Here is a 55,793-nt window from a genome sequence, read left to right on the forward strand (position 1 = left end):
AGATTTCCCATAGCGTAAGCTAGTAAGATCCCTGAAAGATGATCAGGTTGATAGGTTCGAGGTGGAAGCATGGTGACATGTGGAGCTGACGAATACTAATAGATCGAGGACTTAACCATATAATATGAAGCAATGTTATCTAGTTTTGAAGGAATATACCTTCAATAGTTTGGTGATGATGGCAGAGAGGTCACACCCGTTCCCATACCGAACACGGAAGTTAAGCTCTCTAGCGCCGATGGTAGTTGGGACCTTGTCCCTGTGAGAGTAGGACGTCGCCAAGCAACTAAACACGAGTCAAATGACTCGTGTTTTTTCGTGTTTTCTTTTATAATCCATAGTAATTAAAAAAATGTGCTTAAATAATTACTATTTTGATTAAATGCAGGGGAATGTGGCTAGGATAGTGAATAAGCAAAAGAGTTGCAAATTTTATTAATACGTATATAATTAAAGTCAAAGATAGTCAAAGTCAATAAAGGTGGCGGATAAATGAGAAATATATCTGATATCATTGAGCAATATCTAAAGCAAGTTATTGACTTAAGTAATAATAATGTGATTGAAATCAAAAGAAATGAGATTGCGGATCGATTCGAGTGCGTACCATCTCAAATCAATTATGTAATCAATACCCGTTTTACATTAGAAAGAGGATTTATAGTAGAAAGTAAACGTGGTGGTGGAGGTTACATTCGCATTATAAAAGTCAAACTGCATGATGATATAGACATTATTGATCAAATGCTTCATATGATTGATCATAGCGTTGCACAAGGGAATGCAGAGAGTATGATTATACGTTTATTAGAAGAGGGAATTATAACAGGCCGTGAAGCAAAACTAATGTTAAGTGTACTAGATCGTTCTGTATTATCAATGGATATTCCTTCTCGAGATGAACTTAGGGCTCGAATATTATGCGCAATGTTAAGAACACTGAAATATAAATAAATACAGCTTTTGTAAAAGAATGATAATTAAGATAGGGCAGTTAAATATTGTAGAAGTTTTGAAAAAGAGCATGTACTTTTATCTAAATGGATTAAGGAAAGAGGACAATCTAGTAATGTATGAAAAGTATCATGAGGTAGATCGTTCCTATTGTAAAGGTGGGGATATTGATGACTTGTCAAAACTGTAATATAAGACCAGCAACTTTACATTATACAAAAGTAATCAACGAGAAGAAGGCGGAAGTTCATCTTTGTGAGCAATGTGCGGAGCAAAGTGGCTATACGTCTTTCTTTCAATCATCACAGTCTAACTTTTCATTTCATGATGTATTTGCTGGTTTATTACACGGTGAATCAACAATGTTTGGAGAAGGAAAAAACGGGTTTTCAAATACAAATACAGTAAGATGTCCAGATTGTAAGATGACATATGAACATTTTACAAAAGTGGGACGCTTTGGTTGTGCTTCTTGTTACGATACATTTAAAGGACACTTAAACCCATTGTTAAAGCGACTTCATGGTGGACATACAGAACATTGTGGAAAAATTCCGGAACGAATGGAAGGAAATATCCACTTAAAGAAAGAATTAGATGAACTAAAACTTATTCTGAAACAATATGTACAGAATGAGGAGTTTGAGAAAGCTGCTGAGGTAAGAGATGAAATTCGAGGGCTTGAAACTCAGCTTAGTGAGCATAGAGAGGGGGAGTAGTTCTATGTCACTGGACAAAATTATGAATGAAGCGATTAGTCCATGGATGAAGGGGGATGGCCCTGATTCTGATATTGTTTTAAGTAGTCGAATTCGTTTAGCTCGTAATTTTAAGCAATATCAATTTTCTACTATGCAAAACGAAGAGGAAGCTCAACAGGTTCAAGAATTATTTAAAAAGAAATTTATAAATAAATCGGTAGAGCCCTTTGGGAAGTTTGGATTATTAAAAATGAATGAATTAACGCCTCTTCAAAGGAGAGTTTTAGTCGAAAAGCATTTAATTAGTCCAAATCTCGCAGGGACCGAATATGGAGCATGTCTGTTATCAGAAAGCGAACACATTAGTGTGATGCTTAATGAGGAAGACCACATTAGGATTCAGTGCCTATTTCCAGGGCTACAGTTATCAAAGGCGCTTCAAAGCGCTAATCAAATAGATAATTGGATTGAGAAAGAGGTTGAATATGCTTTTGATGAATCACTTGGATATATTACGAGTTGTCCTACTAACGTTGGTACAGGATTAAGAGCTTCTGTAATGATTCATTTACCAGGGCTGGTTTTAACAAAAAGAATTAGCCGTATTATACAAGTAATTCAAAAATTAGGGTTAGTAGTAAGAGGAATATACGGTGAAGGTAGCGAAGCGTTAGGTAATATATTTCAAGTATCAAATCAAATGACGCTAGGGAAATCCGAAGTAGATATTATTGCAGATTTAAAGAGTGTCATGCAGCAAATTATACAACAAGAAAAATTGGCCAGAGAATTAATTGTACAAAATTCGAGTATTGAGCTTGAAGATAAGGTTTATCGTTCTTACGGTATACTAGCAAACAGTCGTTTAATTCAATCTGCAGAAGCGGCAACTTGCTTATCGGATGTACGACTTGGTATTGATCTAGGATATATAAAAGGTATATCGAGAAATATTTTGACTGAGCTAATGGTTCTTACGCAACCAGGTATTTTACAACAATATGCAGGAGGACCTTTAGGACCAGAAGAAAGAGATTATCGAAGAGCAACCTTAATCCGTGAGCGATTACGTATTGAAAAAAACTAAGCGCAAGTAGGAGGCGATTTCTATGATGTTTGGAAGATTTACAGAAAGAGCACAGAAAGTATTAGCTTTATCTCAAGAGGAAGCAATTCGCATTGGGCATAATAATATTGGAACAGAACATATTTTACTTGGGCTTGTACGCGAAGGTGAAGGAATTGCAGCAAAAGCGTTAATTGCTCTTGGATTGAGCCCGGAAAAAGTGCAAAAAGAGGTAGAAGCGTTAATTGGACGTGGAACAGAAGCTTCTCAAACTGTACATTATACACCTCGTGCTAAAAAAGTTATTGAATTGTCTATGGATGAAGCGCGTAAGCTAGGACATTCTTACGTTGGAACAGAACATATTTTACTTGGCTTAATCCGTGAAGGTGAAGGTGTAGCGGCACGTGTTTTAAATAATTTAGGCGTAAGCCTCAACAAAGCAAGACAACAAGTATTACAACTTCTTGGAAGTAACGAAGCAAGTTCAGGTCACCAAGGTGGTTCATCGACAAATGCCAATACACCGACACTAGACAGTTTAGCACGCGACTTAACAGTTGTTGCACGTGAGAATCGTTTGGATCCTGTTATTGGACGTAGTAAAGAAATTCAACGTGTAATTGAAGTGTTAAGCCGTAGAACAAAAAACAATCCAGTGTTAATTGGAGAGCCTGGTGTAGGTAAAACAGCAATTGCTGAAGGGTTAGCACAGCAAATCGTAAATAATGAAGTTCCTGAAACGTTAAGAGATAAGCGTGTTATGACACTAGATATGGGAACAGTGGTAGCTGGGACGAAATATCGTGGTGAGTTTGAAGATCGTTTAAAGAAAGTAATGGATGAAATACGTCAAGCAGGGAATATTATTCTATTTATTGATGAACTTCATACATTAATCGGTGCAGGTGGAGCAGAAGGTGCAATCGATGCATCAAATATTTTAAAACCATCTTTAGCACGCGGAGAATTACAATGTATTGGTGCGACAACTTTAGATGAGTATCGTAAATATATTGAAAAGGATGCAGCTTTAGAGAGACGTTTCCAGCCAATTCATGTTGATGAGCCGAGTCTAGAAGAATCAACTCAAATCTTGAAAGGTTTACGCGATCGTTATGAGGCGCATCACCGTGTGTCTATTACAGATGATGCAATTGATGCAGCTGTAAAACTTTCTGATCGTTATATTACGGATCGTTTCTTACCGGATAAAGCAATTGATTTAATTGATGAAGCTGCTTCAAAGGTTCGCTTACGCTCTTATACAACACCACCAAACTTAAAAGAGCTTGAAGTGAAGCTTGAGGAAATTCGAAAAGAAAAAGATGCGGCTGTACAAAGTCAAGAGTTTGAAAAGGCTGCTTCCTTACGTGATATGGAACAACGCTTACGTGAGAAATTGGAAGATACAAAGCGTCAGTGGAAAGAGCAACAAGGAAAAGAAAATTCAGAGGTTACGGTAGAAGATATTGCAAATGTCGTTTCTACATGGACACGTATCCCTGTTTCTAAACTTGCACAAACAGAGACTGATAAATTATTAAACTTAGAATCCATTCTTCATGATCGTGTCATCGGCCAGGATGAAGCGGTAGTGGCTGTAGCGAAAGCTGTTCGTCGTGCAAGAGCAGGACTAAAAGATCCGAAACGTCCAATTGGTTCATTTATTTTCTTAGGGCCAACAGGTGTAGGTAAAACAGAATTAGCAAGAGCATTGGCAGAATCTATGTTCGGTGATGAGGATGCAATGATTCGCATTGATATGTCTGAGTATATGGAGAAACATTCAACTTCTCGCTTAGTTGGTTCTCCTCCAGGATATGTTGGGTATGAAGAAGGCGGACAATTAACAGAGAAGGTTCGTCGTAAGCCGTATTCAGTTGTCCTATTAGATGAAGTAGAGAAGGCGCATCCCGATGTATTTAATATTTTACTACAGGTATTGGAAGATGGTCGTTTAACTGATTCTAAAGGACGTACAGTTGACTTCCGTAATACGATTGTTATTATGACGTCTAACGTTGGTGCTGAGGCGTTAAAACGTAACAAACATCTTGGATTTAACGTACAAGATGAAAGCCGTGATTATTCGGATATGAAAGGTAAAGTAATGGATGAGCTGAAAAAGGCATTTCGTCCAGAATTCTTAAACCGTATTGATGAAATTATCGTATTCCATATGCTTGAGAAAAAACATATTCAAGAAATTGTGACTCTTATGGTAAATCAGTTAGTGAATCGCTTAAAAGAACAAGAAATTGAATTGCAATTAACAGAAGGAGCGATTGCAGCTATTGCTGATAAAGGGTTTGATCGTGAATATGGTGCTCGTCCACTACGTAGAGCAATTCAGAAGCATGTAGAAGATAGACTATCGGAAGAACTTTTAAAAGGTGCTATTGAGAAAGGGCAAAAAGTTATCTTTGATGTAGAAGGGGAAACATTTGTCATTCATAGTGCTGAAAAGGTAAAATAAGTATAGACAAACTAAGAGGGCTACGAGATAGCCCTCTTTCTTGTACGAGAAGGTCAAATGTTTATAGATGAAAGCGAAGTGAAATATAAAAAGATATGGCTAAAAAGAAAACAAAATTCACATGTCAAGAGTGTGGTTATCAATCACCAAAATATATGGGTAAATGTCCAGGGTGTGGTCAATGGAATTCGCTTGTTGAAGAGATGGAACCCGTTGTATCATCCAGACGCCTAAATTATGCAAATGCAATTCAAACAGAAGTAACAAAACCAAGACGTCTTACAGAAGTAGAAACAAAGTCTGAGGCACGTATTGAAACAAAATTTCAGGAGTTTAACCGTGTACTAGGTGGCGGAATTGTAGATGGATCTTTAGTACTTATTGGTGGGGACCCTGGGATTGGAAAATCAACGTTATTATTACAGATTTCCTCGCAATTAGCAGATGCTTCATATGATGTATTGTATATATCAGGTGAGGAGTCAGCAAAGCAGATTAAACTTCGTGCAGATCGTTTACATGTAAATGGTAGTAATCTATTTGTTGTATCAGAGACAGATTTACAGCGTATTGCAGCACATATTGAAGAGATGAATCCTGCTTTTGTTGTTATTGATTCTATTCAAACGATACATTTACCTGAAGTGACATCAGCTCCTGGTAGTGTGGCGCAAGTACGTGAATGTACAGCAGAATTAATGAAACTTGCAAAAACAAAGGGAATCCCAATTTTTATCGTAGGGCATGTGACAAAAGAAGGTGCAATTGCGGGACCGCGTATGCTAGAACATATGGTCGATGCAGTTCTTTACTTTGAAGGAGATCGACACCATACATATCGTATTTTACGAGCTGTAAAGAATCGTTTTGGTTCTACGAATGAAATGGGTATCTTTGAAATGAAAGAACTTGGCCTTGCAGAAGTCTTAAATCCTTCTGAAATTTTCCTTGAGGAAAGACCAGTTGGAGTTGCAGGTTCAACAGTAGTTGCCTCAATGGAAGGAACAAGACCAGTTTTAGTAGAAATACAGGCATTAATTTCCCCTACTAGTTTTGGAAATCCTCGAAGAATGGCGACAGGAATTGATCATAATCGTGTCTCGCTTATTATGGCGGTACTAGAGAAAAGAGCAGGTTTACTATTACAAAATCAAGATGCGTATTTAAAAGTAGCTGGTGGTTTGAAATTAGATGAACCGGCAATTGATTTAGCTGTTGCCTTAAGTATAGCTTCAAGTTTTAGAGATAAATCTACGGCACCAACTGATGCGGTAATAGGAGAAGTTGGATTAACTGGAGAAATAAGAAGAGTATCAAGAATCGAACAACGTGTACAAGAAGCAGCTAAATTAGGATTTCAACGTGCTATCATTCCTAGAAAAAATTTAGGGGGGTGGACAATTCCAGAGGGGATTGAGGTTGTAGGTGTTTCTAATTTAGGAGAAGCGCTTCGTTTGACATTAGGAGGCTAGGCTATGGAAGAAAATAAGCAACGTGTCAAAAGTATAATTAATATTTTACAGCTCGTGGCCCCGGGAACACCACTGCGCGAAGGGATAGATAATGTACTTCGCGCACAAACAGGGGGACTAATTGTTCTTGGGTATAATGAGCAGATTAAAAGCATTGTTGATGGTGGTTTTCATATTAATTGCGCATTCTCTCCTGCTAGTTTATATGAATTAGCAAAAATGGATGGAGCACTTATTTTAAATGAAACTGGAAGTAAAATTTTAATTGCAAACGCACAGTTAGTTCCGGATTCATCTATTGATTCTATTGAAACAGGTATGCGTCACCGAACAGCAGAGCGTGTAGCAAAGCAGACGGGCAGCCTTGTTGTGGCCATTTCACAAAGACGTAATGTAATTACGCTATATCAAGGGAACTTACGTTATACATTAAAAGATATAGGTGTCATTTTAACGAAGGCAAATCAAGCAATTCAAACGCTAGAAAAATATAAGGCTGTATGGAATGACGGCATTACGAATTTGGGTATTCTAGAATTTGAAGAGGTCGTTACAATGTCCGAGGTGGTTCACGTTTTACATAGTGTTGAAATGGTGCTGCGTATTAAAAATGAAATATTGAGCTATATTCATGAGTTAGGAACAGAAGGTAGGTTAATTCGTTTACAGCTTACAGAATTACTAGCTGATTTAGAGGCAGAGGCAGCATTGTTAATTAAAGATTATCACCAGGAGAAAACACAAGACCATCATCAAATATTGAAAAAGTTACAAGATCTTGCAAATACACAACTTTTAGAGGATAGTGATTTAGTTAAATTGCTTGGCTATCCAGGACAAACAAGTTTAGAAGAAAGTGTGACACCTAGAGGGTACCGAATCACAAGCAAGATTTCTCGTGTTCCGCCACTTATTATCGAGAATTTAATTAATCGATTTAAAACATTGCAAGGTGTTTGCCGAGCAACTATTAATGAATTGGATGATGTGGAAGGAATTGGAGAAGTGAGAGCGAAGAAAATACGAGAAGGTCTAAAAAGAATTCAAGAGCATCTCTATATGAGTAGACACAATTAAGAATATTACATTGATTCTATAATATAACGACACTAGAACATTTTTGGTATATGATATGATATATTGGTAAATAAAACTATTTACAAAAAAAACACGTCCGCTTTTGCATTCGGCGTTTTGATTAGCGAAACAATGGTTAATAATGAGTAGGAGGTGGTTGGATGTTAAAACGGATTGTACAGCTCTTCTTTTTAGTGATCGGGGGAGCGTTAGGGATTTACTTAATCCCAAAAATTATTAATGTATTAGATATCGGTGCGGTTCCTTTGTTGGAAGGATCGTATGTTCGTGCAATTATTGGTGCAATTATTTTATTTTTAACAACATTTTGGCTTGTAGATTATATTGTTCAACTTATTAAGCATATTGAAGAGGCTCTTGTAAAGGCGCCTGTAGCAGATGTTTTATTTGGTACATTAGGATTAATCTCTGGTCTTATTGTTGCATATTTAATTTTGATACCAATTCGTGAATTTACAATTCCAGTTATTAGTACGGTGTTGCAAGTGTTCTTCACCCTTTTACTTGGATATTTAGGATTCCAAGTAGGATTTAAAAAGAGGAATGAATTGCTAGGATTATTTACATTACCCCAACGCGGAGGTAAGAAGAAAAACAATAGTGAGAATGAAGAGGTAGAGGTCGAAGCAGAAAAATCTACGACTCATTGGAAAATTCTCGATACGAGTGTAATTATTGACGGACGTATTGCAGATATTTGCCAAACAAAGTTTTTAGAAGGAACAATTGTCATTCCGCAATTCGTATTAGAAGAGCTTCAGCATATTGCCGATTCTTCAGATGCTTTAAAGCGTAATCGTGGCCGCAGAGGGCTAGACATTTTAAATCGTATTCAAAAGGAGATGCCAATTCCGGTAGAAATTTATGAAGGCGATTTCGATGATATCCAAGAAGTAGATAGCAAGCTTGTAAAGTTGGCAAAAATCACTGGTGGAACTGTAGTAACAAACGATTTCAATTTAAACAAAGTTTCTGAATTACAAGGGGTTACGGTGTTAAACATTAATGATTTAGCTAATGCAATTAAACCAGTCGTACTCCCTGGTGAAGAATTAAGTGTTTATGTTGTGAAAGATGGTAAAGAACAAAATCAAGGTGTTGCATACTTAGATGATGGTACGATGATTGTAGTAGAAGATGGTAGAGAGTATGTGGGTTCACAACTTGACGTACTTGTTACTAGCGTATTACAAACATCGGCTGGTCGTATGATTTTCGCAAAACGTAAATTGCTAGAAAAAGCATTATAAGTAGAGGATTATTAATATGTATACATTAATTATTCCGGCAGCGGGCCAAGGAAAACGAATGGGTGCTGGTAAAAATAAGTTATTTTTACTTATAGATGAGGTACCAATTATTGTGCACACATTGCGTGCTTTTGAAAAAGATAAAGCGTGCAAAAGTATTATTATGGCAATTAACGAAGAAGAACGCCCGTATTTTGAAGAGTTAATGCAGAAGTACCAGATTGAAAAGCACGTACAATTCATTCAGGGTGGAGCCGAAAGACAAGATAGCGTCTATAACGCACTTCAGTATGCGAGTGGTGTCGAATATGTTCTTGTGCATGACGGGGCGCGCCCGTTCGTAACGAATAAAGTGATTCGCGATGTATTAACTGCAGCAGAAAAATATGGAGCTTCCATTTGTGCAGTGCCAGTAAAAGATACTGTTAAGAAAGTAGAGAAGGGTGTTGTTGTAGAAACGGTAGAGCGATCTCAACTTAACGCTGTACAAACACCACAAGGATTCTCTGTTTCTCTTTTGCTAGAAGCTCATAGAAGCGCAAAGCAAAGTTGTTTTCTTGGCACAGATGATGCAAGTCTCGTAGAACGTGTGGGGAAGCAAGTAGGTGTAGTAGAGGGGAGTTACTATAATATTAAAGTGACGACTCCGGAAGATCTATTAATTGCTGAAAGTTTCCTACGTGTTCAGAAGAAATAACATTGATGACGTGTTAATAAAGAAAAGCTCGGCAACAGCCGGGCTTTTCTTTATAAGGATAGCGATATAATATAGAGTCATAAAGCTCAGTAGTTTAGCTTAAGGAGGAAGTAAGGATGTTTCGAATTGGACAAGGTTTTGATGTACATGAATTTGCGGAAGGGCGCCCGTTGATTATCGGTGGAATTACAATTCCACACGAGAAAGGATTAATCGGTCATTCAGATGCAGATGTATTGTTACATACGATTGCTGATGCATGTTTAGGTGCGATTGCAGCAGGAGATATCGGAAAGCATTTTCCTGATACAGACCCAGCTTTTAAAGATGCAGATTCAGCTGTATTGTTACAAAAAGTTTGGGAATTTGTGCGTGAACAAGGTTACGAGTTAGGAAATTTAGATTGTACAATTATTGCTCAAAAACCAAAAATGGCACCACATATTGAGAGTATGCGTAAGCGCATTAGTGAACTGTTAGAAACGTCTATCGATAACATTAATGTAAAGGCAACAACAACAGAAAAATTAGGATTTACAGGTAGAGAAGAAGGGATTGCTTCTCAAGCGGTTGTTTTATTACAGAAAAAATAATGGTTTTTAATTCGTAAGATGGATAATCACATTTTTTTGGTGTACAATTATAGAATGTGTTGACATTAAGAATGGAAGGTGTACCAATTATGGAAAAGCAAGTGAGAGTGCGCTACGCGCCAAGTCCAACAGGACACTTACATATCGGAAATGCGCGTACGGCATTATTTAATTATTTATTTGCTCGTCATTTAGATGGCAAATTTATTATTCGTATTGAAGATACTGATGTAAAACGTAACGTGGCTGGTGGAGAAGAAAGCCAATTAAAATACTTGAAATGGCTCGGTATGGACTGGGATGAAGGTGTTGATGTTGGTGGTGAATTTGGACCATATCGCCAAACAGAGCGTTTAGATATTTATAAAAAATTATATGAAGATTTATTAGAGCGTGGTCTAGCTTATAAATGTTATATGACAGAAGAAGAGCTAGAAGCAGAGCGTGAAGGACAAATCGCTCGCGGTGAAACACCTCGTTACGCAGGTAACCACCGTGAATTAACTGAAGAACAAGTGAAAGAATTTGAAGCTGAGGGACGTATTCCAAGTATTCGTTTCCGTGTACCAGCTGATCGTGACTACACATTCAAAGATATTGTAAAAGATGAAGTTGCGTTCCATTCAAATGATTTCGGTGATTTTGTTATTGTGAAAAAGGATGGAATTCCAACTTATAACTTTGCAGTAGCAGTAGATGATCATCTAATGGAAATTACACATGTACTTCGTGGTGATGATCATATTTCAAATACACCGAAACAAATGATGATTTATGAAGCTTTCGGCTGGGATATTCCACAATTCGGTCATATGACTCTAATTGTTAATGAAAGTCGTAAAAAGTTAAGTAAGCGTGATGAATCTATTATTCAATTTATTGAGCAATATAAAGAGCTTGGGTATCTTCCAGAAGCAATCTTTAACTTTATTGCACTACTAGGTTGGTCTCCGGTAGGAGAAGAAGAAATCTTCTCTAAAGATGAGTTTATCAAAATGTTCGATGCAGCTCGTTTATCAAAATCACCTGCATTATTTGATTCTCAAAAACTAAAATGGATGAACAACCAGTATATGAAAAAGCAAGATTTAGATACGGTTGTAGAGTTAAGCTTACCGCATTTAGTGAAAGCTGGACGTGTGGGAGAAACTTTAAGCGAACAAGACCAAGCTTGGATTCGTGATGTAATTGCTTTATACCATGAACAAATGAGTTTTGGAGCTGAAATTGTAGAGCTTTCTGAAATGTTCTTTAAAGATCATGTTGATTATGAAGAAGAAGGACAAGAAGTATTAAATGGTGAACAAGTACCTGAAGTACTTCGTGCATTTGCTGGTCAAATAGAAGCTCTAGAAGCAATGGAGCCAGCAGCAATTAAGGCAGCGATTAAAGCAGTTCAAAAGGAAACAGGACATAAAGGTAAAAATTTATTTATGCCAATCCGTGTTGCAACTACAGGACAAACGCATGGTCCAGAGCTTCCGAATGCTATTGCACTTCTTGGAAAAGAAAAAGTTTTAAATCGTCTTCAAAAAGTAATTGGTTAACATTTTCTAGGTTTAGAAATATAATAAGTATACCTAAAACCTAATAAGGAAAAGCGACGAGAAGGAGAAGTAGAAAATCAGGCTTTTTACAGAGAGAACCACCTTTAGGCTGGGAGTGGTTTATAAGCGGATTTTTGAAATGCCCCTTCGAGTCTTCTGCTGAACAGCGAATTGCTTCGTGGGATGTCTTAGGCCGCAAAGTAAGCAGAAGCGGTGTACACCGTTATAATGGATGAGTTTGAGGCTTTTTTAAGCCTAAACAGAGTGGAACCGCGCTTAAAAGGCGTCTCTGTCAATATGACAGAGACGCCTTTTTTTTATACCGTGTAAATAGGTATGAATATAGAATTTATCTCCTTATATAAAGAATTAGGGGAGAAGTGATGAGTTAGGGGAGTTAGTTCGCTCGACAAAAAAGCAGCCCATAAAGGGGAGGGAACACCGATGTTTAAGAGGCTTCGGGAAGATATTGAAGTCGTTTTTGAACAGGATCCAGCGGCAAGAGGTTATTTCGAAGTCATTTTAACTTACTCTGGATTACATGCAGTTTGGGCCCATCGAATTGCACATGCTTTTTATAAAAGAAATTTTTTCTTTCTTGCACGTTTTGTTTCACAAGTGAGCCGCTTTTTTACTGGCATTGAGATCCATCCAGGAGCAACTATTGGTCGACGTTTTTTTATAGATCATGGAATGGGAGTTGTAATCGGAGAAACTTGTGAAATTGGTGATAATGTAACGATTTATCAAGGGGTTACATTAGGTGGTACAGGAAAAGAAAAAGGAAAGAGGCATCCAACAATTCAGGATAATGTATTAATTGCGACGGGTGCTAAAGTTCTTGGTTCTATTACTGTGGGAGAGAATTCTAAAATCGGAGCAGGGTCTGTCGTATTAAAAGAAGTTCCTGCACATTCTACAGTTGTAGGTATACCTGGCCGTGTCGTTATTCAAAATGGAGTAAAGATTGGTCAAGAATTAAATCACTCTGACCTTCCGGATCCGATTTTTGATAAATTAAAGGCTATGGAAGTAGAACTTGATAAATTGAAGAAACAATTGGAATTAAAGGTAGAAAGGAAGGATAAAAATGACTATTCACATTTATAATACGTTAACACGTCAAAAAGAAGAGTTTGTTCCATTAGAAGAAAATAAGGTAAAGATGTATGTATGCGGACCTACAGTTTATAACTACATTCATATTGGGAATGCAAGGCCTCCTATGGTATTCGATACAGTGCGTCGTTATTTAGAATACAAAGGATACGATGTGCAATATGTATCTAACTTTACGGATGTAGATGATAAATTAATTAAAGCGGCAAATGAATTAGGTGAAGATGTACCGACAATTGCTGATCGCTTTGTTGAAGCGTACTTTGAAGATGTAACAGCACTAGGTTGCAAACACGCAACAGTTCATCCTCGTGTAACAGAAAATATGGATATCATTATTGAATTTATTCAAGAACTTGTGAATAAAGGGTATGCATATGAATCAGAGGGTGATGTGTACTTTAAGACGAAGGAATTCGAAGGTTACGGTAAATTATCACATCAACCAATCGCAGATTTACGTCACGGTGCTCGTATTGAGGTAGGGGAAAAGAAACAAGACCCTCTTGATTTTGCTTTATGGAAAGCTGCGAAAGAAGGAGAAATCTTCTGGGAAAGCCCTTGGGGGCAAGGACGTCCAGGATGGCATATTGAATGCTCAGCAATGGCGCGTAAGTACTTAGGGGATACAATTGACATTCATGCTGGTGGTCAAGACTTGGCATTCCCACATCATGAAAATGAAATTGCGCAGTCAGAAGCATTGACTGGAAAAACGTTTGCACGTTACTGGATGCATAATGGATATATTAATATTAACAATGAGAAGATGTCTAAATCGCTTGGTAACTTTATTTTAGTTCACGATATTATTAAGCAATACGACCCGCAGTTAATTAGATTCTTTATGTTATCAGTACACTATCGTCACCCGATTAACTTTAGTGAAGAGTTATTACAAAGTACGAATAATGGACTGGAAAGAATTAAAACAGCTTATGGAAACTTAAAGCATCGTATGGAGAGTAGTACGGATTTAACGGACCATAATGAGAAATGGTTAGCTGAAATAGAGAAATTCCAGACTGCATTTGAAGAGGCAATGAATGATGACTTTAACACTGCAAATGCAATTACCGAATTATACAACGTAGCAAATCATGCAAATCAATATTTACTTGAAGAGCATACATCTAAAGTTGTGATTGAAGCATACGTAAAACAACTGGAAACGTTATTTGATATTTTAGGATTAGAATTATCAAAAGAAGAATTACTGGATGAAGAAATTGAAGAGCTTATCCAAAAGCGCATTGAAGCTCGTAAAAATCGTGATTTTGCATTGTCTGATCAAATTCGTGACGATTTAAAAGAACGTAATATTATTTTAGAAGATACCGCTCAAGGTACAAGATGGAAAAGAGGATAAGGATGATCGATGCAAAGCAATTAAACAGCTTGGCGTTAGCGTATATGGGTGATGCGGTATATGAACAATATATCCGCTATCACCTCCTTCAAAAAGGAAAAGTTCGACCTAATCAATTACACCGCTTAGGGACGAGCTTTGTTTCAGCAAAAGCACAGGCGAAAGTTGTTTATCATTTATTAGAGACGGCATTTTTGACAGAGGAAGAAGAGGCGGTATTAAGAAGAGGGCGTAATGCAAATTCAGGTACAGTTCCGAAAAATACGGATGTACAAACATATCGACATAGTACAGCCTTTGAAGCGCTAATTGGTTACCATCATTTATTAAATAATCGTGAAAGATTAGACGAAATTGTATATAAGGCAATTGCAGTTTTAGAAGAAAAGGAAGGGGGCACATCATCATGACTAGTGAATATATTATCGGACGTAACCCTGTAATTGAAGCGTTAAGATCAGGGAGAGATATTAATAAAATTTGGATCGCAGAAGGTGCTGCCAAAGGACAAGTACAAATTGTACTAGCATTAGCGAAAGAAAATAAGATTATTTTACAACATGCACCAAAGAAAAAGTTAGATCAATTAGTTGAGGGTAATCATCAAGGTGTAATTGCTCAAGTAGCTGCATATCAGTATGCAGAGTTAGAAGATTTATTCAAAGTGGCAGAAAAACGTAATGAAGATCCGTTCTTCTTGATTTTAGATGAGATTGAAGATCCGCATAACCTAGGTTCTATTATGCGTACTGCTGATGCAACAGGAGCTCATGGAATTATTATTCCGAAGAGAAGAGCTGTGGGACTTACCGCATCAGTTGCGAAAGCATCAACAGGAGCGATTGAATACATTCCTGTTGCGCGCGTAACAAACTTATCTCGTACAATTGATGAATTAAAAGAGCGTGGACTTTGGATTGCTGGTACAGATGCCAAAGGGAAAACGGATTACCGTAATTTAGATGGTACAATGCCGATTGGATTAGTAATTGGTAGTGAAGGAAAAGGTATGAGTCGTATTATTGGTGAAAAGTGTGATTTCTTAATCACTCTACCGATGGTTGGTAAAGTTACATCCTTAAATGCTTCAGTAGCCGCAAGTTTGTTAATGTATGAGGTATATCGTAAACGTCACGAAATTGGTAAATAAAAAATGAACGATATTTTAATCGTTGACGGCTACAACATTATCGGAGCTTGGGGAGATTTGAAGAAACTGCGGGATGTAGATTTACAATCATCAAGAGATGCGCTTATTGATAAGATGGCGGATTATCAAGGTTATACAGGCACAAAAGTGATGATAGTCTTTGATGCCTATACAGTCCATGGTATTGAAAAAAAGATGAAACAATCTCGTGTAGAAGTAATATTCACACGAAAGAATCAAACTGCAGACGAAAAGATAGAGCAACTTGCGATAGAGCTTAGAAATATAAATACACAAATATATGTTGCGACTTCTGATTATACAGAACAATGGGTTATATTTGCGCAAGGTGCCCTTCGAAAATCTGCGCGTGAATTAGAGTTGGAAGTACAAGCAATGGAACAACAAGTAAGAAGGCGTACAAAAGACGCGAAAGAACAGCAGCCCGCCATGCGAAAGATATTTAGTAAAGATATTACAGAAAAATTAGAAAAATTAAGAAGAGGAGAGCGTTGAAGCATTGACGCTCTTTATCTTTTTACTGTATAATATTGCTAAATAAATAGCGGTCGGAGGGATCAAGGTGGAAGCAGGCTTCGTAAGTATAGGCGACGTTACATTTCGTGATTTAGAGGATGAGGCAATCGTTGAGTTAGTTCGAAAAGGTAATACTGACGCTCTAGAATATTTAATTCACAAGTATAAGAACTTTGTTCGTGCGAAATCAAGATCTTACTTTTTAGTGGGTGCCGATCGAGAAGACATTGTTCAAGAAGGTATGATAGGGTTGTTTAAAGCAATTCGTGATTATAAAGAGGACAAGCTGTCTTCATTCAAAGCATTTGCTGAACTATGTATCACTCGACAAATTATTACCGCTATTAAAACGGCAACAAGACAAAAACATATTCCTTTAAATTCGTATGTGTCTTTAGATAAGCCGATTTACGATGAGGAATCTGATCGAACGTTATTGGATGTTATTTCTGAAGCGAAGGTGACTGATCCTGAAGAGATGATCATTAGCCAGGAAGAATATACAGACATAGAATCAAAAATATCTGAATTATTAAGCGATTTAGAAAGAAAAGTGCTTTCTTTATATTTAGATGGTCGTTCTTATCAAGAGATTTCAGAACAGTTAAACAGGCATGTGAAATCTATTGATAACGCTTTACAAAGAGTAAAGAGGAAATTGGAACGATATATGGAAATGAGAGAAAGTACAACTTTAAATTCATAAGAAGTAACAAGTGCTGCAGGTGTAAAATAAATCACCTGTTTTCTTTTGTAGAGAGTACAAAATGCATGTCATTGACATTGTCTTTTATTGTATGATACATTTTTAGGGACATAATGTTACAAGGTTGGTGTAACTAATGAGGAAAAAAGTTGTACTCTCATGTGAAGAGTGTAAAAATCGAAACTACTCTACTATGAAAGATACGAGCTCAATAGAGCGACTTGAAATAAAAAAGTTTTGTAAAACATGCAATCAGCATACAGTTCACAAGGAAACAAAATAAATAATTGAAATAATACACTGGAGGTCCCGCAGATGCGTTTAACGAACTTTTTCGGCGATGTAGGTCGCGAAATGAAAAAAGTAAGTTGGCCTAAAAAAGATGAATTACTCCGCTCAACAGCGACTGTTGTTGCTACAGTTGTGTTCTTTGCGATTTTCTTCGCAGTAGTTGATATGGGCATTTCTTCTTTAATTCGGTTAATTCTTGGTTAATTCTTGAATAAGAAGCACTTATCCATGATATAATGTTATTTATAAGAACTGTGTAAAAGCCCGGTGAACGGGTTTTTTCATTTGCGCAAAAAAATGTACGTCAGGGAGGGAAGGACGCTCGTCCTAAATGAATGGAAAAAAGTTGGTATGTTGTCCATACTTATTCTGGATATGAAAATAAAGTAAAAGCAAACCTAGAGAAACGTGTAGAATCAATGGGTATGCAAGATAAAATTTTCCGTGTTGTTGTCCCGGAAGAAGTAGAAGTAGAAATGAAAAACGGAAAAGAAAAATTAATGAAAAGAAAAGTGTTCCCAGGTTATGTATTAGTAGAATTAATCATGACTGATGACTCTTGGTATGTTGTACGTAACACGCCGGGTGTAACTGGGTTCGTTGGTTCTTCTGGTTCTGGATCTAAACCATCACCTCTATTAGAAGAGGAAGTTGTTACCATTATGAAACATATGGGAATGGACAACGAAGTGGTTGATTTCGACTTTGAACTTCATGAGACAGTACGTGTAAATGAGGGGCCATTCGCAGATTATACAGGTGCTATTGAAGAAATTGATGTGGAGAAGAAAAAGGTTAGCGTGCTTGTGGACATGTTTGGTCGCGAGACTCCAGTTGAACTTGACTTCCATCAAATTGAAAAATTATAAAATGAAACTTGAAATGAATTGTAAAAAGTGATAATATCTTTTAAGTCAGTACGTCTTCGTTATCGGAGACGTTTTTTGAAAGATTTTATCCTTACAGATAAAATATGACGTGGGAGGGCAAATCACTGTCCAATTGACCACATCACGGACTTAAGGAGGTGTGTCTCGTGGCTAAAAAGGTAATTAAAATGGTAAAGCTTCAAATTCCTGCAGGTAAAGCTAACCCAGCTCCACCAGTTGGTCCAGCATTAGGACAAGCAGGTGTTAACATCATGGGCTTCTGTAAAGAGTTTAACGCTCGTACAGCAGATCAAGCTGGTCTTATCATCCCTGTTGAAATTACGGTATTTGAGGACCGTTCATTCACTTTCATTACTAAAACTCCTCCTGCTGCTGTTCTTCTTAAGAAAGTAGCTGGTATTGAGTCTGGTTCTGGTGAACCAAACCGTAATAAAGTGGCAACTGTTAAGCGTGATAAAGTACGCGAAATCGCTGAAACTAAAATGCCTGACCTAAACGCTGCTAGCGTAGAAGCTGCAATGCGTATGGTTGAAGGTACTGCACGCAGTATGGGCATCGTTATCGAAGACTAATTCGATTTGTTTTTAAAAAAGGTTGCGGGTCTGGAATTCCAATTCGCAACCTTTATTATCGTAAATGATTATCGTTTTTAAATAAATGGATGGCGCTCATCCTCAGGTTATACCTGAAAACAGGCGTAAACGTGGGAGGTTATTCCGCTAAAACCACATTCGAGGAGGAAATAAAAATGGCTAAAAGAGGTAAAAAGTACGTAGAAGCTGCAAAGCTTGTTGATCGTGCAGCTGCTTACTCTGCAACAGAAGCAGTAGAATTAGTAAAGAAAACAAACACAGCTAAATTTGATGCAACTGTAGAAGCTGCATTCCGTTTAGGTGTTGACCCTAAGAAAGCTGACCAACAAATCCGTGGTGCAGTTGTTCTTCCGCACGGTACTGGTAAAGTACAACGTGTATTAGTATTTGCTAAAGGTGAAAAAGCTAAAGAAGCTGAAGCTGCTGGAGCTGACTTCGTAGGCGATACTGATTACATCGGTAAAATCCAACAAGGTTGGTTCGATTTCGATGTAGTAGTAGCAACTCCTGACATGATGGGTGAAGTTGGTAAACTTGGTCGCGTATTAGGACCTAAAGGTTTAATGCCAAACCCTAAAACTGGAACAGTTACTTTCGATGTAACTAAAGCTGTTAACGAAATCAAAGCTGGTAAAGTTGAATACCGCGTTGATAAAGCTGGTAACATCCACGTTCCAATCGGTAAAGTATCTTTCGAAGATGCTAAATTAGTAGAAAACTTCAAAACAATTGCTGACACTTTACAAAAAGTTAAGCCAGCTGCTGCAAAAGGTACTTACATGAAGAACGTAACAGTTGCTTCTACAATGGGACCTGGCGTACGTGTAGACGTTTCTACATTAGCGTAAATTTTGGAAGTTGACTTCATAAAGAAGTTTTAATATAATCATTTATGTTGTGAATTTGATTAGTGTACCGTAGACAGTAGGTGTCAATAGACTTAATTTCCTACCTAGGTGTTAATATACGAAGCGGAATCTTTTTTCTGTGACTATATGCCTCCATGTCTACAAGTTGGGCATGGAGGTTTTTAGTGCACTTTCGGTACATCTTCTATATAATCTACAGGAGGTGTAATAACATGAGCAAAGTAATCGAAACTAAACAACAAGTTGTAACTGAAATCGCGGACAAACTTCGCGCTAGTAAATCTACAATCGTTGTTGACTACCGTGGTTTAACAGTTTCTGAAGCAACAGAATTACGTAAGCAATTACGTGAAGCTGGCGTTGAGTTCAAAGTTTACAAAAACTCTCTAACTCGTCGTGCTGCAGAATCTGCTGAAATGGCTGAGTTAAATGAATTCTTAACAGGACCAAACGCAATCGCGTTCAGTAACGAGGATGTAGTTGCTCCTGCGAAAGTATTAAACGACTTCGCTAAAGATCATGAAGCTTTAGAAATTAAAGCGGGCGTAATCGAAGGTAAACTTGTAACACTTGATGAGGTTAAAGCAATTGCTACTCTTCCATCACGTGAAGGCTTACTTTCTATGCTTCTTAGCGTTCTTCAAGCTCCAATCCGTAACCTTGCACTTGCTACTAAAGCAGTTGCAGACCAAAAGGAAGAGCAAGGCGCTTAATTTTTTAAAAGATAATTACGTATTATCGATAAAACAATACAAACCTATTTAAGGGAGGATATTTACAATGACTAAAGAACAAATCATTGAAGCAGTTAAATCTATGACTGTATTAGAACTTAACGACTTAGTAAAAGCTATCGAGGAAGAATTCGGCGTAACTGCTGCTGCTCCTGTAGCTGTTGCTGGTGGCGCTGGAGAAGCTGCTGCTGAGAAAACTGAATTTGATGTGGAACTAACTAGCGCTGGTGCACAAAAAATCAAAGTTATCAAAGTTGTTCGTGAAATCACTGGTCTTGGCTTAAAAGAAGCTAAAGAATTAGTTGACAACACTCCAAAAGTAATCAAAGAAGCTGCTGCTAAAGAAGAAGCTGAAGAAATCAAAGCTAAACTTGAAGAAGTTGGCGCTGCTGTAGAAGTTAAGTAATTAACTTTTGATGCTTTAAAAAAAGCTCGCTCTCATGCGAGCTTTTTTTTTAACTGTAAAGAAAAGAGGTGGCCATATGGCAGACCATTATTTTTCTAACGACCCTTCTAGTAAAAGTGATCGTAAGCGATGGGAGTTTGCCCTTCGTGGATCTCGATTTACTTTCTTATCTGATCATGGGGTGTTCTCGAAAAACGAAGTGGACTTTGGTTCCCGTCTTTTAATTGAAGCGTTTCAAATGCCAGATATTAAAGGTAATATATTAGACGTAGGTTGCGGATACGGTCCTATTGGTTTGTCGTTAGCGAAAGAGTTTCAAGGTCGTGAAGTTCACATGGTGGATGTGAACGAGAGGGCACTTGGGCTTGCGAAAGAAAACGCCGCTAATAACAAAATCGAGAATATACGTATTTTTCAAAGTAGCGTCTATGAAAATGTAGATGGTAAGTATGCTGCTATTCTATCTAACCCTCCGATTCGTGCGGGTAAAGATATCGTACATGAGATTTTAGAAAAAGCTGTGGAGTATTTAGTTCCAGATGGAGAGCTTTGGATTGTTATTCAAAAGAAACAAGGTGCACCGTCTGCGCTAAAAAAACTAGAAGAAGCATTTTCTGAAGTTGAGGTTGTAGAAAAGAAAAAAGGATATTATATCATAAAATCAAAAAAACGTTGACGGTTATTTTTGGCTATGTTAACATTATACAATGCCAATATATGATTTTCTGCGTTGAGAAAGATGTATATTTTTGTTTCTCTTGGAAAAGATAGTAAAATCAGCAGATTATGAAACAGAATGATGGTTTTCTTATAGAAGCCATTTTTCTTTTTTGAGCAGGTAGAAAGACTCAACGTATTTATCTTTAAGAGAAAGAGACTACGCTAATAGCAGTAGTTGTATTTATTTGTGATTTTGCACAAATTTTTTTGTGCATTTATAATACTCATGATTTGAGGGGTGAAGCAGTTGACAGGTCAACTAGTTCAATACGGACGCCACCGCCAACGAAGAAGTTATGCCCGTATTAGTGAAGTATTAGAGTTACCAAATCTTATCGAAATTCAAACCTCTTCTTATCAGTGGTTTCTTGATGAGGGTTTGCGAGAAATGTTCCAAGACATTTCTCCGATTGAAGACTTTACGGGAAATCTATCGCTTGAATTTATCGACTACAGCTTAGGTGAACCTAAATACTCTGTAGACGAATGCAAAGAGCGTGATGTGACGTATGCAGCACCACTTCGTGTAAAAGTGCGTCTAATCAACAAGGAAACTGGTGAAGTAAAAGAACAAGATGTGTTCATGGGAGATTTCCCACTCATGACAGAGACTGGAACATTCGTAATTAACGGTGCAGAACGTGTTATCGTTTCCCAGTTAGTTCGCTCTCCAAGCGTATACTATAGTGGCAAAGTGGATAAAAACGGAAAACGTGGTTTTACTGCTACTGTAATTCCAAACCGCGGAGCTTGGTTAGAGTATGAGACAGATGCTAAGGATGTTGTATATGTGCGTATTGACCGTACGCGTAAACTTCCTGTAACTGTTTTGTTACGCGCATTAGGGTTTGGCTCTGATCAAGAAATCACCGAGCTTTTAGGTGATAACGAATACTTAAGCAACACATTAGAAAAAGACAACACAGATAGCACAGAAAAAGCATTGCTTGAAATTTATGAGCGTCTACGTCCTGGTGAACCACCAACAGTAGAAAATGCTAAGAGCTTACTTGTGTCTCGTTTCTTTGATCCAAAGCGCTACGATTTAGCAAATGTAGGTCGCTATAAGATCAACAAGAAGTTACACATTAAAAACAGATTGTTTAATCAACGTTTAGCTGAAACATTAGTGGATCCAGAAACTGGTGAAATTTTAGCGGCAGAAGGAACAATCTTAGATCGTCGTACACTTGATCGCATTTTACCTTACTTAGAGAAAAACATTGGATTCAAAACAGCGAAACCAATGGGTGGAGTGGTAGAAGGCGATGTTGAGCTGCAATCTATTAAGATTTATGCTCCTGAGTCGGAAGGCGAACGCGTAATTAATGTAATTGGTAATGCAAACATTACTCGTGATGTGAAACACATCACACCAGGTGATATCCTTGCTTCTATCAGTTACTTCTTCAACCTACTATACAAAGTAGGGGATACAGATGATATTGACCATTTAGGAAACCGTCGTCTGCGTTCTGTTGGAGAACTGTTACAAAATCAATTCCGTATCGGTCTTTCTCGTATGGAACGTGTTGTTCGTGAGAGAATGTCGATCCAAGATACAAATGCAATTACACCACAGGCACTAATTAATATTCGTCCTGTTATTGCATCTATTAAAGAGTTCTTCGGAAGTTCTCAGTTATCTCAGTTTATGGACCAAACAAACCCATTAGCAGAGTTAACTCACAAACGAAGACTATCTGCATTAGGACCTGGTGGTTTAACGCGTGAGCGCGCAGGCTTTGAAGTGCGTGACGTTCATTACTCTCACTACGGTCGTATGTGTCCGATTGAAACACCAGAGGGACCAAACATCGGTTTGATTAACTCATTATCTTCGTTCGCGAAAGTAAATGAGTTTGGTTTCATTGAAACACCATACCGTCGTGTTGACCCAGAAACTGGTCTTGTAACAGGGCATGTTGATTACTTAACAGCAGATGAAGAAGATAACTATGTTGTAGCCCAAGCGAATATGAAATTATCTGACGAAGGTGAATTCCTAAGTGAAGATATCGTAGCTCGTTTCCGTGGTGAAAACATTGTCACAAATAGAGAACGCATCGACTACATGGATGTATCTCCAAAACAAGTAGTGTCGGCAGCGACAGCTTGTATTCCGTTCTTAGAAAACGATGACTCTAACCGCGCACTTATGGGAGCGAACATGCAACGTCAGGCGGTTCCGTTAATGAATCCGGAATCTCCGATTGTAGGTACAGGTATGGAGTACGTATCAGCAAAAGACTCAGGTGCTGCAGTAATCTGTAAACATCCTGGTGTTGTTGAGCGCGTAGAAGCACGTGAAGTTTGGGTACGTCGCTATGTAGAAGTTGACGGTCAAACAGTAAAAGGCGACTTAGATCGCTACAAAATGCAAAAATTCATTCGTTCTAACCAAGGAACTTGTTACAACCAACGTCCAATCGTAAGTGTTGGAAATGAAGTTGTAAAAGGTGAAATCCTTGCGGATGGTCCTTCTATGGAATTAGGTGAACTAGCACTTGGACGTAACGTGCTTGTTGGCTTCATGACTTGGGACGGTTATAACTACGAGGATGCGATCATCATGAGTGAGCGCCTTGTAAAAGATGATGTGTACACTTCTATTCATATTGAAGAATATGAATCAGAAGCTCGTGATACGAAGCTTGGACCAGAAGAAATTACACGTGACATTCCAAACGTTGGGGAAGACGCATTACGTAACCTTGACGAGCGCGGTATCATTCGCGTTGGTGCTGAAGTAAAAGATGGAGATTTACTTGTTGGTAAAGTAACACCTAAAGGTGTAACAGAATTAACAGCTGAAGAACGTCTATTACATGCTATCTTTGGAGAAAAAGCGCGTGAAGTACGTGATACATCACTACGTGTACCACACGGTGGTGGCGGTATTATCTTAGACGTAAAAGTATTCAACCGTGAAGATGGCGATGAATTGCCACCAGGCGTGAATCAACTTGTACGTGCATATATCGTTCAAAAACGTAAAATTTCTGAAGGTGACAAGATGGCCGGACGTCACGGTAACAAAGGTGTTATTTCTCGTATTTTACCAGAAGAAGATATGCCTTACCTACCAGACGGTACGCCAATCGATATCATGTTAAACCCATTAGGGGTACCATCTCGTATGAATATCGGTCAGGTATTAGAGCTTCATCTTGGTATGGCAGCAAGATACCTTGGCATTCACATTGCAACACCAGTATTCGATGGTGCTCGTGAGGAAGATGTTTGGGGCACAATTGAAGAAGCTGGTATGGCAAATGACGCGAAAACAATCCTGTATGACGGACGTACTGGTGAACCATTCGATAACCGCGTATCTGTTGGTGTCATGTATATGATCAAACTTGCGCACATGGTTGACGATAAACTTCATGCTCGTTCTACTGGACCATACTCACTTGTAACGCAGCAACCTCTTGGAGGTAAAGCTCAGTTCGGTGGACAGCGTTTCGGTGAGATGGAGGTTTGGGCACTTGAAGCTTACGGTGCTGCTTATACTCTTCAAGAAATCTTAACAGTGAAGTCTGATGATGTTGTTGGACGTGTTAAGACTTATGAAGCAATTGTTAAAGGCGAAAATGTTCCAGAACCAGGCGTTCCTGAATCATTCAAAGTATTGATTAAAGAGCTGCAAAGTTTAGGTATGGACGTTAAAATGATGTCTAGCGACGATACAGAAATTGAAATGCGTGATACAGAAGATGACGATGATCATCAATCAGCAGATAAATTGAATGTCGAAGTTGAGACAACTAAGGAATAATTGGGATAACCTGTAGACTAAAAGGGAGGTAGGCCCCTTGATAGATGTAAATAACTTTGAATATATGAAGATTGGACTTGCTTCACCTGACAAGATTCGTTCTTGGTCATACGGTGAAGTTAAGAAACCAGAAACTATTAACTATCGTACGTTAAAGCCTGAAAAAGATGGCTTGTTCTGTGAGCGTATTTTCGGACCACAAAAGGACTGGGAATGTCATTGCGGAAAATACAAACGTGTACGTTATAAAGGTGTAGTTTGTGATCGATGTGGCGTTGAAGTAACGCGTGCAAAAGTACGTCGTGAACGTATGGGTCATATCGAATTAGCTGCTCCTGTATCTCATATTTGGTATTTCAAAGGTATCCCGAGCCGCATGGGACTTGTCTTAGACATGTCCCCTCGCGCGCTTGAAGAAGTAATTTATTTCGCTTCTTATGTTGTAACAGAAAGTGGAGATACACCACTTGATAAGAAGCAATTACTTTCTGAAAAAGAATACCGTGCATATCGTGATCGATATGGTAGCACATTCCAAGCTGCTATGGGTGCAGAAGCAATTAAAAAGCTACTACAAGACATCGATTTAGATAAAGAAGTAGACTTCTTAAAAGAAGAATTAAAAACAGCACAAGGACAACGCCGTACTCGTGCTATTAAACGTCTAGAAGTATTAGAAGCATTCCGTAACTCTGGAAATGAACCGTCTTGGATGATCTTAGATGTTCTACCAGTAATCCCACCAGAACTACGCCCAATGGTACAGTTAGACGGTGGACGTTTTGCTACTTCTGACTTAAACGACTTATACCGTCGTGTAATTAACCGTAACAACCGTTTAAAACGTCTATTGGACTTAGGTGCACCAAGCATCATCGTTCAAAACGAAAAACGTATGTTACAAGAAGCTGTAGACGCATTAATCGATAATGGTCGTCGTGGCCGTCCAGTTACTGGGCCAGGTAACCGTCCATTAAAATCACTATCTCACATGCTTAAAGGTAAACAAGGACGTTTCCGTCAAAACTTATTAGGTAAACGTGTTGACTACTCTGGTCGTTCTGTAATCGTTGTAGGACCGAACTTAAAGATGTATCAATGTGGATTACCAAAAGAAATGGCGCTTGAACTGTTCAAACCTTTCGTAATGAAAGAGTTAGTTGAAAAAGGATTAGCACATAACATTAAGAGTGCGAAACGTAAAATCGAGCGTGTACAACCTGAAGTTTGGGACGTTTTAGAGTCTGTGATTAAAGAACATCCAGTACTTCTAAACCGCGCACCAACACTTCACCGTCTTGGTATCCAGGCGTTTGAACCTACATTAGTAGAAGGTCGCGCAATCCGTCTTCACCCACTTGTATGTACTGCATACAACGCGGACTTTGACGGTGACCAAATGGCCGTTCACGTACCTTTATCATCAGAAGCTCAAGCTGAAGCTCGTCTTCTTATGTTAGCGGCACAAAACATCTTGAACCCGAAAGACGGTAAACCAGTTGTTACTCCATCTCAGGATATGGTATTAGGTAACTATTACTTAACACTTGAGCGTGAAGGTGCAATCGGTGAAGGTATGGTCTTCAAAGATGCAAATGAAGCATTGCTTGCATATCAAAATGGATATGTTCATCTTCATACACGTGTTGCAGTAGCTGCAAGTGCAGTAAACAACGCAACATTTACTGAAGAGCAAAAGAGTATGCTTCTATTAACAACAGTTGGTAAATTAATATTTAACGAAATCTTACCAGAGTCGTTCCCTTATATTAATGAACCAACAAATTCAAACCTTGAAAAAGAAACACCAGCGAAATATTTCGTTGAAAAAGGTGCGAACATTAAAGAAATTATTGCTAGTCGCGAAGAAGTGGCGCCATTTAGCAAGAAGATCCTTGGTAACATCATTGCGGAAGTGTTCAAACGTTTCCAAATTACAGAAACGTCTCGCATGCTTGACCGTATGAAAAACTTAGGATTCAAGTACTCTACAAAAGCTGGTATTACAGTTGGGGTATCTGACATTCTTGTATTAGGCGAAAAAGATGAAATTCTCCACGAAGCACAAGCAAAAGTAGATAATGTAATTAAACAATTCCGTCGCGGTTTAATCACGGAAGAAGAACGTTACGATCGCGTTATCTCTATTTGGAGTAATGCAAAAGATGTTATCCAAGGAAAACTGATGAAATCCTTGAATAAACGCAACCCAATCTTCATGATGAGTGACTCAGGTGCCCGTGGTAACGCATCTAACTTTACTCAGCTTGCTGGTATGCGTGGTCTTATGGCCAATCCATCTGGTCGTATCATCGAACTTCCAATCAAATCGAGTTTCCGTGAAGGTTTAACAGTACTTGAGTACTTCATCTCTACGCATGGTGCGCGTAAAGGTCTTGCCGATACAGCACTTAAAACTGCCGATTCTGGTTACTTAACACGTCGTCTTGTTGACGTTGCACAAGATGTAATCGTTCGTGAAGATGATTGTGGAACAGATCGCGGTTTATTAATTGGTGCGATTAAAGAGGGTAATGAAGTTATCGAGTCATTATATGATCGTCTTGTTGGACGTTTTGCAAGAAAAACTGTAAAACATCCTGAAACAGGTGAAGTATTAGTTGCTGAAAATCAATTAATTACTGAAGATATCGCTCATATCGTTGAAAATTCGGGTGTTGAAACTGTAAACATTCGTTCAGCGTTTACGTGTAACACTCGCCACGGTGTATGTAAGAAGTGTTACGGTCGTAACTTAGCAACTGGAACAGACGTAGAAGTAGGAGAAGCGGTAGGTATTATCGCAGCTCAATCTATCGGTGAGCCAGGTACACAGTTAACGATGCGTACATTCCATACAGGTGGGGTTGCCGGAGATGATATTACTCAAGGTTTACCTCGTATCCAAGAGATCTTCGAAGCTCGTAATCCGAAAGGTCAGGCAGTTATCAGTGAAATCGACGGTGTTATCGCAGCGATCAACGACGTTAAAGATCGCCAAGAAGTAGTTGTACAGGGTGAAGTTGAAGCTCGTACGTATGCTATTCCTTACGGTGCTCGTCTGAAAGTAACTCCAGGACAGCCAATTAGCCACGGTAAAGAGTTAACAGAAGGTTCTATTGATCCGAAAGAATTACTAAAAGTAACGGACATTACGGCGGTTCAAGAATACTTATTACGTGAAGTTCAAAAAGTATACCGTATGCAAGGGGTAGAAATTGGTGACAAACACGTAGAAGTAATGGTACGTCAAATGTTACGTAAAGTTCGTGTAAGTGATGCAGGTGAAACAGATGTATTACCAGGAACATTACTAGATATCCATCAGTTCACTGATGCGAATGCTAAGGTCTTACTGCAAGGTAAGCAACCAGCAACAGCTAGACCTGTTCTACTTGGTATTACAAAAGCTTCACTTGAAACAGATTCATTCTTATCTGCAGCATCGTTCCAAGAAACAACTCGTGTCTTAACTGATGCAGCAATTAAGGGTAAACGCGATGAACTTCTAGGATTAAAAGAAAATGTTATTATCGGTAAACTTGTTCCTGCTGGAACAGGTATGAATCGTTATCGCAAAGTGGATCTTGTAAAAACAACACAAGATGACATGAATGTAGAAAACGATGAGGTTTATGTGGAACAGTAAAATTTTCCGGCATAAATTTTGTATAAAAACAATTAATCTTAGTTGACATTGTATGAGTCAAAATGTTACTATAATCAAGGTTGCTCCTGAACGATGCTTTGGAGGATATTTATATGTCTTATCAAAAAGTATCAACTGCTGAAAATGTAGTCGTTGGTCATAAACGTACATTGGAGGCAATCAAAAATGGTACAGTTAAAGAAGTTGTCATCGCAGAGGATGCTGACATGCGGTTAACCCATGCTATCATTCGTGTTGCAATGCAATATAACGTGCCCATAACAAAAGTTGAATCAGTTCGTAAGCTTGGTAAAGCTTCGGGGATTCAAGTGGGAGCTTCAGCAATAGGAATAATAAGTTAAAACTGTTTTTGTGAGGAGAGAGCATTTGCTCTTCCTTGCAAAAACTTTGTTTTCAACTAATAATGAACCACCTGGATATGTGGTCATACAAACATGCGAAGGGAGGATAATCAAATGCCTACTATTAACCAATTAGTGAGAAATGGTCGTACTGATAAAGTATGGAAATCTAAATCACCTGCGTTAAACAAAGGTTTTAACTCTTTAAAGAAAAAATCAACTGATATCTCTGCACCTCAAAAACGTGGTGTATGTACTCGTGTTGGTACAATGACTCCAAAGAAACCTAACTCAGCGTTACGTAAATACGCTCGTGTACGTTTAACAAACGGTATCGAGGTTACAGCTTACATCCCAGGTATCGGTCATAACCTACAAGAGCATAGCGTAGTATTAATTCGCGGTGGTCGTGTAAAGGATTTACCGGGGGTACGTTACCACATCGTTCGTGGTGCGCTTGACACAGCTGGTGTTGACAAACGTATGCAAGGACGTTCTAAATATGGTACTAAGAGACCAAAACCTGCTAAAAAATAATAACTTTAAAATGAAAGGAGGAACTCAATATGCCTCGTAAAGGACCTGTTGCGAAACGTGACGTGTTACCAGATCCAATGTACAATTCGAAGCTAGTAACACGCCTTATCAACAAAATGATGGTTGACGGTAAAAAAGGTAAATCTCAAACAATTCTTTATAATGCGTTCGATATTGTAAACGAACGTACTGGTAAAGAGCCAATGGAAGTATTCGAGCAAGCTCTTAAGAACATCATGCCTGTTCTTGAAGTACGCGCTCGTCGTGTTGGTGGTGCTAACTACCAAGTTCCAGTTGAGGTTCGTCCAGAACGCCGTACAACTTTAGGTCTTCGTTGGTTAGTAAACTACGCTCGTCTTCGTGGTGAAAAAACTATGGAAGAGCGTCTTGCTAACGAAATCTTAGATGCAGCTAACAACGCTGGTGCATCTGTTAAGAAACGTGAAGACACTCATAAAATGGCAGAAGCTAACAAAGCATTTGCTCATTACCGTTGGTAGGATTCAACGTAAAATAAATGTAAGCATAAACCGCTTTATTTGTCGCTTATGGAAGTGTGGAGAGGGAGAATGCCTCTCCCTTTCATCGGGCGCTCGTTTTACATAATGAGAGTACTGGACATACTGACATGTGTAACAATATAAAGTGGCTTTTTTGCTACTTAAAATAAAAAAATCCAATCCATATATGGAAGGAGCAAGACACCAAATGGCAAGAGAGTTCTCTTTAGAAAACACTCGTAATATTGGTATCATGGCTCACATCGATGCTGGTAAAACAACAGCAACTGAGCGTATTCTGTACTACACAGGACGTATTCATAAAATCGGTGAAACTCACGAAGGTGCATCTCAGATGGACTGGATGGAGCAAGAGCAAGAGCGTGGTATCACAATTACTTCTGCTGCAACTACAGCACAATGGAAAGGTCATCGTGTAAACATCATTGATACTCCAGGACACGTAGATTTCACAGTAGAAGTAGAACGTTCTTTACGCGTACTTGATGGCGCTGTAGCGGTACTTGATGCGCAATCTGGTGTAGAACCACAAACAGAAACTGTTTGGCGTCAGGCTACTACTTACGGCGTACCTCGTATCGTATTCGTTAACAAAATGGATAAGATCGGTGCAGATTTCTTATACTCTGTAGGAACAATCCACGATCGTTTACAAGCAAACGCACATCCAATTCAGTTACCAATCGGTGCTGAAGATGAGTTCAATGGTATCATTGACCTTGTTGAAGAGTGTGCTTACATGTACGGTAACGATTTAGGAACAGACATTCAACGTGTTGAAATTCCTGAAGAGCACAAAGAATTAGCTGAAGAATACCGTGGAAAACTTATTGAAGCGGTAGCTGAGCTTGATGAAGAAATGATGATGAAGTACCTAGAAGGTGAAGAAATCACTGTAGAAGAGCTTAAAGCTGGTATCCGTAAGGCTACAACTTCTGTAGAATTCTTCCCAGTAATCTGTGGTTCTGCATTCAAAAACAAAGGTGTTCAAATTCTGTTAGACGCAGTTATCGACTACCTTCCATCACCACTAGATGTACCTGCTATTAAAGGTACTCTACCGGATACAGATGAAGAAGTAGAACGTAAGTCTAGCGATGAAGAACCATTCGCAGCTTTAGCATTCAAAATCATGACTGACCCTTATGTTGGTAAGTTAACGTTCTTCCGTGTGTACTCTGGTGTGTTAAACTCTGGATCATACGTGAAAAACTCAACTAAAGGTAAGCGTGAGCGTGTAGGTCGTATCCTACAAATGCACGCTAACAGCCGTGAAGAGATTTCAACAGTTTACGCTGGTGATATCGCTGCTGCTGTAGGTTTAAAAGATACTACTACTGGTGATACTCTTTGTGACGAGAAGAGCCTTGTTATCCTTGAGTCTATGGAATTCCCAGAGCCAGTTATCTCTGTAGCTATCGAACCAAAATCTAAAGCTGACCAAGATAAAATGGGTACAGCATTATCTAAGCTTTCTGAAGAAGATCCAACATTCCGTGCTCACACTGACCAAGAAACTGGCCAAACTATCATCGCTGGTATGGGTGAACTTCACCTTGATATCATCGTTGACCGTATGCGTCGTGAATTCAAAGTGGAAGCAAACGTTGGTGCTCCTCAGGTAGCATACCGTGAGACTTTCCGCGCTGCTGCGAAAGTTGAAGGTAAGTTCGCTCGTCAATCTGGTGGTCGTGGACAATTCGGTCACGTTTGGATTGAGTTTGAACCTAACGAAGAAGGTAAAGGATTCGAATTCGAAAACAAGATCGTCGGTGGTGTAGTTCCTCGTGAATACATCCCAGCTGTTGGAGCAGGTCTTGAAGATGCACTTAAAAATGGTGTACTAGCTGGTTATCCACTAGTTGACATTAAAGCTGCATTAGTTGACGGATCTTACCATGATGTCGATTCATCTGAGATGGCGTTCAAAATCGCTGCATCTATGGCACTTAAAGCTGCGGTTTCTAAATGTAGCCCAGTAATTCTTGAGCCAATGATGAAAGTTGAAGTTGTAATTCCTGAAGAGTACATGGGTGACATTATGGGTGACGTAACATCTCGTCGTGGACGTGTAGAAGGTATGGAAGCTCGCGGTAACGCACAAGTTGTTCGCGCTATGGTTCCACTTTCTGAAATGTTCGGTTATGCAACGTCATTACGTTCTAACACTCAAGGACGCGGAACATTCTCTATGGTGTTTGACCACTATGAAGAAGTACCAAAGTCTGTTTCTGAAGAAATTATCAAAAAAAATAAAGGTGAATAATTGATTTTTATCGATTGTTCAAGTATAACTACTTATGTAAGCTTAGAAAGTGGGACGTAAGTTTTACTTTCTAGTCTAAATATAAAATAACCTATATAAACTAAGGAGGAATTTAGAATGGCTAAAGCTAAATTCGAACGTTCTAAACCCCATGTTAACATCGGTACAATCGGCCACGTTGACCATGGTAAAACTACATTAACTGCTGCGATCACTACAGTTCTTGCAAAAGCTGGTGGTGCTGAAGCACGCGGATACGATCAAATCGATGCTGCTCCAGAAGAAAGAGAGCGCGGTATCACAATCTCAACTGCACACGTTGAGTACGAAACTGAAACTCGTCACTATGCACACGTTGACTGCCCAGGTCACGCTGACTATGTTAAAAACATGATCACTGGTGCTGCTCAAATGGACGGCGGTATCTTAGTAGTATCTGCTGCTGATGGCCCAATGCCTCAAACACGTGAGCACATCCTTCTTTCTCGTCAAGTAGGTGTTCCTTACATCGTTGTATTCTTAAACAAATGCGACATGGTAGATGACGAAGAATTATTAGAATTAGTAGAAATGGAAGTTCGCGACCTATTATCTGAATACGGATTCCCAGGCGACGACATTCCTGTAATCAAAGGTTCTGCTCTTAAAGCTCTTCAAGGAGAAGCTGATTGGGAAGCAAAAATCATTGAATTAATGGCTGAAGTTGATGCTTACATCCCAACTCCAGAACGTGAAACTGACAAACCATTCTTAATGCCTGTAGAGGACGTATTCTCTATCACAGGTCGTGGTACAGTTGCTACTGGTCGTGTTGAGCGCGGTATCGTTAAAGTTGGTGACGTAGTAGAAATCATCGGTCTTGCTGAAGAAAATGCTTCTACAACTGTAACTGGTGTAGAGATGTTCCGTAAACTTCTTGACCAAGCTCAAGCTGGAGACAACATCGGTGCTTTACTTCGTGGGGTTGCTCGTGAAGACATCCAACGTGGACAAGTACTTGCAAAAAGCGGTTCTGTAAAAGCTCACGCTAAATTCAAAGCTGAAGTTTTCGTATTATCTAAAGAAGAAGGTGGACGTCACACTCCATTCTTCGCTAACTACCGTCCTCAGTTCTACTTCCGTACAACTGACGTAACTGGTATCATCCAATTACCAGAAGGTACTGAAATGGTAATGCCTGGTGACAACATCGAAATGACTATCGAACTTATCGCTCCAATCGCTATCGAAGAGGGAACTAAATTCTCTATTCGTGAAGGTGGACGTACAGTAGGTTACGGTGTAGTTGCTACTATCGTTGAGTAATCTTAACTGATATAAAAAAACCTAAGGGATTTTCCCTTAGGTTTTTTGTTTGCGTTTATATAAGGAAGAAGAGGGTGTTTTTTGTTTTGACGAGTTTCTTCTATAGTAATATAAAAACGACAAAAGATAATCCAGAAACTGTAAAATGAATTCTGTTAGATGAAAACTTGAAATTCTTTAAAGTGCCATGTATAATAGCAAAAGTAGAGAAAAGCAGATGCAAACAAAAAGATGCTTGCATCTAGACGAATAACATTGTATAATAGACAATGTTGGTCTTTGACTGCGATGAAGTGGAAGGTTGCTGACACACCCGGCCGCTTTGCCATGGCATGGTGTGGGGAAATTTCCATGGAGAAGGTCTATTTTAGAAATAGGCGAACGAAGGAGGGAAAATAATGGCAAAAGAAAAAATTCGTATCCGTTTAAAAGCTTACGATCACCGTATTCTTGATCAGTCAGCTGAGAAAATTGTAGAAACAGCTAAGCGTTCTGGGGCAACAGTTTCTGGTCCGATCCCATTACCAACTGAAAAAACTGTTTACACAATTCTTCGTGCTGTTCATAAGTACAAAGATTCTCGTGAGCAATTCGAAATGCGCACGCACAAACGTCTAATCGACATCGTGAGTCCTACTCCACAAACAGTAGATTCATTAATGCGTTTAGACTTACCATCTGGTGTAGATATCGAAATCAAACTATAATTTATATAACTTAAAAATGTAGGAGGTGTAACTCATGACCAAAGGAATCTTAGGAAGAAAGATCGGTATGACTCAAGTATTTGCTGAGAACGGTGAGTTAATCCCAGTAACAGTTATCGCTGCTAATCCAAACGTTGTTCTTCAAAAGAAAACAACTGAAACTGATGGCTACAATGCAATCCAGTTAGGATTTGAAGATAAACGTGAAAAGTTAACTAACAAACCTGAACAAGGCCACACTGCTAAAGCATCTACAACTCCTAAGCGCTTCATTCGCGAAATCCGCGATGCAGACGTGGACGGATTAGAGGTTGGTCAAGAGGTAAAAGTTGACGTATTCGCTACAGGTGAAATCGTTGATGTAACAGGAATTTCTAAAGGTAAAGGTTTCCAAGGTGTTATCAAACGCCACGGACAATCTCGCGGACCTATGTCTCATGGTTCTCGCTATCACCGTCGTCCAGGTTCAATGGGCCCAGTTGCTCCGAACCGTGTATTCAAAGGCAAAAAACTTGCTGGACGTATGGGTGGAGACCAAGTTACTATCCAAAACTTAGAAATCGTTCAAGTTGACACTGAGCGCAACTTATTACTAGTAAAAGGTAACGTTCCAGGTGCTAAGAAATCTCTTGTAGTTGTTCAAGGCGCTGTGAAGGTTAGCAAATAATTCACAATAGGAAGGAGGAATTCCAATGCCAAAAGTTACTGTATATAACCAAACTGGTTCACAGGTTGGTGAAATCGAATTAGCTGAAGCTATTTTCGGTATCGAACCAAATGAAGCTGTACTTTTTGAAGCTGTAATGATGCAACGTGCATCTTTACGTCAAGGTACACACAAAGTAAAAACTCGCTCTGAAGTTCGCGGTGGTGGTCGTAAACCATGGCGTCAAAAAGGAACTGGACGTGCTCGTCAAGGGTCTATCCGCTCTCCTCAATGGCGTGGTGGTGGTACGGTATTCGGACCTACACCAAGAAGCTATGCGTACAAACTTCCTAAGAAAGTTCGTCGTTTAGCAATCAAATCTGCATTAGCTACTAAAGTAGTTGAGAACAACATTGTAGTTCTTGAAGACCTAGTGTTAAATGCACCAAAAACAAAAGACATGCTAGCAGTACTTAAAGGATTAACTGTTGAGAAGAAAGCTCTTATCGTAACTGCTGATGCAAACGAATCTGTAGAGTTATCTGCTCGCAATATCCCTGGAGTAACAGTAATCACTGCTGATGGCGTAAACGTTTTAGACGTGCTTCATCATGATAAGCTAATCATGACAAAAGCGGCAGTGGAAAAAGTAGAGGAGGTGCTTGCATAATGAGAGATCCTCGTGATATCATTAAGCGCCCAGTTATCACTGAACGTTCTATGGAAATGATGGCTGAAAAAAAATACACGTTCGATGTGGACGTTAAATCTAATAAAACAGAAGTTAAAGATGCTCTTGAAGCGATCTTTGGTGTTAAAGTAGAAAAAGTGAACATCATGAACTACAAGCCGAAAGCAAAACGCGTTGGTCGTCACGCTGGTTTTACTAGCCGTCGTCGTAAAGCAATCGTTAAGCTAACTGCTGACAGCAAAGAAATCGAAATCTTCCAAGGCGTTTAATTCTTACTAAAGAAGGAGGGAAATTGAGATGGGAATCAAAAAGTATAATCCAACTACTAACGGTCGTCGTAATATGACTACGAATGATTTCGCTGAAATCACGACTGATAGACCCGAAAAGTCATTACTTGCTCCTTTAAGCAAGAAGGCTGGTCGTAATAACCAAGGTAAAATCACTGTACGTCATCAAGGTGGCGGACATAAGCGTCAATACCGTATCATCGACTTTAAGCGTAACAAAGATGGAATTCCAGGACGCGTTGCTACGATCGAATACGATCCAAACCGCTCTGCGAATATCGCATTAATTAACTACGTTGACGGTGAAAAACGTTACATTCTTGCTCCTAAATCTTTAGAAGTAGGTATGGAAGTTATGTCTGGCCCAGAAGCTGACATTAAAATCGGTAACGCATTACCATTAATCAACATTCCAGTAGGTACTGTTGTTCATAACATCGAGCTTAAGCCTGGTCGTGGCGGACAATTAGTTCGTTCTGCTGGTACATCTGCTCAAGTACTTGGTAAAGAAGGTAAATACGTACTTGTACGTTTAACTTCTGGTGAAGTACGTCTTGTATTATCTGCTTGTCGCGCTTCAATCGGTCAAGTAGGTAACGAACAACACGAACTTATCAAAATCGGTAAAGCAGGTCGCTCTCGCTGGTTAGGTAAACGCCCAACAGTTCGTGGTTCTGTAATGAACCCTGTTGATCACCCACACGGTGGTGGTGAAGGACGTTCTCCAATCGGACGTAAGTCTCCAATGTCTCCATGGGGTAAACCAACTCTTGGATTCAAGACTCGTAAGAAAAACAAAGCGTCTGACAAATTTATCGTTCGTCGTCGTAAAAAATAATGGGATTGTAGTACGGTTCATTTCTAGAACCGTACGCCAATCACGAAGGGAGGCACCAAAATGGCTCGTAGCTTAAAAAAAGGACCATTTGTCGATGATCACTTAATGAGCAAAATGGAAAAATTAGTTGCATCTGAGCAAAAACAAGTTGTTAAAACTTGGTCTCGCCGTTCAACAATCTTCCCTCAGTTCATCGGACACACAATCGCTGTATATGATGGTCGTAAACACGTACCTGTGTACATCACTGAGGATATGGTTGGCCATAAGTTAGGTGAATTCGCACCAACTCGTACGTACAAAGGTCACCTTGCTGACGATAAGAAAACTAGAAGATAATGAGAGGAGGCACTTCAATGCAAGCTAAAGCAGTAGCGAGAACAGTTCGTATTGCTCCTCGTAAAGTTCGTTTAGTAGTAGACTTAATCCGAGGTAAGCAAGTGGGTGAAGCGATTGCTATCCTTAACCACACACCAAAAACTGCTTCTCCAGTTGTAGAAAAAGTTTTAAAATCTGCAATCGCAAATGCAGAGCACAATTATGAGATGGACATTAACAACCTAGTTGTAGAAAAAGTTTTCGTTGACGAAGGTCCAACGTTAAAACGTTTCCGTCCACGTGCAATGGGTCGTGCAAGCCAAATTAACAAACGCACAAGCCACATCACAGTTGTGGTATCAGAAAAGAAGGAGGGATAATCGATGGGTCAAAAGGTTAATCCAATTGGTCTTCGTGTCGGCGTTATCCGTGACTGGGAATCTCGTTGGTTCGCTGAGAAAGATTACGCTACATTATTACATGAAGACATCAAAATCCGTGAGTACATTAATGTACGCTTAAAAGATTCTGCTGTTGCTAAAGTAGAAATCGAACGTGCAGCAAATCGTGTAAATGTTACAATTCACACTGCAAAACCTGGTATGGTAATTGGTAAAGGTGGTACTGAAGTTGAAGCACTTCGTAAAGCTCTTAACCAATTAACAGGCAAGCGTGTACACATCAACATTTTAGAAGTTAAGAGAGCTGATCTTAACGCTAAATTAGTAGGCGAAAACATCGCTCGTCAATTAGAAAACCGTGTATCATTCCGTCGTGCACAAAAGCAAGTTATTCAACGTGCTATGCGTGCAGGTGCTAAAGGTATTAAAACACAGGTTTCTGGTCGTCTTGGCGGAGCTGATATCGCTCGTGCAGAATCTTACAGTGAAGGAACTGTTCCACTTCATACACTTCGCGCTGATATTGACTATGCAGCAGTTGAAGCTGATACAACATACGGTAAATTAGGCGTAAAAGTATGGATCTACCGTGGAGAAGTCCTTCCTACAAAAAAGAAAGCTTCTGAGGAAGGAGGAAAATAATATGTTAATGCCAAAACGCGTAAAATATCGTAGAGAGCATCGTGGTAAAATGCGTGGTCGTGCTAAAGGTGGAACTGAAATTGCTTTCGGTGAATTCGGTTTACAAGCACAAGCTGCTTCATGGATTACAAACCGTCAAATCGAAGCTGCTCGTCGTGCAATGACTCGTTACATGAAACGTGGCGGTAAAGTATGGATTAAAATTTTCCCTTCTAAACCTTACACTGCAAAACCTCTAGAAGTACGTATGGGTTCCGGTAAAGGGGCACCAGAAGGCTGGGTAGCAGTAGTAAAACCTGGGAAAATTATGTTCGAAATCGCGGGTGTATCTGAAGAGGTAGCACGCGAAGCATTACGTCTTGCAGCTCACAAGTTACCTGTGAAATGTAAATTCGTAAAACGTGAAGAAAATGGTGGTGAATCTAATGAAAACTAATGATATTCGTGAATTAACCACTGCCGAAATCGAAACAAAAGTTAAAGCTTTAAAGGAAGAGTTGTTTAATCTTCGCTTCCAACTTGCTACAGGACAATTAGAGAATCCAACTCGCATTCGTGAAGTGCGTAAAGCAATTGCTCGTATGAAAACTGTAGTTCGTGAAAGAGAGATCGGAATTAATCGATAAATTGAGGGGAGGTTTGCATAGTGAGCGAACGTAACCAACGCAAAGTTTATACTGGTCGTGTAGTGTCTGACAAAATGGACAAAACGATTACAGTTTTAGTTGAAACTTACAAAACTCATTCCTTGTACGGAAAACGTGTTAAGTATTCTAAGAAGTACAAAGCCCATGATGAGCAAAACCAAGCGAAACTTGGCGATATCGTTAAAATCATGGAAACTCGCCCGCTTTCTGCTACTAAGCGTTTCCGTTTAGTTGAAATCGTTGAAGAAGCGGTTATTATCTAAATAGACGAATCGGAATTTTTAGTCCGAAGGGAGGTTTCATAACATGATCCAACAAGAATCTCGTTTGAAAGTTGCTGACAACTCTGGTGCACGTGAACTTTTAACAATTAAAGTATTAGGCGGCTCTGGTCGTAAATATGCTAACATTGGTGACATTATCGTTGCTACGGTAAAACAAGCAACACCAGGTGGCGTTGTTAAAAAAGGTGACGTTGTTAAAGCAGTAGTAGTACGTACGAAGAGCGGAGCTCGTCGTCCGGACGGTTCTTACATCAAATTTGATGAAAACGCAGCGGTTATCATTAAAGACGATAAGAGCCCACGTGGTACTCGTATCTTCGGACCAGTAGCTCGTGAATTACGTGATAGCAACTTCATGAAGATCGTTTCTTTAGCTCCAGAAGTTCTATAATTTAAGGTATTGCCTTGCTAAGGAGGTGCAGAATTAAGATGCATGTAAAAAAAGGTGATAAAGTACAGGTAATCACTGGTAAAGACAAAGGAAAACAAGGCGTTATCCTTGTGGCTTTCCCAAAGCAAAACCGTGTTATCGTTGAGGGTGTCAATATCGTTAAGAAGCACTCTAAGCCATCTCAATTAAATCCACAAGGTGGAATTATTACTAAAGAAGCACCTATTCACGTTTCTAACGTTATGATTTTAGATCCGAAAACAGGTGAACCTACTCGCGTAGGCTTCAAAGTAGAAGATGGTAAAAAAGTTCGTATTGCAAAAAAATCTGGTGAATTATTAGATAAATAATTTTCTTAAGAAAGGAGGTCACTTCATTGAATCGCCTTAAAGAGAAGTTCCAAAAGGAAATTACTCCTGCTCTAGTGAGCAAGTTTAACTATAAATCTGTAATGCAGGTACCAAAAATCGAAAAGATCGTAATCAACACTGGTGTTGGTGACGCGGTATCTAACTCAAAAGCGTTAGACAACGCAGTAGAAGAATTAACACAAATCACAGGTCAAAAACCTGTTGTAACTCGTGCTAAAAAATCAATCGCTGGTTTCCGTCTTCGTGAAGGTATGCCAATCGGTGCGAAAGTAACTTTACGCGGCGAGCAAATGTATGAGTTCTTCGACAAATTAGTATCAGTTTCTTTACCACGTGTACGTGATTTCCGTGGTGTTTCTAAGAAATCATTCGATGGTCGTGGAAACTATACATTAGGTGTTAAAGAGCAACTTATTTTCCCTGAGATTGATTATGATAAAGTAAGCAAAGTCCGCGGTATGGACATCGTAATCGTTACTACAGCGAAAACTGATGAAGAAGCTCGTGAACTGTTAACACAATTCGGTATGCCATTCCAAAAATAATGGAAGCCAACGCTAAGTAGAGGAGGCGAAAACGTGGCTAAAAAATCTATGATAGCGAAACAAAAGCGTACTCCTAAGTTTAAAGTACAAGAGTATACACGTTGCGAACGCTGCGGTCGTCCGCATTCTGTATACCGCAAATTTAAACTTTGCCGTATTTGTTTCCGTGAACTTGCATATAAAGGTCAAATTCCTGGTGTTAAAAAAGCTAGTTGGTAAAACCCACAAATGGGAAGGAGGTAAAACACATGGTGATGACAGATCCAATTGCAGACATGCTTACTCGCATCCGTAATGCGAACATGGTACGTCATGAGAAATTAGAGGTTCCTGCTTCTAAAATCAAAAAAGAGATCGCTGAACTTTTAAAACGTGAAGGTTTCATTCGTGATGTAGAATACATCGAGGATAACAAACAAGGTATCCTTCGTATTTTCCTGAAATATGGTGCAAACAATGAACGTGTAATCACTGGATTAAAACGTATCAGTAAACCTGGCTTACGCGTTTACGCTAAAGCTGACGAAGTACCACGTGTACTTAACGGATTAGGTATCGCTCTTGTTTCTACATCTAAGGGAGTAATGACAGACAAAGACGCTCGTCAATTACAAACTGGTGGAGAAGTAGTAGCATACGTTTGGTAATATATATTTAAAACGAACGGAGGTGTGACCACATGTCTCGTATTGGTAAAAAGATTCTTGAAATCCCTGCAGGTGTTACTATTACAGTTGCAGAAGACAATACTGTAACAGTAAAAGGCCCTAAAGGTGAATTAACTCGTACTTTCAATGCTGATATGCTTATCAAAATTGAAGAGAATACATTAACAGTTGAGCGTCCATCTGAACAGAAGGAACACCGTGCATTACACGGTACAACTCGTGCTTTAATCGGAAACATGGTTGAAGGTGTAACTGAAGGTTTCGCACGCGGACTTGAATTAGTCGGTGTTGGTTACCGTGCTCAAAAACAAGGTGATAAACTTGTATTAAGCGTAGGTTATTCTCATCCAGTAGAAATGACTCCGGAAGCAGGTCTTGAAGTTGAAGTACCTGCACCAACTAAGATCGTAATTAAAGGTATCGACAAGCAACGTGTTGGCGAATTCGCTGCTAACATCCGTGCTGTACGTGCTCCTGAGCCTTACAAAGGTAAAGGTATTCGTTACGAAGGCGAAGTTGTTCGTCGTAAAGAAGGTAAAACTGCTAAGTAAACCCGTTAGGTGAGAGAAAGGAGTGACAAGAATGATCACTAAAGCTGATAAAAATGCGACTCGTAAGAAAAGACATGCACGTGTACGTGCTAAACTTACTGGTACTGCAGAGCGTCCACGTTTAAACGTGTTCCGTTCTAACCAACATATTTACGCTCAAGTTATTGATGATGTGAATGGTGTAACGTTAGTAAGTGCATCTACTCTTGATAAAGACCTTGCTCTTAACGGTACTAGCAATATTGAAGCTGCTACGAAAGTTGGAGAATCAGTTGCTAAGCGTGCTGTAGAGAAAGGCGTTAAAGAAGTAGTATTTGATCGCGGTGGTTACTTATACCATGGCCGTGTTAAAGCTCTAGCTGAAGCTGCTCGTGAGGCTGGATTACAATTTTAATGGTCAAAGGAGGGAAAATTGATGCATCGCATTGACCCAAGTAAATTAGAACTTGAAGAACGTGTAGTTACGATAAATCGTGTCGCGAAAGTTGTTAAGGGTGGTCGTCGTTTCCGCTTTGCTGCACTAGTTGTAGTTGGCGATAAAAACGGTCATGTTGGATTCGGTACTGGTAAAGCACAAGAGGTACCAGACGCAATCCGTAAAGCTATCGAAGACGCTAAGAAAAACTTAATCGCTGTACCATTAGTTGGTACAACAATTCCACACACAATCAACGGTCATTTTGGCGCTGGTGAAGTATTCTTAAAACCTGCTGCTGAGGGTACTGGTGTTATTGCTGGTGGACCTGTTCGTGCGGTCCTTGAATTAGCTGGTGTACAAGATATTCTTTCGAAATCTCTTGGTTCTAACACACCAATCAACATGATTCGCGCTACTGTGAACGGATTAAGCGAACTTAAGCGCGCTGAAGATGTTGCAAAATTACGCGGTAAATCTGTAGAAGAGCTACTAGGTTAAGGAGGGAAAACAAATGGCGAAAAAGTTAGAAATTACCCTCACTCGTAGTGTAATTGGTCGTCCACAAGATCAACGTGCGACGGTAGAAGCTTTAGGTCTTAAAAAGTTGAATTCAACTGTAGTTAAGGAAGAAACTCCTGCTATTCTTGGTATGATCAACAAAGTTTCTCACCTTGTAACTGTAAAAGAAGCTTAAGGATAACTCATTAATATAAGGAGGTGCCTGGGAATGAAACTTCATGAATTAAAACCTGCAGAAGGTTCTCGTAAAGTACGTAACCGTGTCGGTCGTGGTATCGGTTCTGGTAACGGTAAAACTGCTGGTAAAGGTCATAAAGGACAAAACGCACGTTCTGGCGGCGGTGTTCGTCTTGGCTTCGAAGGTGGTCAAACTCCATTATTCCGTCGTTTACCAAAACGCGGCTTCACAAACATTAACCGTAAAGAGTTTGCTATTGTAAACTTATCAACGTTAAATCGTTTTGAAGATGGTACAGAAGTAACACCTGAATTATTGCTGGAAACTGGCGTTATCAGCAAGTTAAACGACGGTGTTAAAGTTCTTGCAAGCGGAGCAGTAGAGAAAAAACTAACTGTTAAAGCGCACAAGTTCTCTTCAAGTGCTAAAGAAGCAATTGAAGCAGCTGGCGGATCAGTTGAGGTGATCTAATGTTTCGTACAATCTCCAACTTTATGCGCGTTGCTGAGATAAGACGTAAAATATTATTCACTTTAGCGATGTTAATCGTATTCAGGATTGGCACGTTTATCCCCGTGCCATTTACAAATGGAGACGTACTGAAGGCACAAGATCAATTAAATGCTTTAGGTATTCTAAATACATTTGGCGGTGGAGCCTTGAAAAACTTCTCCATCTTTGCGATGGGAATCATGCCGTATATTACAGCATCCATCATCGTGCAGTTATTGCAGATGGATGTTGTTCCTAAATTTTCGGAATGGTCGAAGCAAGGTGAAATGGGCCGTCGTAAATTAACGCAATTCACGCGTTACTTTACAATTGTTCTTGCGTTTATTCAGGGGTTTGGTATGTCAATCGGTTTTAACGGTATGGTAGGTGGACAATTAATTTTGAATCCAGGTTGGAGCACTTATTTATACATTGCTACGGTACTGACTGCTGGTACTGCATTTTTAATGTGGTTAGGTGAACAGATTACAGCTAAAGGTGTAGGTAATGGTATTTCCATCCTTATCTTTGGCGGTATTGCCGCAGCGATCCCAAGTGTTATATCTCAAGTGTATCAGCAACAGTTTCAAAATATCGGAGATCAATTGTTCATGAGTATCGTTAAAGTTGCATTGATTTTACTAGCTGTGCTAGCAGTTATTGTGGGTGTTATTTTCATTCAACAGGCTGTTAGAAAGATCCCAATTCAATATGCGAAGCGTGTAACAGGAGGAAATGGTGGTTATGCTGGAGCACAAAACACACATTTACCGCTTAAGGTAAATAGTGCTGGTGTTATTCCAGTAATTTTTGCTGTTTCATTCTTAATTACGCCTCCGACTATTGCACAGTTCTTCCCGAAACATGATGTATCGCAGTGGATTATTGCAAACTTTAACTATTCTCACCCAGTGGGAATGATCATATATGTTGCGCTCATTGTAGCCTTCACATATTTCTATGCATTTGTTCAGGTTAATCCAGAGCAAATGTCAGAGAATCTAAACAAGCAAGGTGGATATGTTCCAGGTATTCGTCCGGGTAAGAATACGGAACAATATCTAACAAAAATCTTGTATCGTTTGACCTTTGTAGGATCAATTTTCCTAGCAGCGATTGCAATCTTACCAGTTATCTTTACGAAATTGGGAAATCTTCCTCCATCTGCACAGATCGGTGGAACGAGTATGTTAATCGTTGTCGGCGTTGCTTTAGAAACAATGAAGCAGCTAGAAAGCCAACTGGTAAAACGCCATTACAAAGGGTTTATCAAGCAGTGAGTAAGTGGGAAGAATTGTCTTCCCTACATGCTCATGTACTCTGAGGGGGAACAAGGATGAACTTAATTTTAATGGGGCTTCCTGGTGCTGGTAAAGGTACACAAGCCGAACAGATTGTTGCCAAGTATAACATCCCTCACATTTCAACAGGAGACATGTTCCGTGCAGCTATGAAGGCTGAAACTGAAATGGGTCTACAAGCAAAATCTTTTATTGATAAAGGTGCACTTGTTCCAGATGAAGTTACAATCGGAATCGTTCGTGAACGTTTAAGTCAAGACGACTGCGTAAGAGGTTTCTTACTAGACGGTTTCCCACGAACTGTTGCACAAGCATCAGCTCTTGAAGAAATTATGAAAGATCTTGGCAAAAAAATCGACTATGTTTTAAACATTAATGTGGATTCAGGGTTGTTATTAAAACGCCTTACAGGCCGTCGCATTTGTAAAGAGTGCGGTGCGACTTACCACTTAGAATTCAATCCACCAGCAAAAGCTGATGTGTGCGATAAATGTGGTGGCGAATTATATCAACGCTCTGATGACAATGAAGAAACTGTAGCAAATCGTTTAGATGTAAATATTAAGCAAACAAAACCTTTGCTTGATTTCTACGAAGAGCTTGGTTACTTACAAAGCATTAATGGTGAGCAAGATATCAATAAAGTATTTGCTGATATCGATGTTCTCATCGGAGGCTTAGCGTAATGATAATCTGCAAAACTCCTCGCGAGATAGAAATCATGCGAGAAGCTGGCAGGATCGTTGCTTTGACTCATCAAGAGTTGAAACAGCACATTACTCCAGGAATTACAACGAAAGAGCTCGATCAAATAGCGGAAAAGACGATTCAAAAATATGGTGCTACGCCATCTTTTAAAGGATACAACGGATTTCCGGGGAGCATATGTGCTTCTGTAAATGAAGAGCTTGTACACGGAATTCCAGGGAAGCGCAAGCTCAAAGAGGGCGATATCATCAGTATCGATATTGGTGCGAAATACAATGGGTACCATGGAGATTCTGCATGGACGTATCCAGTTGGAAACATTTCTGAATCTGTTCAAAAGCTACTTGATGTCACAGAAAAATCGTTGTATCTTGGTCTAGAACAAGTAAAACCAGGCGAGAGATTATCAAATATCTCACATGCGGTTCAAACCCATGCTGAAGAGAATGGATTCTCGATCGTTAGGGAGTATGTTGGTCACGGAATCGGGCAAGACTTACATGAGGACCCTCAAATCCCGCACTATGGTCCACCAAATAGAGGCCCTAGATTAAAGCCGGGAATGGTCATCTGTGTTGAGCCGATGGTGAATCAAGGAAGACGATATGTAAAAACACTATCTGATGACTGGACAGTGGTAACGGTAGATGGTAAATGGTGTGCCCATTTTGAGCACACGATTGCTCTTACAGAAGCAGGATACGAAATCCTTACCACTTTATAAGTAGCTGGCTCTCCGGGATTTCAGAGCAGTGTAAAATGTTACTGATTTGAAGAAGGGAGAACTATTGAATGGCTAAAGATGATGTAATTGAAGTCGAAGGTACCGTTCTTGAAACGTTGCCAAATGCTATGTTCAAAGTAGAATTAGAGAATGGGCATGTCGTATTGGCTCACGTTTCTGGTAAAATCCGTATGAACTTCATTCGTATTTTACCAGGAGACAAAGTTACGGTAGAATTATCTCCGTACGATTTAAATCGTGGTCGTATTACGTACCGTTTTAAATAATATAGCACTCCGTAATCTTTAAGGAGGTTCGAGACATGAAAGTAAGACCGTCAGTTAAACCAATCTGCGAAAAATGTAAAGTTATTCGTAGACGTGGAAAAGTAATGGTTATTTGTGAAAACCCTAAACATAAACAAAAACAAGGTTAATCAGAAGGAGGTGCATTCGTAATGGCACGTATCGCAGGTGTAGATATTCCTCGAGACAAACGCGTTGTTATTTCTTTAACTTACGTATTCGGCATTGGTCGCACAACTGCTGAAAAAATTCTTGCTGAAGCAGGTATTTCTGAAGAAACACGAGTTCGTGATTTAACGGAAGACGAATTAGGACGTATCCGTGATATCATCGATCGTATTAAAGTTGAGGGAGACCTTCGTCGTGAAGTATCTCTTAACATCAAACGTCTAATGGAGATCGGTTCTTACCGTGGTCTTCGTCACCGTCGTGGTTTACCAGTTCGTGGTCAAAACTCTAAAAACAATGCTCGTACACGTAAAGGTCCACGTCGTACAGTAGCAAATAAAAAGAAATAATAAGTAAAGGAGGTTGAACTAACAATGGCACGTAAAACAAACACTCGTAAAAAACGTGTGAAAAAGAATATTGAAGCTGGTATAGCTCATATTCGTTCTACTTTCAACAACACAATCGTAACACTTACAGATACTCACGGTAACGCACTTTCTTGGTCTAGTGCTGGTGCACTTGGTTTCCGTGGATCTCGTAAATCTACTCCATTCGCTGCGCAAATGGCTGCTGAAACTGCTGCTAAAGCTGCAATGGAACACGGTTTAAAAACTTTAGAGGTTACTGTTAAAGGTCCTGGTGCTGGTCGTGAAGCTGCAATTCGTGCTCTTCAAGCTGCAGGTCTAGAAGTAACAGCAATTAGAGATGTTACTCCAGTTCCTCATAATGGATGTCGTCCACCAAAACGTCGTCGTGTGTAATTTTTCTGTATAGAATTTTCCCTTTTGTCTATAATGGATATGATGCATTATCGAGAAATTTCGTACAGAAACATCGCTTGTTGTGCACAATCGGGAACTGCCTAAGGGGGACTTTCGGTTAGACAGGGGTTATACCTTTGTTTAACCGGGGTTTCGACGTTTTGAAGGAGGGTTTAGTTAATGATTGAAATCGAAAAGCCGAAAATCGAAACGGTTGAACTTAACGAAGATGCTAAATATGGTAAATTCGTAATTGAACCGCTTGAGCGTGGATATGGTACTACTTTGGGTAACTCCTTACGTCGTATTCTTTTATCCTCACTCCCTGGTGCCGCTGTTACTGCTATCCAAATCGATGGCGTATTACATGAATTTTCAACAGTTGAGGGCGTAGTAGAAGACGTTACGACGATCATCTTAAACTTGAAAAAGTTAGCTCTTAAAATCTACTCTGAAGAAGAGAAGACGTTGGAAATTGATGTACAGGGCGAAGGTATTGTCACAGCTGCTGATATTACTCACGATAGTGATGTAGAAATCTTAAATCCAGATTTACACATTGCAACGTTAGCAAAAGATGCGCATTTCCGCGTGCGTTTAACTGCAAAGCGTGGCCGTGGGTATACGCCAGCTGATGCAAATAAAAGCGAAGATCAACCAATAGGAGTAATTCCTATTGATTCTATTTATACTCCAGTATCACGTGTGACTTACCAAGTGGAAAAGACACGTGTCGGACAAGTGGCTAATTATGATAAGCTTACGCTTGATGTATGGACGGATGGAAGCATCGGGCCAAAAGAAGCTATCTCTTTAGGTGCCAAAATCTTAACTGAGCATTTAAATATCTTTGTTGGTTTAACTGATGAAGCACAAAATGCTGAGATTATGGTCGAGAAGGAAGAAGATCAAAAAGAGAAAGTTCTTGAGATGACTATCGAAGAACTAGACCTTTCTGTTCGTTCTTATAATTGCCTAAAACGTGCAGGAATTAATACTGTACAAGAGCTTGCGAACAAAACAGAAGAAGATATGATGAAAGTTCGTAACTTAGGACGTAAATCCTTAGAAGAAGTTAAACATAAACTTGAGGAATTAGGTTTAGGTTTACGTAAAGACGACTGAGGATTTAAACCCATCAACAAAGGAGGGAACTACGAATGGCATACAGAAAATTAGGCCGTACAAGTGCGCAACGTAAAGCTATGTTACGTGATTTAGCTACTGATTTAATTATCAACGAGCGCATCCAAACGACAGAAACTCGTGCAAAAGAACTTCGTTCTGTAGTGGAAAAAATGATCACTTTAGGTAAACGCGGAGATCTTCATGCTCGTCGTCAAGCAGCAGCTTTCATTCGCAATGAAGTAGCTAACGCTGAGACTGGTCAAGATGCACTTCAAAAACTATTCGCTGATGTAGCTCCACGCTATGCTGAGCGCCAAGGCGGATACACTCGTATTGCAAAAATTGGTCCACGTCGCGGAGACGCAGCACCAATGGTAATTATCGAGTTAGTATAATGATAATTAAAAGGGCAGGACAGTTCTTTTCAAGAAACTGGTCATGGCCCTTTTTTTTAAATATAAAAATAGGCTAACTTGGCGAAGGAAAGGGTGCCTTCTATTGAAAAAAGAGAAACTTCGGATAGAAAATATATCATTTCAATATCCTGGGGCAGCCACTTATGCATTAAAAGATGTTTCATTTTCCTTATATGAGGGAGAATGGGTATCTATTATTGGTCAAAACGGTTCAGGAAAGTCTACACTTGCAAAATTATTGAATGGTTTGTTTTTGCCAGAAGCAGGGACTATTACAGTAAATGATACAATGGTTTTATCAGAGGAAACGGTATGGGATGTTCGAAAACAAATTGGAATGGTATTTCAAAATCCAGATAATCAATTTGTTGGAACGACAGTGCAAGATGATGTTGTATTTGGCTTGGAGAATATCGGAATGCCAAGAGAACAAATGATTGAAAGATTAGAACAGGCCTTGCAACTTGTCCGTATGGAAGATTTTCTTAATGATGAGCCTCATTCCTTATCTGGTGGGCAAAAGCAGCGAGTGGCAATAGCAGGCGTTTTAGCACTTCAACCATCTATTTTAATATTAGATGAAGCAACGTCAATGTTAGACCCTCAAGGGAGACGTGAAGTAGTAGAAACGGTTAGACAACTTGTTACTCAAAAAGGTATTACCGTGTTATCAATTACGCACGATTTAGAAGAAGCGGCACAGTCAGATCGTGTCATTATTTTAAATAAGGGAGAAATATTAGAGGAAGGGACTCCAGAAAAAATTTTCAAATCCTCTCATATGCTCCAAGAAATTGGCTTAGATGTACCGTTTTCGGTGAAAATAGCAGAATTATTAAAAAGAAATGAAATTCTCTTGCAAAATACGCATCTTACAATGGAAAGCTTGGTGAACGAACTTTGGAGATTACATTCCAAAAAGTAGAACATCGTTATCAATATAAAACTCCATTTGAAAGACGCGCACTTTATGATGTAGACGTGTCGTTTCCAAGTGGGGGCTATTATGCCATTATCGGTCATACTGGTTCAGGAAAGTCGACGATGATTCAACATTTAAATGGTTTATTGCAGCCGACAAATGGTACAGTTCAAATTGGTGAACATTTGATTTCGGCAGGAAAGAAAGAAAAAAAGCTAAAGCCACTACGTAAGAAAGTAGGGGTTGTCTTTCAATTCCCAGAACATCAGTTGTTTGAAGAGACTGTGGAGAAAGATATTTGTTTCGGCCCTACTAATTTTGGAGTATCTGTAGACGAAGCAAGGCAAAAGGCTAGAAAGGCAATTGAACTTGTAGGGCTAGAACCAGAACTGTTAGCACGTTCTCCGTTCGAATTAAGTGGTGGACAAATGAGACGTGTTGCTATAGCGGGTGTACTGGCAATGGAACCTGAAGTGCTTGTATTAGATGAACCTACAGCAGGACTAGATCCAAAAGGGCAGAACGAACTTATGGAGATGTTTTATAAGCTGCACAAGGAGAAGGGTCTTACAGTCATCCTTGTAACGCATAATATGGAGGATGCTGCTCAGTATGCGGAGCAGATTGTAGTTATGCATAAAGGAACGGTCTTTTTGCAAGGAAGTGCAGAGGAAGTATTTTCACATGCTGATGAACTAGAGAAAATTGGTGTGGATCTTCCTATGTCATTAAAGTATAAACGTGCAATTGAAGAGAAGTTTGGTATTTCAATTCCAAAGGCTACCTTATCTTTAGAGGATCTTACTCATGAAGTTGTGCAGGTGTTACGAAAAGGTGGTCATGAATCATGCAGCAGTTGATTATTGGGAGATATATCCCGGGGAATTCACTTATTCATCAACTTGATCCACGTACGAAGCTGCTGATTGTCTTTTTATATGTATTTGTTGTTTTCTTAGCAAATAATGCGATTTCATATGGATTTTTATTTTTATATGCACTCATTGCTTTATTTTTTGCAAAAGTGCCGATTCGTTATGTACTTTCGGGCTTAAAACCAATTTTATGGATTTTTCTTTTTACATTTTTCCTGCATATTTTTACAAATAAAGAGGGGGATGTACTATTCCAGCTTGGTTGGTTTTCGATATATGAAAAAGGATTAGAGCAAGGGATATACATTTCTGTACGATTCTTCGTTATTATTTTAATGACGACATTATTAACGTTAACGACGACACCTATTGAAATTACAGATGGTTTGGAGACGTTATTAAAGCCGTTGAAGCGTATAAAGGTTCCTGTTCATGAAATCGCATTAATGATGTCAATTTCTCTTCGTTTTATCCCGACATTAATGGATGAAACGAGTAAAATAATGAAAGCACAAGCGTCACGTGGTATTGATTTTGCCGGGGGACCGATAAAAGATAGAATGAAAGCTATTATTTCACTGCTCGTTCCTCTGTTTATCAGTGCTTTTAAGCGTGCAGAGGACTTAGCCATTGCGATGGAAGCTCGTGGATATCAAAGTGGTGAAGGACGTACTAAATTTAGGCAACTACGCTGGAAAACAAGCGATACAGTAACGATTGTCAGCTTATTTTGTTTAGCTTGTATTTTGGCATGGGTGCGATCGTAATGGAGAATAGAGAAATGGATAGAATAAAATGTACGGTTGCATATGATGGCATGCATTTTTGTGGTTATCAAATTCAGCCGAACCATCGTACTGTTCAACAGGAGATAGAAAAAGCATTGCAGAAATTGCATAAGGGAGAACTTGTTCGTGTTCAGGCATCTGGTAGAACAGATTCTACAGTTCATGCAAAAGGACAAGTAATACACTTTGATACTCCTTTGTCTCTTGAAGAATGGCAATGGATTAATGCTTTAAACACAATGTTGCCAGATGATATTGTTATTAGGCAAGTAGAGAAAAAAACAGAAGAATTTCATGCACGTTACGGTGTTGAGAAAAAAGAATATCGTTATCGTGTATTATTATCAAAGACTGCGGATGTATTCCGTAGAAATTACGTATATCAATATCCATACCCGCTCGAAATCAACTCTATAAGAAAAGCAATTCCTTATTTTATTGGAACACATGATTTCACTTCTTTTTGTTCGGCAAAAACTGACAAAAAAGATAAAGTGCGAACAATTTATGAAATCGAGTTAATTGAACAAAATGATGAAATAATTTTTCGTTTTGTAGGTAATGGATTTTTATATAATATGGTCAGAATTATTGTTGGTACGTTACTTAGCGTAGGGCAAGGAAAGCTTGATCCTGATAGCATTCCAGAGATTTTAGCGAAACAAAATCGTCAGTTTGCTGGAAAGATGGCTCCAGGTCATGGGCTTTACTTATGGGAGGTAAACTATAACAACTAATCCTGGTGTAACATTTGCTTGACATTAGAAACTCAAAAGTATATCATAACATATGGTATTGTTTCTAAAACCACGATTAGCCCCGGAAGGAAATCGTGTTTAAGATAAACAATAGATTTTTTCTATGGAAAAGATAACGAGGAGGGAAACACATGCGTACGACTTTTATGGCAAAAGCTAACGAAGTTGAGCGTAAATGGTATGTGGTTGATGCTGAAGGTCAAACTTTAGGTCGCCTTGCTAGTGAAGTAGCATCCATTTTACGTGGTAAAAACAAACCTACATTTACACCACACGTTGACACGGGTGATCATGTAATTATTATTAACGCTGAGAAAATTCATTTAACAGGTAATAAATTAAACGATAAAATTTACTACCGTCACACTAACCACCCAGGTGGACTTAAGCAAAGAACAGCTCTTGAAATGCGTACAAACTACCCTGTACAAATGTTAGAGCTTGCAATTAAAGGCATGCTTCCAAAAGGACGCTTAGGCCGTCAAGTTTCTAAGAAACTTAACGTGTATGCTGGAGCAGAGCATCCACACCAAGCACAAAAACCAGAAGTTTACGAACTTCGCGGATAATTAATTAAAGGAGGGCTTACTTTGGCACAGGTTCAATACTATGGCACTGGACGTCGTAAGAGTTCAGTAGCGCGCGTACGCCTAGTTCCAGGCGAAGGACGCGTTATCATTAACGGTCGTGATTTTGAAAACTATATCCCATTTGCTGCATTACGTGAAGTAGTGAAACAACCTCTAGTTGCAACAGAAACTTTAGGTAACTACGATGTACTTGTAAACGTAAATGGTGGTGGATACACTGGTCAAGCTGGTGCTATTCGTCACGGTATTTCTCGCGCTTTATTAAAAGCTGATCCAGAATACCGTCTAACATTAAAACGTGCAGGTCTATTAACTCGTGACGCACGTATGAAAGAGCGTAAAAAATACGGTCTTAAAGGCGCACGTCGTGCACCTCAGTTCTCAAAACGTTAATTTTTGCGAACTACAAACCCCAACCATTTTGGTTGGGGTTTTTTATGTTTCATTCCTCTTTTGCAATTTTTATAGCTTGGAATATTTTAGTGCTCCCGCCACGCGTATGCTTCTTCTTTAGAAGTTTAGACTAATACGTATTAGGGAGGTTTATATGTACTATGAATGTCATTGTCAGCTTACAAGAAAAACAAAAAGAAAAGCAGTTAAAATACGAGCGGAAGATGTTGCGGGAATTATCATTAAAAACATTGCGTTCAAATATTCGTGATGCCTTTCAAATGCAAGAGCTTCATCGTCAGTATGAAGATTACTGTATTGAATTAGGGATAGAATCTTATTTATTAGGAGCGAGATACAGTAAATTTGGTTATTATGGTGAATCGTTTTTTGATGTGAAATATAGAGCTTTAGAAGAAGAACAACAATTAACTGAAACGCTATTTCAATTTTTAACGAGTATGACTATGCGAGAAATAAAGTTGAAAGATGAGGAGTTACTTTTTGAATCTTGTCAGCAGTTTATAGGATTGTGGTGGCAAGAAGGGTATGAAAAAGGTGAAAGAAGATATCGATTAAAGCTTCATTAAGACAAGCATAAACTTTCCTCTTGTCCCATATAAGTAATTAGAGGGACTAGCTGGAGGAGGAAAGGTATGAAGAGAATTCGAATTATCTCTTTTGCACTCGCTGCGGTTGTATTGTTTTTTTTAGTCAAGCAAGAATTTCAAATTACAAAATCGTGGCGAGCTTGGAATTTACCCTTATCAGGGAAAGTAATTGTGTTAGATGCTGGGCATGGTGGACCAGATGGAGGGGCTGTTGGTGGAAAGGATATTATAGAAAAGGATATTACGCTTGAAATTACAAAAAAGGTACAAGACTATTTACAAGAACAAGGTGCACTAGTTATTTTAACGCGTGAGGGAGATTATGATTTAGCTAACAAAGATACAAAGTCATATAGTAGACGTAAAGCAGAGGATTTAAAAAAACGTGTAGAAATCATCAATAAACCTGATGTAGACTTTTTTGCAAGTATTCATTTAAATGCTTTAACTAGTAGTGGATCGAAAGGCGCACAAACGTTCTATTACCGCTCTTCGATTGAAAATGAACGTGCTGCAAAATTTATACAGGCTGAATTGAGAACAAGTTTAGAGAACACGAATCGTTCTGCTAAGACAATTTCGCATGTATATTTATTAAAGTATTCTAAAACACCAGGTGCTTTAATTGAAGCTGGCTTTTTATCGAATGTGAACGAAAGGTATATGTTAAATTCGGAGAAATATCAGCAAAAGGTAGCAGCTGCAATATACCGTGGTATATTACGTTATTTCACGGAAAAAGGAAATCCTCCAGAATAAGGAGGATTTTTTTGAGCTTCTCTCGTTAACGAAGTTTTCGGAAAATATGTTATACTGGAAATGTAAACGCATTTATTTCAAGGATAAGCAGAGATAAATTCAATTAACATTACGTTATTTTTCATACAGGGGGCTGGGCTAATTATGGTAACGAAAGAGCAAGTGGTTGAAGCGTTAGAAGGGATTGTAGATCCGTTTTTACATAAAACATTAAAAGAAACAAGTGCAATTAAAGAGGTAACAGTCAAGCCAGAGAAGGAACATGTGAGTGTCAAAATTGCAATCGTAAAAACCGGTACAGCGGAACAAATGCAGTTGCAGTCTGGAATTGTAAAGTTAGTAAAAGAACTTGGGGCAGCAACAGTTGGACTTCGTTTTGCAGAATTTACAGAAGAGGAATTAGCTCAGTTTGCACCGGAACAAGAAGAAGAGCAAAGTGAATCTTTATTGTCACCTAATTCAAAAACAACATTCTTAGCAGTAGCGAGTGGAAAAGGTGGCGTGGGAAAATCAACTGTTTCCGTTAACCTTGCAGTTGCTTTAGCTCGTTTAGGAAAAAAAGTTGGTATTATTGATGCGGACATTTACGGTTTTAGTGTGCCAGACATGATGGGGATAGAAAAACGTCCTATCGTAAGAGGTGACAAGATAATTCCGGTGGAACGTTTAGGTGTAAAGGTAATCTCAATGGGCTTCTTTGTAGAGGATAATGCACCAGTTATTTGGAGAGGACCTATGCTTGGGAAAATGTTAAACCACTTCTTCACAGAAGTAGAATGGGGCGATTTAGATTATTTAGTACTAGATTTGCCACCAGGCACAGGTGATGTTGCGTTAGATGTGCACTCAATGTTGCCATCTTGCAAAGAGATTATTGTAACGACGCCTCATCCAACAGCTGCGTTTGTAGCAGCGCGTGCTGGAGCGATGGCATTGCGCACTGAACATAGTATTCTTGGTGTTGTTGAGAATATGGCATATTTTGAAAGTAAGGTAACTGGTGAGAAAGAATATGTATTTGGAAAAGGTGGGGGAGATAAGTTAGCTACCGAATTACAAACGAATGTTCTTGGTCGTATTCCACTGCAACAACCCGATTGGAATAAAGAAGACTTTGCTCCTTCAGTATATGAAGATACACATACAACGGGCATTATTTATAGTAAAATAGCTGAAACAGTAATTGATAAAACAGCTGTTACACAAAAATAAAGTGAAACTTTAATCAGTGGGGTTCACCTGTTACTGACAACAATAAGGCTTTTGTTGCTAGTAAGCCTTTCGCTTAATTAGAGGGGTCCATTTTGTCTGTTAATAGCAAGAT

The 55,793-nt window shown here is 39.1% G+C and carries 70 protein-coding genes, 2 rRNA genes and 2 other annotated features; all 72 genes read left to right on the plus strand.

What is annotated here, in order from left to right; translation table 11 throughout:
• Positions 1-119: ribosomal RNA gene (locus GBN91_RS26500) — 23S ribosomal RNA — on the plus strand; the annotation flags it as partial.
• Between the two features lie 49 nt (positions 120-168).
• Positions 169-284: ribosomal RNA gene (gene rrf, locus GBN91_RS26505) — 5S ribosomal RNA — on the plus strand.
• A 208-nt stretch (positions 285-492) separates the two neighbouring features.
• Complete coding sequence (gene ctsR / locus GBN91_RS26510; protein WP_001244558.1) at positions 493-954, plus strand: transcriptional regulator CtsR; 462 nt, start codon at positions 493-495, stop codon at positions 952-954.
• Between the two features lie 170 nt (positions 955-1,124).
• Positions 1,125-1,673 (plus strand): protein-arginine kinase activator protein McsA, encoded by a 549-nt coding sequence (gene mcsA, locus GBN91_RS26515; protein ID WP_000128399.1) that lies wholly within the window; start codon positions 1,125-1,127, stop codon positions 1,671-1,673.
• A 4-nt stretch (positions 1,674-1,677) separates the two neighbouring features.
• Positions 1,678-2,742 carry a protein-arginine kinase McsB gene (mcsB, locus tag GBN91_RS26520; RefSeq protein WP_000050843.1) on the plus strand — a complete coding sequence of 355 codons (1,065 nt, stop codon included), beginning with the start codon at positions 1,678-1,680 and terminating at the stop codon, positions 2,740-2,742.
• 22 nt (positions 2,743-2,764) lie between these two features.
• Positions 2,765-5,200 carry an ATP-dependent protease ATP-binding subunit ClpC gene (gene clpC, locus GBN91_RS26525; RefSeq protein WP_000971184.1) on the plus strand — a complete coding sequence of 812 codons (2,436 nt, stop codon included), beginning with the start codon at positions 2,765-2,767 and terminating at the stop codon, positions 5,198-5,200.
• 95 nt (positions 5,201-5,295) lie between these two features.
• Positions 5,296-6,672, plus strand: coding sequence for a DNA repair protein RadA (gene radA / locus GBN91_RS26530; RefSeq protein WP_152122707.1), 1,377 nt, complete (start codon positions 5,296-5,298; stop codon positions 6,670-6,672).
• A gap of 3 nt (positions 6,673-6,675) precedes the next feature.
• On the plus strand, positions 6,676-7,749 hold the full coding sequence (disA, locus tag GBN91_RS26535; RefSeq protein WP_000392158.1) for a DNA integrity scanning diadenylate cyclase DisA: 1,074 nt from the start codon (positions 6,676-6,678) through the stop codon (positions 7,747-7,749).
• A gap of 161 nt (positions 7,750-7,910) precedes the next feature.
• Positions 7,911-9,020, plus strand: a complete 1,110-nt coding sequence (locus tag GBN91_RS26540) for a PIN/TRAM domain-containing protein (RefSeq protein ID WP_000919677.1) — start codon at positions 7,911-7,913, stop codon at positions 9,018-9,020.
• Positions 9,021-9,036: 16 nt separating this feature from the next.
• Entirely contained in the window at positions 9,037-9,717 is a 681-nt protein-coding gene (gene ispD, locus GBN91_RS26545; RefSeq protein ID WP_000288283.1) for a 2-C-methyl-D-erythritol 4-phosphate cytidylyltransferase, read from the plus strand.
• Positions 9,718-9,833: 116 nt separating this feature from the next.
• A complete protein-coding gene (ispF, locus tag GBN91_RS26550) occupies positions 9,834-10,310 on the plus strand; it encodes a 2-C-methyl-D-erythritol 2,4-cyclodiphosphate synthase (RefSeq protein ID WP_000488386.1) in 477 nt (158 codons plus the stop codon).
• A gap of 89 nt (positions 10,311-10,399) precedes the next feature.
• Positions 10,400-11,857: a glutamate--tRNA ligase gene (gltX, locus tag GBN91_RS26555; RefSeq protein ID WP_000415143.1), complete on the plus strand. Its 1,458-nt coding sequence runs from the start codon at positions 10,400-10,402 to the stop codon at positions 11,855-11,857.
• 47 nt (positions 11,858-11,904) lie between these two features.
• Positions 11,905-12,151, plus strand: a binding site (T-box leader).
• Between the two features lie 150 nt (positions 12,152-12,301).
• Positions 12,302-12,967: a serine O-acetyltransferase gene (gene cysE, locus GBN91_RS26560; RefSeq protein WP_000476497.1), complete on the plus strand. Its 666-nt coding sequence runs from the start codon at positions 12,302-12,304 to the stop codon at positions 12,965-12,967.
• Positions 12,948-14,345: a cysteine--tRNA ligase gene (gene cysS, locus GBN91_RS26565; RefSeq protein ID WP_000152276.1), complete on the plus strand. Its 1,398-nt coding sequence runs from the start codon at positions 12,948-12,950 to the stop codon at positions 14,343-14,345. The genes cysE and cysS overlap by 20 nt, the downstream gene beginning before the upstream one ends.
• A 2-nt stretch (positions 14,346-14,347) precedes the next feature.
• Positions 14,348-14,755, plus strand: coding sequence for a Mini-ribonuclease 3 (locus GBN91_RS26570; RefSeq protein ID WP_000564261.1), 408 nt, complete (start codon positions 14,348-14,350; stop codon positions 14,753-14,755).
• Positions 14,752-15,495, plus strand: coding sequence for a 23S rRNA (guanosine(2251)-2'-O)-methyltransferase RlmB (gene rlmB, locus GBN91_RS26575; RefSeq protein WP_000200237.1), 744 nt, complete (start codon positions 14,752-14,754; stop codon positions 15,493-15,495). Before GBN91_RS26570 ends, rlmB begins: the two co-directional genes overlap by 4 nt.
• A 3-nt stretch (positions 15,496-15,498) precedes the next feature.
• A complete protein-coding gene (locus GBN91_RS26580; protein ID WP_000997880.1) occupies positions 15,499-16,011 on the plus strand; it encodes an NYN domain-containing protein in 513 nt (170 codons plus the stop codon).
• A 67-nt stretch (positions 16,012-16,078) separates the two neighbouring features.
• The gene (locus GBN91_RS26585) at positions 16,079-16,738 is read left to right on the plus strand and encodes an RNA polymerase factor sigma-70 (RefSeq protein ID WP_000387193.1); all 660 of its coding nucleotides are present in this window, start codon (positions 16,079-16,081) and stop codon (positions 16,736-16,738) included.
• A 136-nt stretch (positions 16,739-16,874) separates the two neighbouring features.
• Positions 16,875-17,021 carry a 50S ribosomal protein L33 gene (gene rpmG, locus GBN91_RS26590; protein ID WP_014481927.1) on the plus strand — a complete coding sequence of 49 codons (147 nt, stop codon included), beginning with the start codon at positions 16,875-16,877 and terminating at the stop codon, positions 17,019-17,021.
• A gap of 32 nt (positions 17,022-17,053) precedes the next feature.
• The gene (gene secE / locus GBN91_RS26595; protein WP_001241323.1) at positions 17,054-17,233 is read left to right on the plus strand and encodes a preprotein translocase subunit SecE; all 180 of its coding nucleotides are present in this window, start codon (positions 17,054-17,056) and stop codon (positions 17,231-17,233) included.
• Positions 17,234-17,364: 131 nt separating this feature from the next.
• Positions 17,365-17,898, plus strand: a complete 534-nt coding sequence (gene nusG, locus GBN91_RS26600) for a transcription termination/antitermination protein NusG (protein ID WP_000415794.1) — start codon at positions 17,365-17,367, stop codon at positions 17,896-17,898.
• 167 nt (positions 17,899-18,065) lie between these two features.
• Entirely contained in the window at positions 18,066-18,491 is a 426-nt protein-coding gene (gene rplK / locus GBN91_RS26605) for a 50S ribosomal protein L11 (RefSeq protein ID WP_001085872.1), read from the plus strand.
• A 176-nt stretch (positions 18,492-18,667) separates the two neighbouring features.
• Positions 18,668-19,360, plus strand: coding sequence for a 50S ribosomal protein L1 (gene rplA, locus GBN91_RS26610; protein ID WP_001987630.1), 693 nt, complete (start codon positions 18,668-18,670; stop codon positions 19,358-19,360).
• 49 nt (positions 19,361-19,409) lie between these two features.
• Positions 19,410-19,554: a sequence feature (ribosomal protein L10 leader region), on the plus strand.
• Between the two features lie 39 nt (positions 19,555-19,593).
• Positions 19,594-20,094: a 50S ribosomal protein L10 gene (gene rplJ / locus GBN91_RS26615; RefSeq protein WP_000048716.1), complete on the plus strand. Its 501-nt coding sequence runs from the start codon at positions 19,594-19,596 to the stop codon at positions 20,092-20,094.
• 67 nt (positions 20,095-20,161) lie between these two features.
• The gene (gene rplL, locus GBN91_RS26620; RefSeq protein WP_000159736.1) at positions 20,162-20,521 is read left to right on the plus strand and encodes a 50S ribosomal protein L7/L12; all 360 of its coding nucleotides are present in this window, start codon (positions 20,162-20,164) and stop codon (positions 20,519-20,521) included.
• A gap of 76 nt (positions 20,522-20,597) precedes the next feature.
• Entirely contained in the window at positions 20,598-21,197 is a 600-nt protein-coding gene (locus GBN91_RS26625) for a class I SAM-dependent methyltransferase (protein ID WP_000763264.1), read from the plus strand.
• A 291-nt stretch (positions 21,198-21,488) separates the two neighbouring features.
• On the plus strand, positions 21,489-25,022 hold the full coding sequence (rpoB, locus tag GBN91_RS26630; RefSeq protein ID WP_000147553.1) for a DNA-directed RNA polymerase subunit beta: 3,534 nt from the start codon (positions 21,489-21,491) through the stop codon (positions 25,020-25,022).
• A 37-nt stretch (positions 25,023-25,059) separates the two neighbouring features.
• Positions 25,060-28,671, plus strand: a complete 3,612-nt coding sequence (rpoC, locus tag GBN91_RS26635; protein WP_000567939.1) for a DNA-directed RNA polymerase subunit beta' — start codon at positions 25,060-25,062, stop codon at positions 28,669-28,671.
• A 113-nt stretch (positions 28,672-28,784) separates the two neighbouring features.
• Complete coding sequence (locus tag GBN91_RS26640; RefSeq protein ID WP_000121837.1) at positions 28,785-29,033, plus strand: 50S ribosomal protein L7ae-like protein; 249 nt, start codon at positions 28,785-28,787, stop codon at positions 29,031-29,033.
• Between the two features lie 114 nt (positions 29,034-29,147).
• Positions 29,148-29,570, plus strand: a complete 423-nt coding sequence (gene rpsL / locus GBN91_RS26645) for a 30S ribosomal protein S12 (protein WP_001142341.1) — start codon at positions 29,148-29,150, stop codon at positions 29,568-29,570.
• 29 nt (positions 29,571-29,599) lie between these two features.
• A complete protein-coding gene (rpsG, locus tag GBN91_RS26650) occupies positions 29,600-30,070 on the plus strand; it encodes a 30S ribosomal protein S7 (protein WP_001137491.1) in 471 nt (156 codons plus the stop codon).
• Positions 30,071-30,278: 208 nt separating this feature from the next.
• Positions 30,279-32,357 (plus strand): elongation factor G, encoded by a 2,079-nt coding sequence (gene fusA, locus GBN91_RS26655; RefSeq protein WP_000090370.1) that lies wholly within the window; start codon positions 30,279-30,281, stop codon positions 32,355-32,357.
• 117 nt (positions 32,358-32,474) lie between these two features.
• Positions 32,475-33,662, plus strand: coding sequence for an elongation factor Tu (gene tuf / locus GBN91_RS26660; RefSeq protein WP_001029614.1), 1,188 nt, complete (start codon positions 32,475-32,477; stop codon positions 33,660-33,662).
• Positions 33,663-34,060: 398 nt separating this feature from the next.
• Positions 34,061-34,369, plus strand: a complete 309-nt coding sequence (gene rpsJ, locus GBN91_RS26670; RefSeq protein ID WP_001040596.1) for a 30S ribosomal protein S10 — start codon at positions 34,061-34,063, stop codon at positions 34,367-34,369.
• A 34-nt stretch (positions 34,370-34,403) separates the two neighbouring features.
• Entirely contained in the window at positions 34,404-35,036 is a 633-nt protein-coding gene (gene rplC, locus GBN91_RS26675; RefSeq protein ID WP_000160207.1) for a 50S ribosomal protein L3, read from the plus strand.
• A 25-nt stretch (positions 35,037-35,061) separates the two neighbouring features.
• Positions 35,062-35,685, plus strand: a complete 624-nt coding sequence (gene rplD, locus GBN91_RS26680) for a 50S ribosomal protein L4 (RefSeq protein WP_001127258.1) — start codon at positions 35,062-35,064, stop codon at positions 35,683-35,685.
• Positions 35,685-35,975, plus strand: a complete 291-nt coding sequence (gene rplW / locus GBN91_RS26685) for a 50S ribosomal protein L23 (RefSeq protein ID WP_001205558.1) — start codon at positions 35,685-35,687, stop codon at positions 35,973-35,975. Before rplD ends, rplW begins: the two co-directional genes overlap by 1 nt.
• A gap of 28 nt (positions 35,976-36,003) precedes the next feature.
• Positions 36,004-36,834 (plus strand): 50S ribosomal protein L2, encoded by an 831-nt coding sequence (rplB, locus tag GBN91_RS26690; RefSeq protein WP_000511583.1) that lies wholly within the window; start codon positions 36,004-36,006, stop codon positions 36,832-36,834.
• Positions 36,835-36,894: 60 nt separating this feature from the next.
• Positions 36,895-37,173, plus strand: a complete 279-nt coding sequence (gene rpsS, locus GBN91_RS26695; protein ID WP_000124454.1) for a 30S ribosomal protein S19 — start codon at positions 36,895-36,897, stop codon at positions 37,171-37,173.
• 17 nt (positions 37,174-37,190) lie between these two features.
• The gene (rplV, locus tag GBN91_RS26700; protein ID WP_001148024.1) at positions 37,191-37,532 is read left to right on the plus strand and encodes a 50S ribosomal protein L22; all 342 of its coding nucleotides are present in this window, start codon (positions 37,191-37,193) and stop codon (positions 37,530-37,532) included.
• A 3-nt stretch (positions 37,533-37,535) separates the two neighbouring features.
• Positions 37,536-38,195, plus strand: a complete 660-nt coding sequence (gene rpsC, locus GBN91_RS26705) for a 30S ribosomal protein S3 (RefSeq protein ID WP_000529956.1) — start codon at positions 37,536-37,538, stop codon at positions 38,193-38,195.
• Between the two features lies 1 nt (position 38,196).
• The gene (gene rplP, locus GBN91_RS26710) at positions 38,197-38,631 is read left to right on the plus strand and encodes a 50S ribosomal protein L16 (RefSeq protein WP_000928969.1); all 435 of its coding nucleotides are present in this window, start codon (positions 38,197-38,199) and stop codon (positions 38,629-38,631) included.
• Positions 38,621-38,821 (plus strand): 50S ribosomal protein L29, encoded by a 201-nt coding sequence (rpmC, locus tag GBN91_RS26715; protein ID WP_000855718.1) that lies wholly within the window; start codon positions 38,621-38,623, stop codon positions 38,819-38,821. The genes rplP and rpmC overlap by 11 nt, the downstream gene beginning before the upstream one ends.
• A gap of 20 nt (positions 38,822-38,841) precedes the next feature.
• Positions 38,842-39,105 (plus strand): 30S ribosomal protein S17, encoded by a 264-nt coding sequence (rpsQ, locus tag GBN91_RS26720; RefSeq protein WP_000004106.1) that lies wholly within the window; start codon positions 38,842-38,844, stop codon positions 39,103-39,105.
• A gap of 43 nt (positions 39,106-39,148) precedes the next feature.
• Positions 39,149-39,517 carry a 50S ribosomal protein L14 gene (gene rplN, locus GBN91_RS26725; RefSeq protein WP_000615912.1) on the plus strand — a complete coding sequence of 123 codons (369 nt, stop codon included), beginning with the start codon at positions 39,149-39,151 and terminating at the stop codon, positions 39,515-39,517.
• Positions 39,518-39,555: 38 nt separating this feature from the next.
• The gene (rplX, locus tag GBN91_RS26730) at positions 39,556-39,867 is read left to right on the plus strand and encodes a 50S ribosomal protein L24 (RefSeq protein ID WP_000558200.1); all 312 of its coding nucleotides are present in this window, start codon (positions 39,556-39,558) and stop codon (positions 39,865-39,867) included.
• A 26-nt stretch (positions 39,868-39,893) separates the two neighbouring features.
• On the plus strand, positions 39,894-40,433 hold the full coding sequence (gene rplE, locus GBN91_RS26735) for a 50S ribosomal protein L5 (protein ID WP_001080831.1): 540 nt from the start codon (positions 39,894-39,896) through the stop codon (positions 40,431-40,433).
• Between the two features lie 33 nt (positions 40,434-40,466).
• A complete protein-coding gene (gene rpsN / locus GBN91_RS26740) occupies positions 40,467-40,652 on the plus strand; it encodes a 30S ribosomal protein S14 (RefSeq protein ID WP_001085700.1) in 186 nt (61 codons plus the stop codon).
• Between the two features lie 29 nt (positions 40,653-40,681).
• Positions 40,682-41,080: a 30S ribosomal protein S8 gene (gene rpsH / locus GBN91_RS26745; RefSeq protein ID WP_000245511.1), complete on the plus strand. Its 399-nt coding sequence runs from the start codon at positions 40,682-40,684 to the stop codon at positions 41,078-41,080.
• A gap of 32 nt (positions 41,081-41,112) precedes the next feature.
• Positions 41,113-41,652, plus strand: a complete 540-nt coding sequence (gene rplF / locus GBN91_RS26750) for a 50S ribosomal protein L6 (RefSeq protein WP_000086558.1) — start codon at positions 41,113-41,115, stop codon at positions 41,650-41,652.
• 31 nt (positions 41,653-41,683) lie between these two features.
• On the plus strand, positions 41,684-42,046 hold the full coding sequence (gene rplR, locus GBN91_RS26755) for a 50S ribosomal protein L18 (RefSeq protein WP_000628816.1): 363 nt from the start codon (positions 41,684-41,686) through the stop codon (positions 42,044-42,046).
• 21 nt (positions 42,047-42,067) lie between these two features.
• On the plus strand, positions 42,068-42,568 hold the full coding sequence (rpsE, locus tag GBN91_RS26760; protein ID WP_000554646.1) for a 30S ribosomal protein S5: 501 nt from the start codon (positions 42,068-42,070) through the stop codon (positions 42,566-42,568).
• 13 nt (positions 42,569-42,581) lie between these two features.
• The gene (gene rpmD / locus GBN91_RS26765; RefSeq protein WP_001085234.1) at positions 42,582-42,764 is read left to right on the plus strand and encodes a 50S ribosomal protein L30; all 183 of its coding nucleotides are present in this window, start codon (positions 42,582-42,584) and stop codon (positions 42,762-42,764) included.
• Between the two features lie 33 nt (positions 42,765-42,797).
• Positions 42,798-43,238 carry a 50S ribosomal protein L15 gene (rplO, locus tag GBN91_RS26770; RefSeq protein ID WP_000766081.1) on the plus strand — a complete coding sequence of 147 codons (441 nt, stop codon included), beginning with the start codon at positions 42,798-42,800 and terminating at the stop codon, positions 43,236-43,238.
• A complete protein-coding gene (secY, locus tag GBN91_RS26775) occupies positions 43,238-44,539 on the plus strand; it encodes a preprotein translocase subunit SecY (protein WP_000490117.1) in 1,302 nt (433 codons plus the stop codon). Before rplO ends, secY begins: the two co-directional genes overlap by 1 nt.
• Positions 44,540-44,595: 56 nt before the next feature.
• The gene (locus tag GBN91_RS26780; RefSeq protein WP_001048989.1) at positions 44,596-45,246 is read left to right on the plus strand and encodes an adenylate kinase; all 651 of its coding nucleotides are present in this window, start codon (positions 44,596-44,598) and stop codon (positions 45,244-45,246) included.
• Positions 45,246-45,992, plus strand: a complete 747-nt coding sequence (gene map, locus GBN91_RS26785) for a type I methionyl aminopeptidase (RefSeq protein WP_000582539.1) — start codon at positions 45,246-45,248, stop codon at positions 45,990-45,992. Before GBN91_RS26780 ends, map begins: the two co-directional genes overlap by 1 nt.
• A 68-nt stretch (positions 45,993-46,060) precedes the next feature.
• Entirely contained in the window at positions 46,061-46,279 is a 219-nt protein-coding gene (gene infA, locus GBN91_RS26790) for a translation initiation factor IF-1 (protein WP_001029884.1), read from the plus strand.
• A 35-nt stretch (positions 46,280-46,314) separates the two neighbouring features.
• Complete coding sequence (gene rpmJ / locus GBN91_RS26795; RefSeq protein WP_000868344.1) at positions 46,315-46,428, plus strand: 50S ribosomal protein L36; 114 nt, start codon at positions 46,315-46,317, stop codon at positions 46,426-46,428.
• A 21-nt stretch (positions 46,429-46,449) separates the two neighbouring features.
• Positions 46,450-46,815 carry a 30S ribosomal protein S13 gene (rpsM, locus tag GBN91_RS26800; RefSeq protein ID WP_000090788.1) on the plus strand — a complete coding sequence of 122 codons (366 nt, stop codon included), beginning with the start codon at positions 46,450-46,452 and terminating at the stop codon, positions 46,813-46,815.
• Positions 46,816-46,839: 24 nt separating this feature from the next.
• Positions 46,840-47,229, plus strand: a complete 390-nt coding sequence (gene rpsK / locus GBN91_RS26805; protein WP_000101798.1) for a 30S ribosomal protein S11 — start codon at positions 46,840-46,842, stop codon at positions 47,227-47,229.
• A gap of 180 nt (positions 47,230-47,409) precedes the next feature.
• Positions 47,410-48,354, plus strand: coding sequence for a DNA-directed RNA polymerase subunit alpha (locus tag GBN91_RS26810; RefSeq protein WP_000569643.1), 945 nt, complete (start codon positions 47,410-47,412; stop codon positions 48,352-48,354).
• Positions 48,355-48,389: 35 nt separating this feature from the next.
• On the plus strand, positions 48,390-48,752 hold the full coding sequence (gene rplQ, locus GBN91_RS26815) for a 50S ribosomal protein L17 (protein ID WP_000331490.1): 363 nt from the start codon (positions 48,390-48,392) through the stop codon (positions 48,750-48,752).
• 103 nt (positions 48,753-48,855) lie between these two features.
• The gene (locus GBN91_RS26820; RefSeq protein WP_000711757.1) at positions 48,856-49,698 is read left to right on the plus strand and encodes an energy-coupling factor ABC transporter ATP-binding protein; all 843 of its coding nucleotides are present in this window, start codon (positions 48,856-48,858) and stop codon (positions 49,696-49,698) included.
• A complete protein-coding gene (locus GBN91_RS26825; protein WP_000406533.1) occupies positions 49,674-50,555 on the plus strand; it encodes an energy-coupling factor ABC transporter ATP-binding protein in 882 nt (293 codons plus the stop codon). The genes GBN91_RS26820 and GBN91_RS26825 overlap by 25 nt, the downstream gene beginning before the upstream one ends.
• Positions 50,543-51,337, plus strand: coding sequence for an energy-coupling factor transporter transmembrane component T family protein (locus tag GBN91_RS26830; protein WP_001186526.1), 795 nt, complete (start codon positions 50,543-50,545; stop codon positions 51,335-51,337). Before GBN91_RS26825 ends, GBN91_RS26830 begins: the two co-directional genes overlap by 13 nt.
• A 14-nt stretch (positions 51,338-51,351) precedes the next feature.
• Positions 51,352-52,095 carry a tRNA pseudouridine(38-40) synthase TruA gene (truA, locus tag GBN91_RS26835; protein ID WP_002098927.1) on the plus strand — a complete coding sequence of 248 codons (744 nt, stop codon included), beginning with the start codon at positions 51,352-51,354 and terminating at the stop codon, positions 52,093-52,095.
• Between the two features lie 152 nt (positions 52,096-52,247).
• Entirely contained in the window at positions 52,248-52,685 is a 438-nt protein-coding gene (gene rplM, locus GBN91_RS26840; RefSeq protein WP_001260793.1) for a 50S ribosomal protein L13, read from the plus strand.
• A gap of 21 nt (positions 52,686-52,706) precedes the next feature.
• Positions 52,707-53,099: a 30S ribosomal protein S9 gene (gene rpsI / locus GBN91_RS26845; RefSeq protein WP_000079986.1), complete on the plus strand. Its 393-nt coding sequence runs from the start codon at positions 52,707-52,709 to the stop codon at positions 53,097-53,099.
• Positions 53,100-53,260: 161 nt separating this feature from the next.
• A complete protein-coding gene (locus tag GBN91_RS26850) occupies positions 53,261-53,689 on the plus strand; it encodes a DUF2521 family protein (RefSeq protein WP_001101005.1) in 429 nt (142 codons plus the stop codon).
• Positions 53,690-53,755: 66 nt separating this feature from the next.
• Positions 53,756-54,469: an N-acetylmuramoyl-L-alanine amidase CwlD gene (gene cwlD, locus GBN91_RS26855; protein WP_000822439.1), complete on the plus strand. Its 714-nt coding sequence runs from the start codon at positions 53,756-53,758 to the stop codon at positions 54,467-54,469.
• Between the two features lie 144 nt (positions 54,470-54,613).
• Positions 54,614-55,681, plus strand: a complete 1,068-nt coding sequence (locus GBN91_RS26860) for an Mrp/NBP35 family ATP-binding protein (protein WP_000256628.1) — start codon at positions 54,614-54,616, stop codon at positions 55,679-55,681.
• Positions 55,682-55,793 lie beyond the last annotated feature (112 nt).

The organism is Bacillus sp. B1-WWTP-T-0.5-Post-4, from assembly GCF_009183795.1.
GTDB lineage: Bacteria > Bacillota > Bacilli > Bacillales > Bacillaceae_G > Bacillus_A > Bacillus_A cereus.

What these genes read in the sequence shown, in the direction of transcription:
- ctsR (WP_001244558.1), top strand. Translation starts at nt 493, where the DNA reads ATGAGAAATATATCTGATATCATTGAGCAATATCTAAAGCAAGTTATT.
- mcsA (WP_000128399.1), top strand. Translation starts at nt 1,125, where the DNA reads ATGACTTGTCAAAACTGTAATATAAGACCAGCAACTTTACATTATACA.
- mcsB (WP_000050843.1), top strand. Translation starts at nt 1,678, where the DNA reads ATGTCACTGGACAAAATTATGAATGAAGCGATTAGTCCATGGATGAAG.
- clpC (WP_000971184.1), top strand. Translation starts at nt 2,765, where the DNA reads ATGATGTTTGGAAGATTTACAGAAAGAGCACAGAAAGTATTAGCTTTA.
- radA (WP_152122707.1), top strand. Translation starts at nt 5,296, where the DNA reads ATGGCTAAAAAGAAAACAAAATTCACATGTCAAGAGTGTGGTTATCAA.
- disA (WP_000392158.1), top strand. Translation starts at nt 6,676, where the DNA reads ATGGAAGAAAATAAGCAACGTGTCAAAAGTATAATTAATATTTTACAG.
- GBN91_RS26540 (WP_000919677.1), top strand. Translation starts at nt 7,911, where the DNA reads ATGTTAAAACGGATTGTACAGCTCTTCTTTTTAGTGATCGGGGGAGCG.
- ispD (WP_000288283.1), top strand. Translation starts at nt 9,037, where the DNA reads ATGTATACATTAATTATTCCGGCAGCGGGCCAAGGAAAACGAATGGGT.
- ispF (WP_000488386.1), top strand. Translation starts at nt 9,834, where the DNA reads ATGTTTCGAATTGGACAAGGTTTTGATGTACATGAATTTGCGGAAGGG.
- gltX (WP_000415143.1), top strand. Translation starts at nt 10,400, where the DNA reads ATGGAAAAGCAAGTGAGAGTGCGCTACGCGCCAAGTCCAACAGGACAC.
- cysE (WP_000476497.1), top strand. Translation starts at nt 12,302, where the DNA reads ATGTTTAAGAGGCTTCGGGAAGATATTGAAGTCGTTTTTGAACAGGAT.
- cysS (WP_000152276.1), top strand. Translation starts at nt 12,948, where the DNA reads ATGACTATTCACATTTATAATACGTTAACACGTCAAAAAGAAGAGTTT.
- GBN91_RS26570 (WP_000564261.1), top strand. Translation starts at nt 14,348, where the DNA reads ATGATCGATGCAAAGCAATTAAACAGCTTGGCGTTAGCGTATATGGGT.
- rlmB (WP_000200237.1), top strand. Translation starts at nt 14,752, where the DNA reads ATGACTAGTGAATATATTATCGGACGTAACCCTGTAATTGAAGCGTTA.
- GBN91_RS26580 (WP_000997880.1), top strand. Translation starts at nt 15,499, where the DNA reads ATGAACGATATTTTAATCGTTGACGGCTACAACATTATCGGAGCTTGG.
- rpmG (WP_014481927.1), top strand. Translation starts at nt 16,875, where the DNA reads ATGAGGAAAAAAGTTGTACTCTCATGTGAAGAGTGTAAAAATCGAAAC.
- secE (WP_001241323.1), top strand. Translation starts at nt 17,054, where the DNA reads ATGCGTTTAACGAACTTTTTCGGCGATGTAGGTCGCGAAATGAAAAAA.
- nusG (WP_000415794.1), top strand. Translation starts at nt 17,365, where the DNA reads ATGGAAAAAAGTTGGTATGTTGTCCATACTTATTCTGGATATGAAAAT.
- rplA (WP_001987630.1), top strand. Translation starts at nt 18,668, where the DNA reads ATGGCTAAAAGAGGTAAAAAGTACGTAGAAGCTGCAAAGCTTGTTGAT.
- rplJ (WP_000048716.1), top strand. Translation starts at nt 19,594, where the DNA reads ATGAGCAAAGTAATCGAAACTAAACAACAAGTTGTAACTGAAATCGCG.
- rplL (WP_000159736.1), top strand. Translation starts at nt 20,162, where the DNA reads ATGACTAAAGAACAAATCATTGAAGCAGTTAAATCTATGACTGTATTA.
- GBN91_RS26625 (WP_000763264.1), top strand. Translation starts at nt 20,598, where the DNA reads ATGGCAGACCATTATTTTTCTAACGACCCTTCTAGTAAAAGTGATCGT.
- GBN91_RS26640 (WP_000121837.1), top strand. Translation starts at nt 28,785, where the DNA reads ATGTCTTATCAAAAAGTATCAACTGCTGAAAATGTAGTCGTTGGTCAT.
- rpsL (WP_001142341.1), top strand. Translation starts at nt 29,148, where the DNA reads ATGCCTACTATTAACCAATTAGTGAGAAATGGTCGTACTGATAAAGTA.
- rpsG (WP_001137491.1), top strand. Translation starts at nt 29,600, where the DNA reads ATGCCTCGTAAAGGACCTGTTGCGAAACGTGACGTGTTACCAGATCCA.
- fusA (WP_000090370.1), top strand. Translation starts at nt 30,279, where the DNA reads ATGGCAAGAGAGTTCTCTTTAGAAAACACTCGTAATATTGGTATCATG.
- tuf (WP_001029614.1), top strand. Translation starts at nt 32,475, where the DNA reads ATGGCTAAAGCTAAATTCGAACGTTCTAAACCCCATGTTAACATCGGT.
- rpsJ (WP_001040596.1), top strand. Translation starts at nt 34,061, where the DNA reads ATGGCAAAAGAAAAAATTCGTATCCGTTTAAAAGCTTACGATCACCGT.
- rplC (WP_000160207.1), top strand. Translation starts at nt 34,404, where the DNA reads ATGACCAAAGGAATCTTAGGAAGAAAGATCGGTATGACTCAAGTATTT.
- rplD (WP_001127258.1), top strand. Translation starts at nt 35,062, where the DNA reads ATGCCAAAAGTTACTGTATATAACCAAACTGGTTCACAGGTTGGTGAA.
- rplW (WP_001205558.1), top strand. Translation starts at nt 35,685, where the DNA reads ATGAGAGATCCTCGTGATATCATTAAGCGCCCAGTTATCACTGAACGT.
- rplB (WP_000511583.1), top strand. Translation starts at nt 36,004, where the DNA reads ATGGGAATCAAAAAGTATAATCCAACTACTAACGGTCGTCGTAATATG.
- rpsS (WP_000124454.1), top strand. Translation starts at nt 36,895, where the DNA reads ATGGCTCGTAGCTTAAAAAAAGGACCATTTGTCGATGATCACTTAATG.
- rplV (WP_001148024.1), top strand. Translation starts at nt 37,191, where the DNA reads ATGCAAGCTAAAGCAGTAGCGAGAACAGTTCGTATTGCTCCTCGTAAA.
- rpsC (WP_000529956.1), top strand. Translation starts at nt 37,536, where the DNA reads ATGGGTCAAAAGGTTAATCCAATTGGTCTTCGTGTCGGCGTTATCCGT.
- rplP (WP_000928969.1), top strand. Translation starts at nt 38,197, where the DNA reads ATGTTAATGCCAAAACGCGTAAAATATCGTAGAGAGCATCGTGGTAAA.
- rpmC (WP_000855718.1), top strand. Translation starts at nt 38,621, where the DNA reads ATGAAAACTAATGATATTCGTGAATTAACCACTGCCGAAATCGAAACA.
- rplN (WP_000615912.1), top strand. Translation starts at nt 39,149, where the DNA reads ATGATCCAACAAGAATCTCGTTTGAAAGTTGCTGACAACTCTGGTGCA.
- rplX (WP_000558200.1), top strand. Translation starts at nt 39,556, where the DNA reads ATGCATGTAAAAAAAGGTGATAAAGTACAGGTAATCACTGGTAAAGAC.
- rpsH (WP_000245511.1), top strand. Translation starts at nt 40,682, where the DNA reads ATGGTGATGACAGATCCAATTGCAGACATGCTTACTCGCATCCGTAAT.
- rplF (WP_000086558.1), top strand. Translation starts at nt 41,113, where the DNA reads ATGTCTCGTATTGGTAAAAAGATTCTTGAAATCCCTGCAGGTGTTACT.
- rplR (WP_000628816.1), top strand. Translation starts at nt 41,684, where the DNA reads ATGATCACTAAAGCTGATAAAAATGCGACTCGTAAGAAAAGACATGCA.
- rpsE (WP_000554646.1), top strand. Translation starts at nt 42,068, where the DNA reads ATGCATCGCATTGACCCAAGTAAATTAGAACTTGAAGAACGTGTAGTT.
- rpmD (WP_001085234.1), top strand. Translation starts at nt 42,582, where the DNA reads ATGGCGAAAAAGTTAGAAATTACCCTCACTCGTAGTGTAATTGGTCGT.
- rplO (WP_000766081.1), top strand. Translation starts at nt 42,798, where the DNA reads ATGAAACTTCATGAATTAAAACCTGCAGAAGGTTCTCGTAAAGTACGT.
- secY (WP_000490117.1), top strand. Translation starts at nt 43,238, where the DNA reads ATGTTTCGTACAATCTCCAACTTTATGCGCGTTGCTGAGATAAGACGT.
- GBN91_RS26780 (WP_001048989.1), top strand. Translation starts at nt 44,596, where the DNA reads ATGAACTTAATTTTAATGGGGCTTCCTGGTGCTGGTAAAGGTACACAA.
- map (WP_000582539.1), top strand. Translation starts at nt 45,246, where the DNA reads ATGATAATCTGCAAAACTCCTCGCGAGATAGAAATCATGCGAGAAGCT.
- infA (WP_001029884.1), top strand. Translation starts at nt 46,061, where the DNA reads ATGGCTAAAGATGATGTAATTGAAGTCGAAGGTACCGTTCTTGAAACG.
- rpmJ (WP_000868344.1), top strand. Translation starts at nt 46,315, where the DNA reads ATGAAAGTAAGACCGTCAGTTAAACCAATCTGCGAAAAATGTAAAGTT.
- rpsM (WP_000090788.1), top strand. Translation starts at nt 46,450, where the DNA reads ATGGCACGTATCGCAGGTGTAGATATTCCTCGAGACAAACGCGTTGTT.
- rpsK (WP_000101798.1), top strand. Translation starts at nt 46,840, where the DNA reads ATGGCACGTAAAACAAACACTCGTAAAAAACGTGTGAAAAAGAATATT.
- GBN91_RS26810 (WP_000569643.1), top strand. Translation starts at nt 47,410, where the DNA reads ATGATTGAAATCGAAAAGCCGAAAATCGAAACGGTTGAACTTAACGAA.
- rplQ (WP_000331490.1), top strand. Translation starts at nt 48,390, where the DNA reads ATGGCATACAGAAAATTAGGCCGTACAAGTGCGCAACGTAAAGCTATG.
- GBN91_RS26830 (WP_001186526.1), top strand. Translation starts at nt 50,543, where the DNA reads ATGCAGCAGTTGATTATTGGGAGATATATCCCGGGGAATTCACTTATT.
- truA (WP_002098927.1), top strand. Translation starts at nt 51,352, where the DNA reads ATGGATAGAATAAAATGTACGGTTGCATATGATGGCATGCATTTTTGT.
- rplM (WP_001260793.1), top strand. Translation starts at nt 52,248, where the DNA reads ATGCGTACGACTTTTATGGCAAAAGCTAACGAAGTTGAGCGTAAATGG.
- GBN91_RS26850 (WP_001101005.1), top strand. Translation starts at nt 53,261, where the DNA reads ATGAATGTCATTGTCAGCTTACAAGAAAAACAAAAAGAAAAGCAGTTA.
- cwlD (WP_000822439.1), top strand. Translation starts at nt 53,756, where the DNA reads ATGAAGAGAATTCGAATTATCTCTTTTGCACTCGCTGCGGTTGTATTG.
- GBN91_RS26860 (WP_000256628.1), top strand. Translation starts at nt 54,614, where the DNA reads ATGGTAACGAAAGAGCAAGTGGTTGAAGCGTTAGAAGGGATTGTAGAT.